Origin of the sequence: Streptomyces sp. NBC_00341, from assembly GCF_041435055.1 — a bacterium.
In the GTDB taxonomy this organism is placed as follows: Bacteria; Actinomycetota; Actinomycetes; order Streptomycetales; family Streptomycetaceae; genus Streptomyces.
In genome coordinates, this window is sequence record NZ_CP108002.1 from 2,970,125 (window position 1) to 3,027,795 (window position 57,671).

Genomic DNA, 57,671 nt, shown 5'->3' on the forward strand with positions numbered 1-57,671 from the left:
CGGCACGATGGCGGGCATCTTCTTCTGCGAGGTGGCCCTCAAGGAGGTCTCGGCCGCCTCCGGGCTCGTCATCGGCGACGCCGCGGAGGCCCGCGCACACGCCAACGGTTCGTGGGCGGTGGCCCTCTGGTTCGTCCTGAGCCTCGGCCTCGCCTGGGTGTTCCCGTACGCCTACGTCCTGTGGTTCTTCGCGCCGCTGGCCGCCGGCCGCGGCAGACGGCTCGTCTCCCGCCTGCGCAGCCGCCGTTCGACCGGGCATGACGGGGGCGCGCGGCACGGGGACTGACCGCCGAGGAGCCGAGGGGGCGGTCAGCCCGCGACCGCTTCCTCCACCCGCTCGGCCGGCTCCGGCTCCCCGCCGCGCCCCGCCAGCCGCTCGCGCCAGGCGGCCAGGACCGCCGCGTCCGTCGGCTTCGTGGCCAGCGAGACGATGACGTAGACGGCGAGCGAGGCCAGCAGCCCGTAGTAGACCGGCTCGTTCGCGAGGATTCCGTACCCGGCCATCAGCCCGATCACCGCGAGGCCGCCCACCGCCACGGCGGCCAGCGCCCCGGCCGCCGTGCCCCGGCGCCACAGCAGGCCGCCGAGGATCGGCACCAGCAGTCCGCCGACGAGCAGGTTGTAGGCGACGGTCAGGGCCTCGACCACGTTGTTCAACGCGATGGCGATGAGGATCACCGCGATGCCCATGATCAGGATGAAGGCGCGGTTGCCCTTCACCTCGTCGTGTTCCTCTTCGTGTTCCGCGCCGTCCCCGCCCCGGGTGACCACGCCCTTGAACCGGGACCAGATGTCGTTGTTGGCCACCGTCGCGCAGGCGATCAGCGCGCCGGAGGAGGTGGACATCACCGCGGCGAGCGCGGCGGCCAGGACCAGACCGCGTACGCCCACCGGGAGTTCGTCCTTGACGATGGTCGCGAAGGCGGCGTCCGCGGTGGGCAGCTTCGGGTACATGACCTTGGCCGCCGTGCCGATGACGGCGCCCGCGACCGCGTACACCAGGCAGTACGTACCGGCGACCGTCCCTCCCAGCCGGGCCACGCGGTCGCTGCGGGCGGTGAACACCCGCTGCCAGATGTCCTGGCCGATCAGCATGCCGAAGGTGTAGATCAGCACGTACGTGAAGATCGTCTCGCCGCCGATGCCGAGCGGGTCGAAGTAATCGGTGGGCAGCTTGGCCTTCATCTCACTGAAGCCGCCGGCCTTGACCACCGCGATCGGCAGCAGGAGCAGCAGCACGCCGATGGTCTTGACGACGAACTGGACCATGTCCGTGAGCGTGATCGACCACATGCCGCCGAGCGTCGAGTACGCGACGACGATGGTGCCGCCGAGGATGATCGCGACGGTCCGGTTCATGTCGAAGAGGACGTCGAAGATGGTGGCGTACGCGATGGTCGAGGTGACCGCGAGCATCAGCGTGTACGCCCACATGACGATGCCGGAGATGAGCCCGGCCCGGCCGCCGTAGCGCAGGTCGAGCATCTCGGAGACGGTGTAGACCTTCAGCCGCGCGATGCGGGCGGAGAAGAACACGGAGAGGGCGAGCAGCCCGAGGCCGATGGTGAAGACCATCCAGGCGCCGGAGAGTCCGTACTGGTAGCCGAGGCCGACCCCGCCGATCGTGGAGGCGCCGCCGAGGACGATGGCGGCCATGGTGCCGGAGTACATCCAGGGGCCGAGCCGGCGGCCCGCCACCAGGAACTCGCTCTTGGACTTGGCGCGGCGCATGCCCCACCAGCCCATGGCGAGCATGCCGGCCAGATAGACGACGATCACGGCGTAGTCGACTGCCATGGGCTTCCCTCCGTCTCGTTGCACAAGGTTCGGGTCTGGGTTCGGGGCCCGGGATCCGGGCGTGGTGAAGACGGTAGGTGGCCGGGAAGCCGCGCTGAAGTGTACGTTTCATCCATTCTCGACGCACCGAACGGATGAACCCTCCATGCCGGAACTCCCCACCGGACCAACGGCACCACAAGCACCACCGGCGGCACCGGCCCCGACCGCCCCGCCGACCCCGCCCATCCCGCTGACCGGGCTGCTGGCCAGGGAGGAGCTCGGGCTGCGCCGCATCGCGGGGCCCGCGGAGGCGGAGCTGCTGTGGGTGCACACCTCGGAGATGGCCGACCCGTATCCGTACCTGCTCGGCGGTGAGCTGCTGCTGAGCGCCGGGGTGCTGCTCACGGACCCGGACACCTATGTGTCCCGGCTGGTGGAGGCGGGGGCGGCGGCGCTCGGTTTCGGGGTGCGGCCGGTGCACGAGACGGTGCCCGAGGAGCTGATCGCGGCGTGCGAACGGCACGGGCTGCCGCTGATCGAGGTACCGCCCGAGACCCCGTTCACGGCGATCGCCCGCGCGGTGTGGCAGCTGATGGCCCAGGCCCGGGTACGCGAGCTGCGCCGGGTGACGCGCGCCCAGCAGGCCCTGGCGACGGCGGCGGCCAGGACCGATCCGGTGCCGGCCGTGCTGCACCAGCTGGCGGCCCAGCTGGAGGGGCGGGCGGTCCTGCTCACGGCCGACGGCGAGGAACTGCACGCGGCCGGCCGGACACCGGCCCCCGACGTACGGGCCGCGCTCGCCCGGCTCTCCCGGGTGGTCGCGCCGGTCGTACGCCCCGCGCCCGCCTCGGCCACCGACACCCTGGGCGCCACCCATCTCGCCGCGTACGCGCTGGGCGGCGGGCAGGGGCTCGTCCTGACCCTGGCGACGGAGCGGCGCGAGGCGGGCGACCACACCATCGCGGGGGTCGCGGTCGTCCTGCTCTCCCTGCTGGCCGCCCCGCACCAGGGCGCCGACGCCGCCGGCCGCTCGGCCGCCCTGGTCCGGCTGCTGCTGGGCGCGGACCCGGCAGGCGTCGCCCCGCTGCTGGGCGGCGCGGAGCGGTGGACGGTGGTGCACGCGCGCCGGGGCGGCGGCGACCCGGTGGACCCGCTCACGGCCGGGGCACTCGGCGCGGCCCTGGGCTCGGCGCTGGTCGACGCGGGCCGGAGCGGTGCGGCGGTACGGGTGCTGGTGCCCGGCGAGGACCGGATCACCCCGCAGCCAGGCTGGACGCTCGGCGCCTCCGCCCCCGCCGCGATCACCGCACTGGACACGGCCGACGCCCAGGCCGCGCGCGCCCTCGGCCGCGCGGAGGCGACCCGCACCCCGCTGGCCCACCACCGCACGGACACCGGCCGCGGCCTCGCCGCCCTGGTCCCCCAGGAAGCCGCCCGGGCCCACGCCCGCGCCCTGCTGGCCCCGCTCACCGAACCCCTCGCCGAGACGCTGCGCTGCTGGCTGAGCCTGCACGGCAGCTGGGACCGCACGGCGACCGCCCTCCGGGTCCACCGCAACACGGTGCGCCAGCGCATCGGGCGGTGCGCGGTGCTGCTGGGGGCGGACCTGGACGACATGGACGTACGGGCGGAGCTGTGGTTCGCGCTCCGGCAGGGGTGATCAGGGGCGCGGATCGGGGGCGTCGGCGGACGGCCGGTTCCGGCGGGATGCGGTGTCCTGACCGACGGCCCATGGCATATGTTGCAGTGGCAAAGGGGGGCTCATGGCACGGGATTACGACAGTCAGCTGCTGGAATCGGTGGGAGTGCGCCGACGCAGGATGCGCGACGCGCTCCTGTTCGGCGCCCAGCGCGCGCGGCGCACGGCGGACGAACGGCTCGGGAAGGTGTTCGCGGGAATCGCGATCACCGCTGTGCTGTGCGCGGGGTGCGTGGGCTGGTCCTTTCTCCAGCACACCCTGGACAAACAGAAGGCCGAACAACAGAAGCAGCAGCGCCAGGCCCAGCAGTACGAGGACCCCGCGCACTCGCCCCCGCCGACGGCCCCACCCTCGTCCGGCTCCGCCCGATAGACCGCGCGGCGGACGCGGCCCCGACGGGGGCGGCACGCCGGCCTGTGACGCGGTGGGGAATTCGCGAAGTACCGGGGCGGGACATCACCGGCGAGAGACCACCAAAGGAATTTCGCCAAGTTCGGGACCGCGGAAGAACGCACAGCGCACTTTGCCCAATTAGCCCGAAATTCCGGAAATTCGCGATGGTAGGTTTGCGCAAGTGGCGAGCACAGCAATGACTTCCCGGGCGGAAATGAGCCGGGTGACCCTGGTCGGCGAGCGGCGCCGGGCCGATATCGTGCTGCCCTCGGACACTCCTGTCGGGCAACTCCTGCCGGACATCCTGCAACTGCTGGACGACCGGGCCGCATCGCGGCCGCTGACCCGGCAGTTGATCACCTCCGACGGCTCGGCCCTGCCGCACGACAGCACCCTGGCGTCGGCCGGCATCGGGGACGGCGCCGTACTCCGGCTCGTCCGGGCCCATGCCGCGCCACCGGCCCCGGTGGTCCACGACGTCACCGACCTGGTGGCCGACAGCCTCGACCTGCAGGCCTGGCGCTGGAGCCCCCGCGCACGGCGGGCAGGCGCGGGGGCGACGACCGTGGTCTTCGCGGTGATCGCGGCACTGCTCGCCCGACGCGAGTTCCCGCTCGCCGCTCTGGCCGGAGCTCTCTCGGTCGTCACCCTCGCCCTCGTCGTGGCGGGTGCGCTCGTCGCGCGGCTCGGCCGGGGCAATCGCGGTCTGGCGACCGCGCTGCTGTTCGTCTCCGCCGGGCTCGCCGTCCTCACCGCCTGGACCGCCGCCGACGCCTACGACTGGTCCGGGGCGCTCCGGCTGGCCGCGGTGGCGGGCGCGGTCACCGTATCGCTGGCACTGCTCGGCTTCTTCTCGCCGTTGGGCCGGGGCGGCCTCATCGGGGCCACGGCGACGGCGGCCCTCACCGTCGTCTGGGAGAGCGTGGCCGCCGTCGAACCGGACCCGGCCCGGCTCGGTGCCGTCATGGCGGTGGTCTCCGTGGTCCTGCTCGGCGTGCTGCCTCGGCTCGCCCTGATGGCATCCGGCCTCACCGCACTCGACGACCGGCGCTCGGGCGGTGTGTCCGTCAGCCGTCACGACGTGGGCAACGCACTCGCCGCCACACATCGCGGGCTCGCCCTCGCCACCTTGGCCACCTCGGTGTCGGCGGCCTCCGCGGGCTGGCTCCTCACCCTGGCCGACCGGCCGACCGTGTGGACGGTACTGCTGCCCTCGCTCGTCGCCGTGGTGCTCCTGTCCCGGGCCCGAGCCTTCCCGCTGGTGGCCGAGGTGGTGACGCTCTTCGCCGCCGCCGCCGTCCTCCTCGTCCGCCTGGTGATGCTGTGGGCGGAGCAGTCCGGCGGCGCCGGGCCCGTCGCGGTGCTGTGCGCGGCGGCGCTGCTGCCCCTGCTCGCCCTGGCCGTCGAGCCGCCCGAGCACGTGCGGGTCCGGCTGCGGCGCACGGCCGACCTGGTCGAGTCCATCGCCGTAGTGGGGCTCTTCCCGCTCGCCATCGGCGTGTTCGGCATGTACGGACAGCTCCTCAACAAGTTCTGACGTCTCAGACTCCACATGTGCGGGCGCTCCGGGCGGGGCATCGAACCGGGGAAGCCGGAGAAGAAGGGCTGACATGCCGAACGCGGACAACTGGCAGGGCGATGTGCTGCGCGACCTGGGGAACCCCGCCGCGCAGAGGGCCGCGGGCCCCGACGTCCGGCCCGCGGCGGCGCCCGCCCCGTCCCAGCCACAACCACAGCCACCCGTCCCGGTCCAGCAGCCGGCGCGGGCCGGCACCAGGCGCTCGCCGACACCGGACTCGCGGGCTGTGGTGGACGAGGCGCTGGCCGCTGCGGCCCGCCGGCCGCTGCGTGGCGAGCCGGTCACCGTACGGGCCTCGCGTGCGCTGCGCCGCATCGTCTCCTCCTCCGTGGCACGCGAGGTCGCCGAGCTCACCCGTACCGCCGAACTGCTCCAGCAGCCGGTGACGACGGGGCGGCAGATCGCCGTCACCTCCATCCGGGGCGGCGCGGGCAAGACGACCGTCGCCGCACTGCTCGGCACGGCGTACGCGCACTACCGCCAGGACCCGGTCCTGCTGGTCGAGGCCGATCCGGCCCTCGGCTCGCTGCCGTTGCGGCTCGGCGCCGAGACGCTGCGCTGGACCACGGCCGATCTGGCGGACATCGTGCAGCCGCAGATGTCACTGCTCGACGTCACCGGCTACCTCGTCCAGCTCCCGGACAACGCCTGGCTGCTGCCCGGCAGCCAGGGCCGGATCGGGACGATGCTGGACACCCCGACGTACGAGCGGGTCATGGTGGCGCTGCGACGCTACTTCGGCGTGACGGTCGTCGACTGCGAGACGCTGCCCGCCGAGGTCGCCCGGGTCGCTCTCTCGGCCGCCCAGGCCCGGGTACTGGCCGCGCCCGCCACGCTGGACGGTGTCGCGAGTACGTACGCCGTGCTGCAGTGGATGCAGGGACTGCCCCGCCAGGTGATCGAGGGGACGCTGGTCGTGCTCTCCAGCATGACGGCGCGTCCGGGCGTCGACCTGGACAAGGCCGCCGAGAGACTCGGCTCCACCGGTGCGGGCGTTCATGTCCTGCCCTACGACCGTCACCTGGCGGCGGGCGGTGCGCTCAACACCGAGCTGCTCGCGCGGCCGACCCGGCTGGCGGCCACCCGGCTGGCGGCCGAGGTGTTCCAGCTCTCCCAGAAGCGCCGGTGACCCCGATGCCGCCCAGGAACCGCCGGCCGGCCGTGAACACCGGACGGAACCGATGAGTACCCGACTGATCCACCGCCCCGCCCGGACCACCCGCCCGCCGGCTGCGTCGGCGCCCCGCACCATCGAGGCGCCGCCCAATCTTCCCGAGGGGAAGGCGGGGAACATCGCGATGTCGCTGCTGCCGGTCGCCGGGGTCATGTCGTCCGTCGTGATGATGACGGTCGTCCGCAACAGCCAGTTCGCCGGACTCGGCGCGATCATCCTCGTGGTCACCGTCATCGGCTCGGTGGCCCTGCTCCTCTCCCAGCGCGGCAAGGCCCAGCGCACCCGCCGTACGCAGCGCGAGGCCTACCTCGCCTATGTGGAGGACCTGCGGGAGGAGTTGTCGGCGGAGGAGCGCTCGCGGCGCGAGCGGGCCGATGTGCTGAACCCGTCCCCGTACGCCCTCTACGACATCGTGCGCGACCCGGCCCGCCTCTGGGAGCGGCGCAGGGCCGACGACGACTTCCTGCGGGTACGGGTCGGCACCGGCGAGATGCCCGTGCGGGACCTGCGGATCGCCGAGCCGGGTTCGTCCGTCCTCACCCCTCCCGACCTCTTCATGCTCAACGAGGCCTCGGCCCTGGTGAACCGGTTCCGCAACGGCACCGAGCTCCCGCTGACCGTCCCGCTCGACCGGGCCGGCAATATCAGCGTGATCGGCCCGCGCGAGGACTGCCTGCGGGTCGCCCGCGCCCTGGTCGTCCAGACGGCGGCCCTGCACGCACCCGACGACGTGGCCATCGCCGTCGCGGCGCCGGGCGAGCGCATAGCGGACTGGGAGTGGGCCAAGTGGCTTCCGCACCTGCTCGACTCCGAGCAGTTCGACGGGCCGGTCGCCGCCCGCCGCATGGCGCCCTCCGCACCCCAGCTGGCCCGCCGGCTCGGTGCCGAGCTGCGCCGCCGGGCCTCGTACGCCGCCGAGGTCCGGCGCGGACTGGCCGGTCAGGACGCGCTGTCCATGAACTCCCGGCTGCTCGTCATCACCGACGGGCACGGCGAGGACGCCGTGGACCTGCCCCGCCCCGACGACGCGGTCGGTCTGCGCGAGATGGGCGTCAGCGTGCTGCACCTGCTCGAACAGCGGGTGCACGAACCGGGACACGTCAACGTACGCATCACCGTCGACGGCTCCGGTGTGACCATCGAGGACCTGCGGGAGCCGGAGCCCGTCCTGGCCCACGGCACGGTGGACCAGGTCGGCATTCCCTTCGCCGAGGGGCTCACCCGGATGCTCGCACCGCTGCGGCTGTCCGCCGAGTCCCTGGTGGACGCCCCGCTCTCCGGCCCGGTCGAGTTCGCCGCGATGCTCGGCATCGACGACGTGGCCCGGCTCGACCTGGCGCGGCTCTGGGCGCCGCGCGGGGAGCGGGCCTTCCTGCGCGTCCCCATCGGGATCAGCGACTCCCACGAGCCGGTGCTCCTGGACCTCAAGGAGTCCTCCGAGCTCGGCATGGGGCCGCACGGGCTGTGCGTGGGCGCCACCGGTTCGGGGAAGTCGGAGCTGCTGCGGACCCTGGTCCTCGGCCTGGCAGCCACCCATCCGCCCGAGGAACTCGCTCTCGTCCTGGTCGACTACAAGGGCGGTGCCACCTTCGCGCCCTTCGCCGGTCTGCCGCACGTCGCGGGGGTCATCACCAACCTGGAGAACCAGGCCGGGCTGGTCGAACGCGTCCACTCCTCGCTCGCCGGGGAGGTCAAGCGCCGCCAGCAGGCGCTGAAGGACGCGGGCAACGTGGCCGACATCGGGGACTACGCGGCGCTGCGCGCACAGAAGCAGCCCAACCTGGACCCGCTGCCCCACCTCTTCGTCGTGATCGACGAGTTCGGCGAACTGCTCACCGCGAAGCCCGACTTCATCGATCTGTTCCTCTCCATCGGCCGGATCGGGCGCTCCATCGGTGTCCATCTCCTGCTCTCCAGCCAGCGGATCGAGGGCGGCCGGCTGAAGGGCCTGGAGACCTACCTCTCCTACCGGCTCGGCCTGCGGACCTTCTCCGCGGACGAGTCGCGCACGGTCCTGGACACCACGGACGCGTTCCACCTGCCGCCGCTGCCCGGTTTCGGCTATCTCAAGGTCGACACCAGCCACTACACCCGGTTCAAGGCCGGTTATGTCTCGGGCGGTTACCACGGTCCCGCCCAGCACGCCGACGAGGAGGAGACCGGGCCCCTGGCGCTGGCCTACGAGGCGTTCAACACCCTGTCCGGACCGGCCGGCGCCCCGGAGTCCCAGGAACCGGCATCCCGTCGCCGCGAGACCGGTCCGACCGAACTCGGCATCATGGTCGACCAGTTGACCGGCGCCGCACCCGGGGTGCGCAGCATCTGGCTGCCCCCGCTGCCCGCCGCGGTCGCTCTGGACACGGTCGCCGGGCCGCTGGACGTCGGCCTGCGCGGGATGCGCCTGGCCGGGGCGCGGCCGGGCGGCGGCAGGCCCGGCGCGCGGCAGACGGGTCCGCTCCTGGTGCCGCTCGGCCTGCTGGACGACCCGGCCAGGCAGTGGCAGGGCCAGTGGCTCCTGGACCTCACCGTGGCCGGCGGGCACGCTGCCGTGATCGGCGGCCCGCAGTCCGGCAGGACGACGCTCCTGCGCACCCTCGTGCTCTCCCTCGCACTGACCCACACCCCGCAGGAGGTCGGTGTCTACGGACTCGACCTGGTCGGCGGCGGCCTCCAGGCACTGTCGGAGCTGCCGCATGTGGGAGGCGTCGCGGGCCGTGCGGACCGGGAGCGGGCGGCACGCACCGTCGAGGAGGTCCGCGCCATGCTAACCGTGCGCGAGAACCTCTTCCGGGAGCACGGCATCGACTCGGTCGAGCAGCTGCGCACCCTGCACGCGGCGGGCCGGCTGCCGCGGCTGGCATCGGCCGAGATCCTCCTCGTGATCGACGGTTTCGGCGCGCTGCGCGACGAGTTCGACGACCTCGACGACGCGGTCGCGGACATCCTCAAGCGCGGCGGCGGCTACGGAATCCACGTCGTCGCGAGCATGTTGCGCTGGAACGACGTACGTATCGCCGTCCAGTCCAACTTCGGCACCCGGATCGAGCTGCGTCTGAACGATCCCGGTGAGTCGAGCATCGACCGCAAGCTCGCCGCGACCCTCTCCCCCGACGAGCCGGGCCGCGTCCTCACCGACGGCAAGCTCTTCGCCCAGGTCGCCCTCCCGCGTACCGACGGCCTGGCCGACACGGCGGACCTGGGGGCGGTACTGGAGCGCACGGCCCGAACGGTGCGGGCCACCTGGCACGGTGAAGTCGCCCAGCCCGTCCGGGTGCTGCCCCACGTCCTGGAGCCGCGGCTGCTGCCGGGCCCGGTCGCCGAGCCTCGCCGGGTTCCCGTCGGGCTCGACCAGTCGGCCCTGGCGCCGGTCCTGCTCGACCTGTTCGGGCACGACCAGCACCTTTTGGTCCTGGGGGACACCGAGTGCGGCAAGACGAACCTGCTGCGGGCGGTGGCGCACGGTCTCGTCGACCGGTACGGCGAGGACGATCTGGTGTTCGCCGTGATGGACCCCCGTCGATCCCTGCGCGGCGTGGTGCCGGAGGAGTTCAACGGGGGCTACGCGTACAACTCCAAGCTGTGCGCCGGTCTTTCCGCCGGGATCGCCACCGAGCTGGAGAAGCGGCTGCCCGACGAGAACGCCCGGCTGGAGGACCTGGAGCCGGGCAACTGGGGCAAGGGACCGCGCATCGTGGTCCTGGTCGACGACTACGACGTGCTGACGACCGCGGGCCAGTCGCCGCTCGCCGCGTTCCTCCCGTACATCCCGTCGGCGGTCGACATCGGCCTCCACTTCGTGCTGACACGACGCGTGGCCGGTGCCTCGCGCGGCGTGTACGAGCCGCTGGTGCAGGGCCTGCGGGAGTCGGGCGCCTCGGCGCTGGTGATGTCCGGCGACCGGAGCGAGGGCCAGCTCTTCCCCGGGGTCTACGCGTCACACCAGGCCCCGGGGCGCGGCCTGTTCATCCAGCGGGGCCGGCCCAACCGCCTGATCCAGACGGTGCACGTGCCGGAGGGCACCACGCGATGACCGACGACCGCCGAACGACGAGGAACCGGACGACTCCATGACGAAGGACGTCATCGCACTCACCACCCGTATGCCCGATCCGTGGAGCGTGCTCGCGGGCCTGCTCTCGGGCGGCCCGGACAAGTTGGTGGGCACCAGCGGCGACGGCGCCGTGGTGCAGCTCTGCGACGCACAGGGGCGCCCGCTCGTCTCGGTCGAGGCACCGCTGCTGGTGGCGGTCGAGGGTGAGGCGGAGCGGCTGCTCGGGGCGAGCGCGCCGCCGGTCCCGTACTGGTGGACCGAGGCCCGCGCCACGACGGGCGTCGCGGAGGCGGAACAGCTCGCGGGGACGTTCGCGACCCGGCTCGTCTCGCTGCTGGGCGGCTCCGCCTGGCCGCCGGACGCCGTCGGCTCGCTCGCGGTGGTGCCGAGCGACGGGGTGAGCGTCGCCGCGGCGCCGGCCGCCGCGCAGCCCGCCGTGGACGTGCTCACAGACAAGGTCGCCGTCGTCATCCAGGACCGTCCGGTGGTCGCGATGACGGCCTGGCTCTCCGACGCCTTCCGGGCGGCGGCCGAGGCGGGGCTCGGCCTGCAGATCGTCAGCCCGGCGGGCACGACGCTCTCCCCCGCCGTACGTGACGTCCTCGGTGGATGGCCGTCGCGCTGGATCGTCCAGGACGAGCGTGACGGTTACTACGACGGCCTGACAGGGGCCGTACTGCGCTGGCAGGACGGCATGTTCGCGCCCGTCGTCGCCCCGGACGCGGCCGAGGACGCTCCCGTGGCGGCTGTCTTCCGGGACGTCGCGGACACCGGCGAGCGCCAGCTCGGTCTCACCTTCCGCATGGTCCACCCCGCGGACGACCGGCTCGTGCTCGGCGGCGGCCTGGAGACGGTGTGGCGGGCACTGACGGGGAATCCGCCGGCCGGTTGGGGCACCGCGGAACCGGCGAACCTTCCCTGGTCGCCGCGCCAGTTGACCGACCTGGCGCACCGCAGGGCGCCGGAACCGACGTGGCTCGTCGTGGTCGGCGGCCCGTCCCGGCCGGGCCTCGCCTCCGTACGCATCACCCGTACGGAGGCGGGCGTCGAGGAGCACGTCACGGTGGCGTTCGGGTACGGCAGCGGTGAGGAGTGCCCGGTGGACGCCCTGCCGGCCCTCGCGGAGGCGCTCGCGACCCGGCACCACCTCCAGTCGATGCTCGTACAGCTTCGCAAAGCGCGACGCGATATCGCGGTGCCGCCGCGCTTCGAGGGCCTGGGGGTCCCGCTGGCTTTCGTGCTCGGCGCGGAGGAGGTGCGCACGCTGCCCGGCGACCGGGCCCGCCGCACACCGCTGCCCGCGACGCCGGTGGCTCTCGGCCCGAAATCCCGCCCTGCGCTGTACTACCCGCTGCCGGGAGACCCCTCGGACCTGTCCGGATGGCTGGACTTCGAGCGCCTGATGCGCCACCTCAAGGGGGCGTAGCGGGTGCGCCCGGCGCAGTGGGCCGAATGTCACCCACGTCTGTCCGATTGCAGATTGCAGTAGCTATCAACGAGTTGATAGACATGGACACAAGCATGAAATCACGCGTTCGAGTGGGTGGGGGAAGCTGATGAAGTTCGACATGGGGGCGTCGGTCCTTTCGACGCTGATGTCGCAGTCGCAGGGTTCCAGTACGGATCTGGGCACGCTGATCCGTCAGTTGATCGCGGCGGCGGAGCCGCTGGAGGGCAAGTTCAACGGGGCCGGCAAGGTCGCGTTCGACGACTTCAAGAACCGTTCCGACGAGATCACTGCTGCGTTGAACGCCTCGCTGTCCGGGATCCTCGGCGGCCAGTCGGGAATGGACGCCGCGTTCGCCTCGGGTGACCAGGAGCAGGGCGACAACGCGAAGACGCAGATGTCGTCGGCCAACTTCGACGCGGCACGCTTCGGCGGCCGCTGACACCAGGTTCTGGATCTTTCGGCCGGAGCTCCGTTCCAGCCGGGATGTGCGTTATCTGACGGGGAGTGATGAATGATGGCGGGACACGCGGGAAACACCGACCGGCGTTCGTACGACACGGGCGCCTCCACCGAGGCCCAGGGCAACATCCAAGCGGTGATCGCTCAGCTTGAATTGGTGATCACAGCCCGGGACACCCAGGTGAAGACGGCGATGAGCGACTTCGCTGCCGACGGCGTGGCGGATGAGTACCACGGCAAGGAACTGCGGTGGAACGCGACCTCGCAGGAGGTCAGGAGCATCATCCAGCTGCTGCGTTCGACGCTGGAGAAGAACGACGGCACCGCCCAGCAGACGCTGGCGCGCGCGAAGGCAGCGGTCGACAACATCGGCTGAGCGGTTCGTCACGTCATTCGGTTCGGTACGGGGGCGGGGGATTTTCGGTGACGGCGTGGGACATCAAGCCGCAGGGTGTGCAGGGGCAGCTGAAGCAGGTCGGCGCACACGCGGGTGACCTGGAGAAGGCGCTGAACGCCATGGTCACCGCGATGTCGGAGGCGGCTCAGGCGGCGGGCACGGCGGTACCGGGTTCCCAGGCGTCGATCCCGCTGCAGGGACCGGTGCCGGTGGGCGCGGCCCCGTTGTCGCGGCCGATGTCGGGGCCCGTGGCCGCGGCACTGGGCCAGTACCTGGAAGGGCGCCAGGACCTGCTGAAGTCGATGTCGGACCGTATCGAGGCGGCCGTGCTGGGGGCTGCGGAAGCCACCGGCGCGTACGTGGCAGGTGACCTCGACGCGGCGAAGCACGCGCAGGACGCGGCGAAGGCCGTTCGGCTGGACCTGCTGAAGGACGGGGCCGGGGGGCACAAGTGAGCGACGACCAGCCGATTCCGCTGGAAGGCATCCCCGTCTTCACCGGAAACCTGGCGACCCTTGATGTGAACGTCACCGAGCTGGCCTCTGCCGCGGAATCCGTCGCGACGACCACCGGGGACGTCCACAGCAGCTTCGGCGGCCTCCACGCCTTCTACCGGGCTCCCGAGGCCGAACAGCTCTTCGCCACGACGAAGCCGGTCGTGACCAGCGGCCATACGCTGGAGTCCGACCTCACGACCATCGCCGGTGCGCTGCGCACGTACTCGGACGAGGTCTATCCGCTGGTCGAGAAGCTGAAGGAGATCAGACGGGACGCCGGCGCCTTCCTGGTGAAGGCCAACGCCGACGACAAGTGGCGTGAGGACGGCGACCTGGTCGACGAGAACAACCACCGCCGCGACGAGATCGCCGAGACCCTGTCCGCGTTCCAGGATGCGGAGATCGCCTGTCACAACAAGATCGTCGCCCTGGTCTGCGCACTGCCCCTGCACAAGAGCGACGGTTCCGACAGCACCCACCAGTACGGCTTCGACGCCGAGTCCCTCAAGCAAGCCGAGGGACTCCCCTGGGGCGACCCGCTCGTGGAATCCACCCCCTGGTGGCAGGTGTGGGAGCACGGGGCGGACTTCGTCACGGGCTTCTTCGTCGACGGAGTGGGGGGCACGCTCAAGGGCCTGGGCACCCTCGTCGGCACCGACGGCTGGGACGCCGCCAAGCAGGCGTGGACGGGGCTGGGGAAGCTCGCCACGGGACTCGCCCTGAGCAACCCGTACATGGGTGGCCTGCTGTTCTGGTCGATACCCGACGCAGACCTGCCCGCCTACCTGCGTGATTCGCGCAATGCGGTGAAGGAGACCGGCAAGGCGCTGCTGGCCTGGGACCAGTGGGGCGAGAACCCCTCCCGCGCCGCGGGCGCGGTGACCTTCAACGTCGTCACGACCGTCTTCACCGGCGGCACGGGCAGCACGGCCTCCGGCGCCGGGAAGGCCGCGCTGGCCGCGAAGGCCCTGTCCACCGCGGGCAAGGTGGGCCGGCTCGTCGACCCGATGACGTACGTCTTCAAGGGCGCCGGCATGGGCCTGACGAAGATCAGCGACGTGATGGCCAGCTTCAAGGGCCTGGGCACCACCGCGATCCCTCCCCTGCCGGAAGGCGCGCTCACCCTGCCGGAGGGCGGGTTCAAGCTCGCTGACGGGACCCTGCACCTCCCGGAGGGCTCGGCGATCCCGGACAGCGCGTTCGAGGTCCCGAGCAACTCGTTCAAGCTCCCCGACGGCACGGAGATCCCCGCCGGGGCGATCGACCTGGGCGACGGCGTGGTTCGCCTCCCCGAGGGCATGGCACCCCCGTCCGGCTCCCTCCGCATCCCGGAAGGCGCCCTCAAACTGCCCGAAGGCACGACAGCCCTGCCCGAAAGCGCCACCCGGCTCACCGACCTGGACGGCAGCACCGTCTACGTGGACGGCCCGGGCAACCTCCTGAAGGAGGACGGCACCCTCCAGCAACACCACACCGCCGCGAAGCGGGATGGCGTGGCCCCGGGCGCGGAAACCCCGGCCATCACCCTGCCCCCGGTATTGGTCGGCGCCCACACCGTCGGCGGCAACGCGGACGGGGCGATCCGGATGGGCGACGACTTGGGGGGCGCGGGGCGGGCAGGCGACGACGCCACTGGTCCAACTGAACCACCGGGTGGGGTGGCGAACAGCCTGCCGAGCGGCTCAGCCGACTATCTGCCGAGCAACAAGGTGAACGACGGAAGTGGTGCCGGCAGATCGGACGACGGCGCTGGGACTGCCGGGGGCAGCCACGGCGACCGGCCGGTCGGCAACGGTGACCACGCGCCAACCAGCCATCCCAACGCCACGGATCCCAGCCCAATGTTGAGACACGAGCCGTCCGACGGACCCCCCGGACACATTCCGGGAGAGGACGTTCCTGCTGGTGGGCTGGACGAGCCGGCCAAGGTCAGTGACGAGGGAACCTCTCCGACGCACATGGATCCCGACGATATCCCCCTTGCCGAGAGGGATATACGCGAGCCAGGGGGCAATCTCGCCGATGATGCCGCTCGGCGCTTGTCAGATCCGATCCAACTCGGAGACACCCCGCTTCCCCCTGCAGGTCCCGGCAACAAGGTACTCGGAACACTCGAAGAGAGTCGAGTCACTAGGAACAGTGATGGTCTCATCACTCTGATCGACGGCCGGAAGGCAGAGCACTTCCTCAAGGACCTTTCGTTCCAACGTGCCGAGGTATATAAATCCGCCAAGGAAGCGGGAACTTTCTCAAGAAAAAAGACTGGCGCTTGCGTTGGCGTCGTAATGGATTCGCGAACCGGGGTTGTCGTTGAAGCTATAAACGGAAAGGCCGACGACGTCATCCCAGCTGACCAGGTTCATCCGACGGTTGCCGCTCGGGACGAGGGGCTCACCGACCCCCCCGCGCCCGACGAACCGCTGGGGCATGCCGAGGTCAAGGCCGTAAACGAGCTTCTATGGGAACGCCGGAAACAAGGCCTTCCTGATGATGTGACCGCCCTCCAAGACCTGCGCGCCTCGGTAGAGTTTCCCTTCATGCAACACAGGAGGACAGAGCTCCCCGTGCGACCGGCAGCCTTCTGTGCCAACTGTGAACGTATGCTGGATGGCGTTGACAGCTCGCACGGTAAATTCACCGGAAACCCGCCGACCGACGAAAATTGGATTCCTTGATGACTTCACCCAAGAGAATCGACATCGACGACCCCGAGGTCGACATGGATGGCGGGGGAAATCTCTCCTACAAAGGAGAACCCTTCACGGGAGAGGTGGCAGAGTATGCAGGCGACTCACTCATAAGCCTGGATGAATATGCCGATGGAGTCCTGCACGGAAAGAGCCAGGAGTGGCACTTGAATGGCACTCTTAGCTCCGCAGGCCTGGCGAAACATGGTCACCCCGTGGGAACGTGGAAACAATGGCACCCCAACGGATCGATCGCCTCGGAACGCGTATTCGCAGCAGCCGGAAGAACCATGCTCTCCGATAGGGCTTGGGACGAGAACGGAAATCTCACGAGGGAGTGGCAGAGAAATACTGATTGAGGTCTTCCACGACGGCACTCCGGGACTGACGCGCCCTTAGGGCTCGTAACACGATCTTGCTGCAACAACCTGGTTGGCCGTGACTGGTGTGAGGATTCGGCCGTTCGTGATGGTGTGAGTACTCGGCCGTGGATCGTGGATGACGACTTGTGGGCGCTGATCGAGCCGTTGCTGCCGCCTTGGCCGGAGCGGTCGCCGGGGCCGAGGCCGGTGTCGGACCGTCCTTGTCTCCAGGGCATCCTGTTCGTCCTTCACAACGACATGGCCTGGCAATTCCTGCCGTTGGAGCTGGGGTTCGGCTCTGGCCAGACCTGCTGGCGGCGTCTGGACCGGTGGCAGAAGGCCGGGGTTTTCGATCAGCTCCACCGGGTCCTGCTCGCGAAGCTGAATGCAGCCGGTGAACTCGACTGGTCACGAGCATGCGTGGATGGTTCCCACATCCGGGCGAAAAAGGGGGTGCCGACACCGGTCCGTCACCGGTCGACCGGCGGAAGACCGGCAGCAAACACCACTTGATCTGCGATGGACGCGGAACCCCGCTCAAGGTCATCACAACGACAGCCAACGTCAACGACGTCACCCAGACCCTCGCCCTGGTCGACGGCATCCCACCTGTTGCAGGCCGTCCCGGCCGGCCTCGTCGCAGGCCCGTCGCCCTGCTCGACGACAAGGGCTATGACTCCAATGCCTACCGTGACGAGCTGCGACAACGACAGATCCTGCCTGTCATCTCCCGCAAGGGATCACCGAACATCAAGGGCATGGGCAAGCTCCGCTACGTCGTGGAGCAGACCTTCGCCCTGCTCCATCAGTTCAAACGTCTCGCCGTCCGCTGGGAACGCCGCACCGAACTTCACGACGCCTTCGTCTCCCTGGCCTGTGGTCTCATCTGCTGGAGACGCCTCAAAAAGACCCACTCCTGATTGCGCCCGAGCGATCAGGGGCAACGCAGCGCCTCGAGAGATCTTGAGGGCTACTGGTGCGGTGCATGCCTGGTTCCAGTCGGCTCTGCAGTGTCTGCCTCGGCTGCGGTGAGGATGAGCCGCCCCTCGACTCTTGCCTCGACGACCTTGACCAGCAGCGTGCTCGCGTCGTCAAAGCGCAGGGTGAAGTGCGGATCGAACTGCATCAGGAAGTCGAAGCTCTCCCCGTCCTCCGCGGCCAGGGGAGATTCGAGGGTCGCTTCGGACGTCCAGATGTCTCCGGCGGTACGGACCGCGACCTGCACACGGAACCTGCCCAGACACGTCGATCGGTTAGCCCACCACTCAAGCGTCGCGGTGCCCTCGTAGCTGTCCATGCTTCAAGTATCGCGAGCAAGCAGGCAGCCATGTGTCAGCGATACAGAATCCGAGGTCACAAGATCGTGTTACGAGCTCTAAGAGAACAGATCCACAAAGATATAACCCTGAGGCGCATGGATCCCAGATACGATCCTCAATGGTCGTTCACACATGCAGGGCCCTCCCAAGAGCTTCGCGCTTACCTCACAAAGGCGAGAATAATCTTCCTGGAGTACAGAAGAACCCCCAAAAATTAACATAGAGTACCATTAAAAGTCCCCCGAGATTGAAAATGGAAATAGAAATGCAGAATGAAACTCCAGCCGGCCCCGCATCGGACATTGCAGAATGGGCCGTCGGAGCCCACGATCGAGCCGCCAGCGTTGCGGAAATGATTGGCATAGCAAAAGATCAGTATACTGAGGACCCTTTGACGCTCCTACCTGGGCTACAAACCTATGTAGACCGACTGCCACTTGGGGATTTTGAACAATCCGACTGGATTACCCTTCACACAGATCTGACTGCATACCTGGGCGACCTCATGGTCCGCAGACACGATGCAACATGGGTAAAGTTTAGCGACTCCAGTTCACCAGCTGGCTATCGGTATCTGCTTGAGGCAACAGGGATCGATGGGGCGACACATCGTGTGGAGCCTTACGATGTCACCATGGAGGAATTCGAACACCTCCCCATCGAGGTCACACGAATGGTCGCAAACGCGGAAGGGGTTCTGCACGTGACACCAGGGATCAGCGCGGATACATAAAGAGGAAAATCGGCCGCATTGGCACCTACCACGCGAAAGCCCGAGGTCTTCTCGATGAAACCGCGGGTTCCCCCACCATGGCGGCACCCGGCAGAAACGTGACGACCTGGGTGAGCGTGAAGTTGCGGTCGGCGAACAGTCGGGGCAGTACGACCGGTTCAGCGGACCGCCGCCCGACTTGGGCGAACCAGGCCAGGGCGAGGCCCCCGAGGCCGATGATCTGCGGTGAAGACCAGGCGTACCGCCTACCGCCCCAGCTGAGGGATTCCCGCAGGGCAATGAAGGAGACCGGCCAGGCTCTGGTGGCCTGGGACCAATGGAGCGAAAACCCGCGCCGCAGGCGCGGTCACGTTCAACGTCATCACGACCGTCTTCACCGGCGGCACGGGCAGCACGGCCTCCGGCGCCGGGAAGGCCGCCCTCGCCGCGAAGGCGCAGTCCGCGGCGGGCCGGTTCCTCGACCCGATGACATGCGTCTTCAATCCTCCCAGGCGCGATCGCCCTTGGCGACGGCGTGGTCCGGCTCCCCGAGGGCATGGCACCCCCCGCAGGCTCCCTCCGCGTCCCGAGGGCGCCCTCAAGCTGCCCGAAGGCACCACCGTCGTACCCGAGAGGGCCCTCAAGGGTGTCGACCAGCACGGCAACACCGTCTACCTGGACGGTCCGGGCAACATCCTCAAGGAGGACGGCTCCCTCCCGCAGCGAAGAAGGAGCTCCCAGCCACCAGCGCTGACACCCCTGCCGCCCAGAACTCGACCCAGCAGCCGGCCCTGATCGGCGCCCACACGGTCGACGTCACGGACGACCTGATCCGGACAGGCGACGATCTGGGAGACGTGGGCCGGGCCGGCGACGACGCCACAGGTGCCGGCAGAGCGCCGGGCGGAGCGGCGAACAACCTGCCGGACGGCTCCGGCCGGCCACCACATGCCGAGCAACAGCCTGGACGGCAACGAGCCGGGCAGCCGCGTGCCCGGCAATGGCCTCGACAGCGGTACGCCATGCCGAGCCCACGGGCGGCCACGACCTACCCGGCGGGTCGACGGTCGATAACGGAGTTTCGGGCACCTCCGGAGACAACGGGCTTCCCGGCCCCCGGAGTCCCGGCCCTGATAACACCGCCCCACGCAGTGGCGAGGCCGCGGCCCCGGCAACGAGTGCAACGCGCCAGCCTGTGTTGCGTCCCAGCTTCATGCTCGACGGCCCCACCCCCCTACGGCAGGCCGGGTTCGCTCACCCTGGAGCAGATCGAAGAAGTCCAAGTTCATCGCGCAAACGAGGAGCCCGGTTACTTCGAGCACCACTATCGCAAGGATGGCACTCGTAAGGACACTGATCTGCACGATGCAAGGGGATTCACGCCCCCTCAACTTACGCAGTTGATGGATGACGGCCCGTGGGTCCGAGCGAAGGGCGCACCTGCACCACCCAAGCCACATTTCCTCGACACAGATTACATCGCAGCGCGGGCAGATAATGTCACAAGTCGTGCCCGGCTCAGAGTCCTCGAAGCGGCAGCCCAGAAGCGGTACTTCGCTATTCAGTGGGACAACCTCGCAGAGAAATGGAAAGCAGAGGCGGGTAATCTGAATAGGATTCACGACACAGGAACATACACTGGCTATCAATATCGATGCTTCGACATCAACAAAAGGACCTTGCCGTGACTCTAACGATCTCCCGCCATGACCTGCCCGCCGGGCATGAAGCCGAGCGTTTCGCCCAGCGCCTTGATGAGCATTTGACAAAGAGCATTGATCGCCTCGATGAAACCACCAAAGCGGTCAGCTCCACATTCGACTCCGCCGTAATGTCTTTGCACGCACGATGCGTTATTGATCCGCGAGCGGCCGCTGCCGAGACGTGGGAATCCACCGTCAACGCAATGCAAGTAGGATCAGCACTTTTCTCCACGACTGGAGCAAGTGAGGGGCTTATTGAATGTCGCATCAACCATAAGGTGCGGACCATTCAGGCAATCGGTCCGATGTCGACAGCCGATGCGGGTAATTGGCTAACAGCATTCTGGCTGGCCGTCATTTGCCGTGACCAGGAACGTATGACACAGCTCAGCGAGATCCCGCTCGAACACCTGCGTTCACCACAGGGGCAGTACGACGAATACATCTATCACTGGGTCGATACCCTGCAGACCTGGTGGCTCCGCCGACCTGACCTTGCCGACAAACTCATCGCCACGATCGAGGCCTCCGACCCCAAGGTGGCGAACATCGCACCTCTAGACCTTTTGCAGGGCCTTCTCTACCCCCCGATCAACCTCTTCTACCACTACGTCCGCAAGAATCAGGACAAATTCTCCCCAGCCTTGGCCGACGCGCTTAGACTTCACAGGACGTACTGGACCCTCACCGAAGACCGAACCGCAGATATCGACGGCAGCATCGCCCTCGGCCCCCTCGCCATCGCCTGCCTCGCTCACGACGCCGAATTCCCCCTCGATATCGAATCGGAATACCTCCCCCATCACCTTCTCCAGCGCACCTGGCTCAGCGAATTCCCCACCTAACCTGACCGCCACCGACGGATTCCCTCCCCAGATGGCGAACGTCAGCAAAGATATCTCTTGGATGTGTATCCTATTTGTTCGATGGCGCCATCATCTAGCCATTCCCTAACGGACAGGACGTAACACGATCATTGTTATCCAATCGTCGAAAATCCCACAGGTACACCGCAGCGGCCAGACCAGTATTCAGTTTATTATCCGAGTCAAGGATGAGGTTCTGACCAAACCGCCCAGCGGTACATTCACGTCGGAGGGAAGACTGTGATTGCCAGCACTCCTGTAGCGCGCTGGACATGGGGTCAAGAAAATCAATTCCAAGAAAAGATCTTCGCTTGCCTTCACAAACTACTGCTAGCCCGGACCGTCTTGGCGAGGCACCGCCTTACAATTGGCACCCCGAGCGTGTCTATTTCTGTACATGAGGCCGGAAAGCCAAACAGCTTTCTATTCCAGGGACTTCTTGAGCTGGGCTCCACATCACCCTCGCCGGACATGGCGCAACGGCTGGCCAATCAGGTCAATACCGCATTGCGCCCAGGGAAGATTGGAGCTGTGTATGCGGACACAAAGAGTTCCGGCCTGGTCATAAACGGCAGCTCCGGAACCCACGAAGAAAAGCTGTTCCTGATCGGATCCTCAGCGGTTCTCGACTACGTGGGCACCGATCTCGTGACGTTCTCCGATGCCTGGATGCCGTACGACCTCAAGGGCCGACCGCAGCCCGCGCTGCATGCAGCGAATGCGCCAAGGCTGTCCGCTGCCCTTCTGGATCTGTCTGAGGTGTTCCATTCAGAGGCAGACCCGGATGAACCAACGTACTTCGGCAAGCCGACCGAGACCGGCGTCGAGAATTACTACAATGACGAAGGCACGGCTGCCGATGTGTGGGGCAGCTTCGAAATCCAGTATCGGTACGACAAGTTCACACACGCACCCGGCTTCGGCCGCATCGGCTTCAAGCGTTCGGCGGACGGCGAGGTCGCATACGTGCCCGTGCTCGGCGAGCATGGGGTGCTGGGATATCTCTGGGCCTCTGACACAGAGAACGCAGCAAGCTTCGAGCCCAGAGACGTCGGGGACGAAGAGACCTACAGATCAGGCCTGCTGTGGCTTGATCGCCTGCGCTTGGCGCAGGACCGCGGCCTGTCCCCCTCCCAAGCCCTGACCGAGCTGGCCGGCACTCTGGAGAAACCCGGGATAAGCGTGCTGGACCTGGCATATCTGCGGGAACTGCGCGCCCTGCGCTCTGGACGGCACCGCACACCGCTGCGGAAGCGATGAATCGGGAAATGTTCGGCGGTGGCACGGAGCGGCACTTCCCTGTTCCAACCCATGAGCACCCCTACTATCCTGTTGAAGCACCGGGTGGCCGGAAAGTGGATGTCCCGGTGGATCTCCCGGACGGCAGGACCTTGGCCGTGGAAATCAAGCACTACCTGGAATTTCGAACAATCAAGCTCGCAGATGGAACAAGCCAGGTAGTGAAGGGAGAGGTTCCACTCAGCGAGGGAATAACGGAGCAGATCAATAAGGATCTGACCTTGAGGCGACTGGATCCCAAATACGATCCTCGCTGGATTTTCACACACGCCCCTCCCTCAGCAGCCCTGAGGAGTTACCTGACACAAGCTCGCATTATATTCGTAGAATATGGACCAAGTCCAAAATAGTAAATCCTAACCCCAAAAAGGCATAGGTGTGACGGAAAAGAATACCCAGAGCCCGAATATTGAACAATGGGAGAGAGAGGGACACCGAACAATCATCGACATCGCCGACATGCTCGGAGTCCCTTCGGGCCTTTACTCAGAAAATCCCCTGAACCTGATTCCAGCGCTACAGAACTACGCATCCCGACTCCCGCTCGGTGAATTCGAAGAATCGGATTGGGTGACCCTGCAGACCGACCTCATGTCGTACGTTGCAGACTTCTTGATCCAACGACACGGGGCCCACTGGACCGTCGCGGACGACCCGACAAATGTTCGCGGTTACCGATACGTGATCGAATCGATCGGCCTTGACGGGAAGACCCGCAGGATCGATCCGAACGACATCGTGCGGGAGGAATTCAGGAAACTTCCCATCGAAATCACCCGGATGCTTGCCAGCGCGGAGCTCACTCTGCGATTGACTCGCGAGGCGAGCGAATTGGAATAGGTCCTCCGGGACGACCGCCACGGGCCGGGTCGACGTGGCCATGACGACGAACCGTGCATCGAGGCCCGGGCAGACACGCTCCACACTCGCGAAGGCCGTAGTGGACGAATCTTCGCTGGGATGCGCGACCTCTTTGGGCCGAGTCGATCTCGGAAGTTCCGAAATGCGGGCATCCATCACTCCTTCCGCAGCGGAACCTCCCGCATCAGCCACGCCGCCAGGAAGATCACGGCCCCCAGCAGGGCGCTTCCGAGCAGCACCCCGTGCAGGCCTTCGGTGACCGCTGTCCGTACCGCGTTCCGGATCTCGTCCGGCATCCCGCGTACCGCCGCGGGTGTCCAGGCTGTGCCGCCTTCGGGGATGCCGCCCGTGTGGAGACGGCTCGTGTAGACGGCGCCGAGCACCGCGATGCCCAGTGAGCTGCCGATTGTGCGGACGAGTGTGGCCGTTCCCGTGGCGGCGCCCATGTCGCGTGGCGTGGCGCTGTTGATGGTGACGAGCAGCGTGCTCTGCATCAGCAGGCCCAAGCCGATGCCAAGCACGAGGGTCAGCGCGGAGGTCAGCGCCGTGGCGGTACCGGTGTCCGTCGTCAGCAGGACGAGCGCGCCCACGGCCGTCAGCGCGCCGCCGGCGATGGGGTACGGGCGGTAGCGGCCGCCGCCGGCGAGGAGCCGCCCGACCAGGAGCTGCGCGCCGAACATCCCCGCCATCAGGGGGAGCAGCAGCATGCCGCTGGCCGTCGCGGACGCGCCGCGTACGAACTGCATGTACTGCGGCAGGTAGGTGGACGCCCCCACCATGGCGGCGCCCGTCAGGAACGTGAGGATCTGGGCGAGCGCGAAGTTGCGGTCGGCGAACAGCCGGGGCGGGATGACCGGTTCGGCGGCTCGCCGCTCGACCCGGGCGAACCAGGCCAGGGCGAGGGCGCCGGTCGCTCCGAGGCCGATGATCTGCAGTGACGACCAGGCGTACTGCGTACCGCCCCAGCTGCCCACCAGGGTGAGGGCCAGGATGGCGGCGCAGAGCAGTCCGGCCCCCGCGTAGTCGATCCGCGCCCTGATCCGCTCGGTGCGCAGGCTCAGGCGGAGGCCGATGACGAGCAGGGCGACCGCGCCGAGGGGGAGGTTGACGTAGAAGACCCAGCGCCAGTTCAGCTGGTCGGTGAGGAAGCCGCCGAGCAGCGGGCCACCGACCAGGGCGACGGGCATCATGGCCCCGATCATCGCCTGTGAGCGGCCGGCCTGGGAGGGCGGCATCATGACGCCGATGATGGAGATGGCGCCGACCATGAGGCCGCCCGCGCCGAGTCCCTGGACGGCGCGGAATGCGATGAGCTGGTTCATGTCCTGGGCGAGCCCGGAGAGCACCGAGCCTGCGAGGAACACCGTGATCGAGCAGATGAAGCTGCCTTTGCGCCCGTACAGGTCACCGAGTTTGCCCCAGATGGGGGTGGAGACGGAGGCGGTGAGCAGATAAGCCGTCACCACCCAGGACAGGTGGTCGAGACCGCCCAGGTCACCGACGATCGTGGGCAGGGCGGTGCCCACGATCGTGCCGTCGAGCAGACCGAGCATCAGCCCGAGGAGGAGTCCGAACAGGACCGGCTTCGACAGGCCGCTCCCGTCGCCTCCGGGTGGCCGGCCGGTGTCCGGCGTCCGTGCGGTGTTCGTGTCGTTCGTGTCGTTCGTGCGCTCGCTCATGAGTGACCCCCGGGCGATGTGAGGTGAGGTCAGGCCGCGTACGGGCTGACGGACCTGGCATCCCGCAGGGCGTGCCCCCACCAGGCGAGCTGGTCGAGCAGGGCCTTGGCCGCCGCGTCGACCGCAGAGTCGTCGACGGCACCGTCCTCACCGAACCGGCCGTAGGCGTTGTGGAAGCTGACGGTGTTGCGGATGGTCGTGGCGTTCAGCTCGGCCATGACGACGCGGAGCTGCTCGACGGCGCGCAGGCCGCCGGAGAGGCCGCCGTAGGAGACGAAGGCGACCGGCTTGGCGTGCCACTGCTCGTTGTGCCAGTCGATGGCGTTCTTCAGCGACGCGGGGAAGCTGTGGTTGTACTCCGGGGTGACGAAGACGAACGCGTCGGCCGCCGCGAGCCGCGGTGACACCAGGGCCAGGGCCTCTTCCGTACCCGGCGCCGGGGGCTGTCCGAACGCGGGCATGACCGTGGGCAGCGGGGTCTCGGCGAGGTCGACGACATCTGCCGTCATGTCGTCGCGCCGGGACAGGTGGCCCTTCAGCCACTGGGTGACGACGGGTGCGAATCGCCCCTCGCGGGTGCTGCCGACGACGACGGCGACGCGGAGCTGCGGGCGGGTGCTGGGCATGGGTTCCCCCTGGAAGCGGTAAATGTGTACAACGTATTTCTCTGCGTACAACGTATCCATCGATGTGTACGTTGTCTACTGACGGATACGTTGTACGCTGGCGGCCCCGTCGAGAGGAGCCCGTCCGTGGCCGGCCAGAAGAAGGACAGCAGCAAGGGCACCGCCGGCGGGCCGGACCCCTCCCTCTGGCAGCGACTGGAGCAGCCGGCGACCACACCCCGGGCCTCACTGACCCTGGAGCGGATCGGGGCCGTCGCCGTGGAGATCGCGGACGCGGAGGGCGTCGCCGCCGTCACCATGCGCAGGCTCGCCACGGAACTGGGCGTCGCCCCCATGGCCGCCTACCGCCACGTCTCCGGCAAGGACGACCTGTGGGCCCTGATGGCCGAGCGGGTGTCCGCAGAGATGCAGATCCCGGCCGTGGTGACCGAATGGCGCGAGGTGCTGCGCACCTTCGGCCTGCTGACCCGGGACATGATGCTGCGGCACCCGTGGATCGGACAGCTGCCGACCCATCTCTTCGTACTCACTCCCGGCCGGCTGGCCATCGCGGAACGGCAGCTCGCGGCGCTCGACGGGCTCGGCCTCGACGAGGACTCGATGATGGTCGCGTTCCGTACCGTGAGCGCCTTCGCCCATGGCGCCAGTCAGTCGGAGATGGCCCTGCGGGAGTGGACGGAGTCCGCGGGCTGGTCGTCAGGCGACGAGACGCGCCTCGGACTGGCGCCGCAGATGACGTACCTGATGGGCACCGGGCGCTATCCCACCTACCGGCGCTACGGGCTGCGGGCGACCCGCAAGGACGACGCGACCTGGGCGTTCGAGACGGGCCTGGACTGCGTGCTGGACGGGATCGCCGCCCGGCTCGGCATCTGAGGGATACCCGCGAACGGCAGTGAAGCGGCGGGGCGGGCCCGGCGCACAGACGGAGCGGGCGTGCTCAGCATCACCCTGGACAGCTCACGTGACCGCCGGGTAACTTCTAACCAGGGCTGAGCAAGCGCTTAGCCGAGCCGAGCGAAGCCGACCAGGGAGGCACCCCGTGCGCCGTACGGTATTCAACGAGGACCACGAGGCGTTCCGGGAGACCATCCGCGCCTTCATCGCGGCCGAGGTCGTGCCGGTGTACGACGAGTGGTTCGCGGCCGGCCAGGCCCCGCGCGACTTCTACCTCAAGCTCGGCGAGCTGGGCGTCTTCGGGATCAACGTGGACGAGGAGTACGACGGCGCGGGCATCGACTCGCACAAGTACGAGGCCGTCATCTACGAGGAGACCGCCCGCGCGGGCGTGTCCTTCGGCGGCTCCGGGGTGCACACGCTGCTCGGCCTGCCCTACATCAAGATGCTCGCCACCGACGAGCAGAAGAAGCGCTGGCTGCCGAAGTTCACCACCGGCGAGGAGATGTGGGCCCTCGCGATGACCGAGCCGGGCACCGGTTCCGACGTCGCGGGCATGAAGACCACCGCCAAGCTCTCCGAGGACGGCACGCACTACGTCCTCAACGGCGCCAAGACCTTCATCACCGGCGGTGTGCACGCCGACCGGGTCATCGTCTGCGCCCGTACCTCCGCCCCGCGCGAGGACGACCGCCGCTTCGGCATCTCGCTGTTCGCCGTCGACACCAAGTCCGAGGGCTACTCGGTCGGCCGCAAGCTCGACAAGCTGGGCCTGAAGGTCTCCGACACCGCGGAGCTGGCGTTCGTCGACGTCAAGGTCCCGGCGGAGGACCTCCTCGGTGAGGAGAACAAGGGCTTCGGCTACCTCGGCACCAACCTGGCCTCCGAGCGCTGGGGCATCGCCTTCGGCGCGTACGCGCAGGCCGCGGCGGCTGTCCGGTTCGCCAAGGAGTACGTGCTCGACCGCACCGTCTTCGGCAAGACCGTCGCCTCGTTCCAGAACACCAAGTTCGAGCTGGCCGCCTGCCAGGCCGAGGTGGACGCGGCCCAGGCCGTCGCCGACCGTGCGCTGGAGGCGCTGGACGCCGGTGAGCTGACCGCCGCGGAGGCCGCCTCCGCGAAGCTGTTCTGCACCGAGGTCGCGCACCGCGTGATCGACCGCTGCCTCCAGCTGCACGGCGGCTACGGCTTCATGAACGAGTACCCGATCGCCCGCCTGTACGCGGACAACCGGGTCAACCGGATCTACGGCGGCACCAGCGAGGTCATGAAGTCGATCATCGCCAAGTCCATGGGCCTGTAGAGCGGCTACGTTCTCTCCATGAGCACCGCACACGACCCCCTGCACGATCTGCTCCAGTTGCTCGACCTGGAGCAGATCGAGCGGGACATCTTCCGGGGCACGAGCCGTTCGGCGCTCGTGCCCCGCGTCTTCGGCGGACAGGTCGCGGCCCAGGCGCTGGTCGCCGCGGGCCGCACTGTCCCCGCCGACAGGAGCGCCCACTCGCTGCATTCGTACTTCCTGCGGGCGGGCGACCCCGGCGCGCCGATCGTCTACAGCGTCGACCGCATCCGGGACGGGCGCTCCTTCACCACCCGGCGGGTCGTCGCCGTCCAGCACGGGCAGCCGATCTTCCACCTCTCCGCGTCCTTCCAGACGTACGAGGCGGGCCTGGAGCACCAGGCGGCCATGCCGGCCGCGCCGGACCCGGAGACGCTGCCCACGGCCGCCGAGATGCTGCCGCGCTACGCGGACCGGTTCAGCGACCCCGGTGTCGTGGACCGGCTCATCGAGGCGCGGGCGGCGGTCGACCTGCGGTACGTGGACGCGCCGCCGTTCGGCACCGTCGGGGAGTCGCGCGAGCCCCGCTCGCAGGTGTGGTTCCGTACCAACGGCAAGCTCGCCGACGATCCGCTGCTGCACGTCTGCATGGCGACGTACGTCTCCGACATGACGCTCCTCGACTCGGTGCTCCTGGCCCACGGGCGCGGCGGCTGGGCGGTCGGTGACGTGGTGGGCGCGAGCCTGGACCACGCGATGTGGTTCCACCGGCCGTTCCGGGCCGACGAATGGCTGCTGTACGACCAGGAGTCGCCGTCCGCGTCCGGCGGGCGCGGGCTGGGCCAGGCCCGTATCTACACACAGGACGGCCGCCTCGCGATCACCGTCATCCAGGAGGGCGTCATCCGGGTCCCCCGGAAGGGCTGAACGGTCCCCCGGGAGGCCTGAACGGTCCCCCGGGAGGTCCTGAACCGGCCGCACGGCCGTGCGTCGGACATGCCCGGCCCGGCTGCGGACATACTCCCCACCATGAGTGACGAGAAATCAGCGGGTGGGGAGTCCACGTTCACGGTCGTCGTCGCCGCGTTGGCCAACCTCGGCATCGCCGTGGCGAAGGCCGTCGCGGGGCTGATCAGCGGATCGAGCGCGATGCTCTCCGAGGCGGCGCACTCGGTCGCCGACACCGTCACCGAGGTGCTGCTGCTCACCGCGCTCAAGCGCAGCGAGAAGCCCGCCGACGAGGAACACCCACTGGGGTACGGCCCCGAGCGGTACATCTGGGCGATGCTCGCCTCCGTCGCCACCTTCGTCGGCGGCGCGGTCTTCTCGATCTACGACGGTGTGCACACCCTGGTCGCGGGCGAGGACCTCGGTGATCCGCTCGTCTCGTACATCGTGCTCGCCATCGCCTTCCTGCTGGAGGGCTTCTCGTTGCGCACCGGGCTGCGCCAGGTGCGCGGCGAGGCGGCCCGGCTGGGCGCCGCCCCGGCCCGCTACTTCCGCCGCACGCCCGACACCGCGGTCAAGGCCGTGGTGATGGAGGACTCGGCGGCCCTGGCCGGACTGCTGCTGGCCGCGGGCGGACTGCTCGGCGGCCAGCTGTCCGGCTCGGGTGTGTGGGACGGGGTCGCTTCGGTCCTGATCGGCGTCCTGCTCGTGTACGTGGCCTGGGTGCTCGGCCGTTCGAACGCCCAGCTGCTGATCGGCCGTCCGGTCCCGCAGTCGATGCGGACCGGGATGCGGGAGGAACTGCTCTCGGTGCCGCACATCATCGAGGTGCTGGAGCTGACCACCCTCATCCAGGGGCCGACCGAGATCCTGGTCGCCGCGAAGGTCGACTTCCGGGACGTGGCCAGTGCCGAGCAGGTGGAGTGGGCCTGCGAGGAGGCGGAGCAGCAGTTGCGGGAGCGGTACCCGTCGATCCAGCGCGTCTATCTGGACCCGACGCCCGGGGTGGCGCAGCGCCGCCGAGCGCGTGCCGCCGGAGGCAATCCGGTGGTCGGGCCCGGAGACGGGAAAGGCAACGGGGACGGCGGAGGGCTGTTCACCGACCGCCTGGAGGACTGAATTGGGCCGACCGGGGGCCGGTACCGGTTGCGTTGCGCCGTCCGGCCCGTCAGGCCGTCGCTCCCGCCTCCGTCACCACGTCGTGGCGAGCCGGGCCGCCACCGCGGCGAGCACGATGAGGGCGACGTTGAGGCCGATCGCCGCCGCCATCGCGAGGCCGGGCGCGATCCCGGTGAGGGGCGGCAGTACGAGGCCTGCGGCCCCGTAGCGAACAGGAGCCGCCGATGTCGAAGTACCGCGACAGCTGCCTCATCAGTACGAGCTCACCGCCACCGGGCGCCCCCTGATCGGGCCCACCGTGAAGCCGGCCGCGTGGGCCGTCGACCACAACCCCGGCATCGAGCGGAACCAGGCCGCCTACGACTCCCGGCAGCCCTGACCCGACGCCGGACCGTCAGAGCAGTCCGGCCGCGTCCAGCAGGTACTCCGTCATCGGGTCGTAGAACCGCGGGTCCAGCACGTGGTCGTCCAGCGGGACGGCCACCTGGAGGGTGCCCTCGGCCTCCCCCAGGAACAGCGCCGGGTCGTTGCAGTCCGCGTAGCCGATGGCGTCCAGCCCGCGCTGCGCCGCGCATCCGGCCCAGCCGTGGTCGGCGACGACCAGGTCGGGCATGGGGCGGCCCTCCCGCTCCATGCCGTCCAGGATCGCCGCCATCGGGGCCGGGGAGTGGGTGTGCCAGAGCGTCGCGCCGCGCTCCTGGACGGCGACGTCCGCGAACTGGAAGACCATGCCCTCGTCCGCCATCAGCCCGGACGGGATCCGGACGATCTCGCAGCCCGCGGCCCGCAGGGCGGCCGCCGTCTGCCGGTGGACGTCCAGCAGCCCGCCCGGGTGACCGGTGGCGAACAGCACCCGCTCCGAGCCGTCGGCCGCCTTGCGCAGCCTGGCCGCCGCCCGGTCCAGGGCGTCGACGGTGAGCTCGGGGTCGATGGTGTCCTGGCCGAACCGGTGCTCCGGGTCGTCGCTGACCCCGCACCGCTCGGCCATCACGGCCAGCACGTCCTGCTCGTCGCGCCACCGGTCGCCCAGCTCCAGGCCCAGCCAGAAGTGGCGGTCGCCGTTGGCTAGCTTGCGGTAGTGGGAGAGGTTGTTGTCGCGCGGAGTGGCGACGTCTCCGGCTATACGCGTACGGACGAGCTGTTCGACGAGGGCGGCGCGGCTGGGTATCGGCATGAACCCATTGTGCCGTCAGGTGTGCGCAGTGTGCCGTTCGCATGAAGCATCGCGCCGCCGGCCGGAGGCGCCGCGCCGCCTGCGGGAGGCGAACGGTCCGCCGGGAGCGCCGTTCCGCAGCCCCCGAATGGCCCTCCCGGGATGTTGGGTGACTGTTAACCCATGTGTGACCTGGAACTTTCCGCTCCATCCGGACGGGATCATGAAATAGGTCCAGACCACTCCCGGAAGTTTCACGGACCCCTCCCTCCGCGCCGGACCGACGTCTCACACTTCGATCATGAACAATTGGTCTATACCTTTGGCGCTAGGGTGGGTCCCCCGATACCGGGACATGCACATCTGTGGGGGCTTTATGACCGTGCATCACTTACCTCAACCTCCGTCCGACGAAGAGCTCTACTGGTACTTCGGGCCGCAGCGCCGCTGGGTACTCATCAGCTCCTCGCTCGCCTTCGTGCTCACGGCGGCGACCATGCTCACCTTCGCCCTGCGCACCCCCGCCCTGTGGGCCTTTCTCGCGGTGCTCTCCCTGAACGTCGTCGCCCTGGCGCTCTCCTCCGTCAACAGCCTGCGCCAGCGCCGGCTCACCAGGCGCTCGCACGAAGTGCTCGTACACGCCTGGCACCCGGCCGAGCTGCCGGGCGTGGACCTCTACCTGCCGACCTGCGGGGAACCGCTCCCGGTCCTGGAGAACGCCTACCGGGCCGTCGCGGACCTGGACTGGCCCGGCGCGCTGACCGTCTGGGTGCTCGACGACGCGGACAGCCCCGACGTGGCCGCGCTCGCGGCCCGCTTCGGCTACCGCTACGTCGTACGGCCCGACCGGGGGAAGCTGAAGAAGGCGGGCAACCTCAATCACGCGCTCACCCTGAGCCACGCGGAGTACATCGCCATCCTGGACGCCGACTTCGCGCCCCGGCCGGACTTCCTCCGCCATCTCGTGCCGTACCTGGCCGACCCGGGCGTCGGCATCGTGCAGAGCCCGCAGTGCTTCGACACCGACGGGACGATGGAGTGGATCCAGCGCGCCGCCGGATCGGCCCAGGAGTGGTTCTTCCGCTGGATCCAGCCGTCCCGGGACGCGAGCGACGCGGCGATCTGCTGCGGCAGCAACGCGGTCTACCGGCGCAGCGCCATCGATCTGGCCGGCGGCTTCGCCCGGCTCGACCACAGCGAGGACCTGTACACCGGACTCGCCCTGTACGAGCAGGGGTTCCGGATCCTGTACGTGCCGGTGCTGGTGGCCAAGGGCACCTCGCCGGACAACCTGGCCTCCTACCTCAACCAGCAGTACCGCTGGGCGATGGGCAACCTGCATCTGATCGGGACCCCGGTCCTGAAACGGATCGGCGCCCCCTGGCGGATGCGGCTCTGCTTCCACGAGGGCGTCGTCGGCTACCTGACGACGGTGGTGAACACCTTCGCGGCCCCGCTGCCGCCGCTGGTGATGATGTTCTGGTACCCGGACGACATCCGGCCCTGGCACGTGCTGCCGCTGCTCGCGCCGCTGTGGCTGTGGCACGTGCTGCTGCCCCGGATCAGCCGGACCCGCTGGCGGATCGAGGTGATCCGGGCCAACGTCCTGATGAGCGTGGCCGCCGGGGCCGCGTTCCTGCACACCCTGCGCGGCCACAGCGCGGCGTGGGTGCCCACCGGGGCCGGCGGCGGGAAACCGGGCACCATGGCGCGGCGGGTGGTCCTCGTCTCGCTCGGCTGGCTCTGCTGCTCCACCGGGGCGGCGGCGGGCGGCCTCGCCCTCGCCGTCGCCCGCAACGGCTGGGAGCCCAACTGGGGGCTCGGCCTCTATCTGCTGGTGCAGTTCCAGATCAACGTTCCCCTGATCAGGGACCTGGTGCGGGAGCTACGCCCCGCTGCCGCCGCCCGAAGGACCGCACCGGCCCGGCGGGGCGGCCGCTCCGTGCTGCCCAGACGCTGGCCCGAAACGCTGGCCGTGACGGTCACGCTCCTGCTCACCGCCCTGCTCGCGTCCGGCTGGGTCGATCCGATGCTGCCCTGGCTGAGCTGAAAGGCCTCGAACGATGCCCACCCTCGCCCCTTCCGCCCCCCGGTCCGGGAGCAGCGCCGCCCCCGCACCGCCGCCCGGCGGCACGGGCCCCCGCAGGCCCGCGTTCCGCCCCGATATCGAGGGGGTGCGCGCCTTCGCCGTCCTGTCGGTCCTCGCCTTCCACGCGTCCGTGCCCGCCCTGGCCGGCGGCTTCGTCGGCGTGGACGTCTTCTTCGTCATATCCGGCTACCTGATCACCGGGCTGCTGGTGCGGGAGGCCGTCACGACCGGCCGGATCCGGCTGGGTGAGTTCTTCGCGCGCCGGGCCCGCCGGCTGCTGCCCTCGGCCGCCGTGGTGCTGGTCGCGGTCGCGGTGGCCGGGGCGTGGCTGACCGTCCCGCTGCGGCGCACGGGCCTGGAGAACGACGTGGTGGCGGCGGCCCTGTCCGTGGCCAACTGGCGGTTCGTCCAGCAGCGGACCGACTATCTCGCAGCCGGGCAGGACGAGAGCCCGCTGCTGCACTTCTGGTCGCTCGCGGTGGAGGAGCAGTTCTATCTGTGCTGGGCCCCGTTGCTCGCCCTGCTCGCGGTCCTCGCCGCGCGTGCGGCCCGCCGGGGACGTGCGCTGCGGCCGGCGGCGCTCGCTCTCACCGCCCTGCTGACGCTCGGCAGCTTCGCACTCTCGCTGAGCTGGACGGGCGACTCCGTCTCCCTGGCGTACCTCGGAACGCCTTCGCGCGTCTGGCAGTTCGGTACGGGCGCGCTGCTGGCGCTGCTGCCGTGGCATCTGCTGCGCGGGCCGCGTGCGCTGCGGCTGCTGTGCGGGTGGGCGGGGGCGGCGGCGCTCGTATGGTGCGTACTGCGCTACGACGCCTCGACGCCGTACCCCGGATACGCGGCGCTCGTCCCGACCCTGGCCACGGCCGCGGTCATCCTGTCCGGCACCCCGGGGCGGCGACCGGACAAGGCGGCCGGGTACCGGGCGGGGGCCGGGGTCGGGCGGCTGCTGGCGATGCGGGCTCCCGGGGCCGTCGGCCGGCTCTCGTACACCCTGTACCTCTGGCACTGGCCGGTGCTCGTCCTGGCCGAGGCCCGCTTCGGTCACCTCGACTGGCCCGCGAGGACGGCTCTGATGCTGGCCTCCGTGCTGCCGGCCGCAGCGACCGCGCGCTGGGTGGAGCGGCCGCTGAGGCACAGCCGTACGCTCTTCGAACTGCCCCGGCGGGGGCTGTCGCTGGGCCTCGCCGCCGTGCTCGTACCGGTGGTCCTGGCGCTGGTCGTGGGCACCACCACGCTGCATCTGCTGGGCCCGGCCGCGCCGGTCGACGTGAAGGGGCTGCCGCCGGGAGCGGCCGCCGGCCCCACGCTGCTGGCCAGGACCGGTACGCCGCTCACCGGCGGCCCCGTGGTGCCGAGCCCCGTGCAGGCCCGCCAGAGCTTCCCGCCGGACGGGGCCTGCGAGGTGGCGCCGCCCGTGACGAGCAGCCCGCCCTGCCTGTTCGGGGCGGCGGACAGCGCGCACCGGGTCGTCCTGCTCGGCGACTCGCACGCCGGGCAGTGGTTCTCGCCGCTGCTCAGTCTCGCGGCCAAGCGCGGCTGGGCCCTCCAGGAGCTGGTGAAGCAGGGCTGCCCGTTGCCCGAAATACCGGTGGTGAACCCGCAGTTGGGGCGTACGTACCACGAGTGCGACAGCTGGCGGGCCGACAGCCTGGCCCGGCTCCGCGAGGGGCCGAAGCCCGAGCTGATAGTGATCGGTTCGCTGAACCGGTACACCGATGACCAGCGGCTGCTGCTCAGGGGCTGGGAGAAGACCCTGAAGCCGCTGCGCGCGCTCGGGGTTCCGGTGGTCTACATCGAGGACACCCCGGTGCCGGGTACCGATGTCCCGGCGTGCGTCTCCGGGCACCTCACGGACCCGGCGGCCTGCGCCTTCGACGCCAAGAAGGCCCGGTGGCCCGATCCGCTGGCGCGCGGGGCGGCGGCCGGCACGCTGCCCGGAGTGCGGACCGTGGAGGTGAACTCGGTGCTGTGCCCGGCCGCGCGGCCCGTCTGCCCGGCGGTCCTGGACCGGATCCTGCTCTACCGGGACGACGCCCATCTGACCGATGCCGCGGCCGTGGTGCTGGCGCCCCGCCTCGAACGGCTGCTCATGGGGGCCGGCGCACCGGCGGCGGGCGGCTGGACCCGGCTGCTGCACGAGGAGTTCGACGGCCCCGCGGGCAGCCGCCCGGCCGCGTCCCGCTGGAGTTACGACCGGGGCACCTGCTATCCGGGCTGCCCGGCCCCGCAGTGGGGCACCGGGGAGACCGAGACGATGACGGACTCCACGGACAACGTCCGCCTCGACGGGAAGGGGGCACTGGAGATCGTGCCCACCCGGCGCGAGGGCCGCTGGTACTCGGGCCGTATCGAGTCCAGGCGCTCCGATTTCGCCCCGCCCCCCGGGGGCGTCCTGCGGATCGAGGCGTCGATCGCCCTGCCGGACGTCACGGGCCCGGCGGCGGGCGGCTACTGGCCGGCCTTCTGGACCCTGGGCGCCGGGCTGCGCGACGGGTACACGGGCTGGCCCGGCATCGGTGAGCTCGACGTGATGGAGTCCGTCAACGGCCGGGACGCCGTCTTCGGCACCATGCACTGCGGCACCCTGGACGGCGGTCCGTGCAAGGAGCCGATGGGGCTCAGCTCGCCGCGTCAGAAGTGCTCCGGCTGTCGCGGCGCGTTCCACTCGTACGCCGTGGAGGTCGACACCGCACCCGGTGCGCGGGAGGTTCGCTGGTATCTGGACGGCCGGGTCTACCACCGGGTGAAGGCGTCCGGCATGGACGCGGCCACCTGGGAGCGGGCGGTGACGCGGGGCCAGTTCCTGATCCTGAACGTGGCGATGGGCGGGGCGCTGCCGGCCGCCGACGGCGCCGCGCCGGGTCCCGCGACGGAGCCCGGTCACCCGATGCGGGTGGCGGAGGTCAGCGTGTCGGCCCGGGGACCGGCCGGGTCGAGTAGGTGATCCGCGTCAGGTGGTAGTACCGCGCCGTGCAGACGGCCGGCCAGGCGCTGCGGCCGTGGTCCCCGAACGGGTCGCGCATCTGCCCCACGGAGGCCGGTGCGTACGGCAGGACGTGTGCGCCCTCGGCCGCCTCCTGGCGCAGCCACCGGTCCTGGCGGTCCCAGTGGCGGGCCCGTACGTCCATGTCGTGGGCCAGGCCCGTCAGCGGAACGAACAGTCCCACGCAGACCGCCGCGCAGAGCAGCGCCGCCGCCCCCGTGACGAGGGGGACGGCGGCGGTGCCCCGCGCGCGGGTGCGCAGGGCGTTGCCGAGCAGGGCGCCGAGTCCGGCGAGGAGCAGCACGAACAGGAAGAGGTAGTCGTTCCAGGTGCGGGTGCCATACGTCATCATGTTGTGCTCGAAGGCCGGGAGGGTGATGAGCGTGCAGAGGTACCCGGACACCAGGAACGCCGCCACCGCCGCCAGGGCCGGAACCAGCGGACGGCCGCGCAGGGGCCCGTCGGCGGCCGGGCCGCTCTCGCGCAGCAGCAGCCCCAGCAGGACGCCGACGGCGAGCGCGCCCAGGTAGGTCCAGGTGGTGAGGACGGTCCCCAGGATGTCGCCGAAGGTCCGCAGCGCGTCGGCCAGCGATCCGGTGTCGACGACGGACGTGGCGCCGGTGCCGAACCGGTCACGGCGGTGCCGGGAGCCCGGCGAGGTGTAGATGATGACCAGCCCCGCCACCAGGGCGCCCAGCGCGACGCCGCACCAGAGCCGGGTGCGGTGGCGGCCGGGTCCGGGCCGCGACCGGAGGCTGAGCAGCAGCACGGTGCAGAGCAGGACGCCCGCGACGATCGACGTCCCCTCCGAGAGGGTGCCGATGAACAGCCCGGCCACGACGGCGACGCACAGCGCGAGGATCCGCCCCCGGCGCGACCGGGCCCGCAGCAGTGGGATCACCGCCGCGGCGGCCAGGGCGGGGGCCACGGTGTGCGAGACGGAGGAGGCGGGCCAGTAGAACGTCTTGTACGTGTTGGGGGTGGCGAAGAAGAACACCGCGGCCGTCATCGACGCGACGAGCAGCGGCACTCCGCGCGGCGCGGTCCGCCCGGCGCTGTGCAGCGCGGCCGGGATCAGCGCCCACAGCACGGCGAGGATCAGCAGCCCGCTGACGGTGGCGTACCACTGGTGGCCCGCCACACCGCCGGCCCCGTAGAGCGCGACCATCAGGGCGTTGGCGACGCGCCCGTTGTCGTCCAGGTAGAACTTCCCGATCATGCCGGAGACGCCGTCGTCGCGCAGGACGGGCAGGAAGCACCAGTCGTCGCCGCCCGGCCGCACCAGCCGGCCGATCCAGAAGGACGCGGCGAGCAGGGCGAGCGGGAACACCGTGAGCACGGCCGCCCAGAGCGGCTGCCGGGGCCCCGGTGTCCTCGGGGGCCGTACGCCGCCCGCCGTTCCGGATGGTTCCGCGGTCATGGATGTGCCGGTTCCCTTCGTGCGGTGCCGCTGCGTACGGGGGCCGTGCCGCGGGCGCTGTGTGCGGGGTCAGTCGCCGGGGCGGCCGGTGCGGCCGCCGGGCAGTGGTTCCGGCTGGGAGACGGCCGCGCCGGAGGTGATGGCCCACCGGGCGATCACGAAGGAGAACGGGGTGGCGAGAATTCCGGCGGTCAGCGCGGCGATGTTCTTTCCCATGCCCAGATGGCTCACTCCGACATAGAGCAGCGCCCCGGAAAGGACGAGATTGACGAGACTCGACAGCGGAAAGCGGACGAAGGCCCGCCACGTCGGACTCGTCCGGCAGGTGATGTAGGAGTTGAGCAGGAAGGAGCCGACAATGCTGACGCAATAGCCGATGACATGGGCGGTCAGATAGGGAATCCAGTGGTTGAGTGTCGCGTAGACGCTCAGATAGACCGCGGTATTGACGACGCCGATCATGGCGAAGGTGATGAATTGGCGCACGGTCCGCGAACGGCCGCTGCCGAAGGCGCTCGCGCCGCCGCCTCTCACCCGTAACGGCCGCTCCGGTGCGGCGGGAGGGGCGGGGGCGGGCTGTTCGCTGGTCTCCCGGATCAGGTAGTGCGGGCGGTTCTTCGTCTCGCAGTAGATCCGGCCGACGTACTCACCGACGATGCCGAGCGTGGCCAGCTGGATCCCGCCGAGTGCCACGACCGCGGTGAGCAGGGAGGCGTATCCGGGGACCCCCACCCCGTGGCGTGCCACCTCCACGATGATCCACAGGGCGTACCCCATCGCGGCCAGGGCCATCAGGAGGCCGGCGTAGACGGCGAGGCGCAGGGGGCGGTTGTTGAAGGAGATCAGTCCGTCGATGCCGTAGTTGAGCAGCCGCCTGCTGCCCCACTTCGAGCGTCCGGCCACCCGCTGGGCGTTGTGATAGGTGAAGCTGGTGGTGTCGAAGCCGATCCAGGAGAAGATCCCCTTGGAGAACCGGTTGGACTCGGGGAGCGCGAGGACGCTGTCGACCGCACGGCGGGACAGCAGCCGGAAGTCCCCCTCGCCGTCGACCACCGAGACGTCCATGAAGTGCCCCATGACGCGGTAGTAGCAGCGGCTCGCGTACGAACGCAGGGCTCCCTCGCCGTCGCGGTCGCGCCGGGCGATCACCTGGTCGTATCCGTGCCCGCTCAACTCCATCATGCGGGGCAGGAGTTCGGGCGGGTGCTGGAGGTCGGCGTCCATGAGCACCACCGAGTCCCCGCAGGACATCCGGAGTCCGGCGAGCATGGCGGCCTCCTTGCCGAAATTACGGCTGAAGGCGGTGTACCGGACCCGTTCGTCGACGGCTGCCAGGCGGATCAGTTCGGCGCGGGTGAGATCCTCGCTGCCGTCGTCGACGTAGCAGACCTCGAAACTCTGCCCGGTCGGTTCGAGGGCGGTGACCAGCGCGTGGTGAAACGCCTTGACGGCCTCTTCCTCGTTATAACAGGGGACGACGATCGATACCTGGCAGTTTTTCATTCAATTCCCCATCAGGCGCGGACGCGACCGCTCCGAAGCCTATGTCCGCACCCTGCAGAAACAACTCAGGCGAATGGGAGTCGTGGGGAAAAGTCGGTAAGGATTCGCGACCGGTGGCCCGGGGCGGGCTATCCGTCGGCCTGTTCCGTAAGGCCGTCCGGTGCCGTCCACGCACCGCCCGCCGCGTCGAAGGCGCCCCGGGCCAGCCGGTGCAGCAGCGCGGCGGTGTCCGTACGGTCGGGCAGCGCGCCGGGGCGCCCCAGGTCCTGTGCGGAGTCCCCCCGCGGCGTCGCGGCGTCTGGCACCGCCGTCTCCGGCGTTGTCGTCGGTCGCCGACGCTCCGCGTCGACTCCCTTCTCCGCCTTGGATCCGACGGCACCAGACGCCGCTCCTTCTCCCGCGCTGGAACTCCGCACAGGACCCAGATGCGGGGTCGAGTTCAGCAGGCCGAAGACGGCGTGCACGGCGGCGCGCGCCTCGTGCTCGGGGAGGTTCGGGTAGAGGCCGCGGACGACGCCGACCCACACCTCCACGTACTGCCGCTGGAGCCGGCGCACCCGTTTGCGGTCGGTGTCCCGCAGCCGGTCCAGCTCCCGGTCGTGGAGGGTGATCAGGGGGCGGTCGTCGAGCGCGAAGTCGATGTGGCCCGCGATGAGCGCGTCCAGCAGCGCCTCGTGCGAACCGTCCCGGGAGGCCGCGTCCTCGGAGACGCGCAGCTCGCCGCCGGCCAGCAGCCGTTCGCTGATACCGACCAGCAGCTCCGCGAGCATCGCGTCCTTGCCGGGGAAGTGGCGGTAGAGGCCGGGGCCGCTGATACCGACGGCGGCGCCTATCTCGTCGACGCCGACGCCGTGGAAGCCGCGCTCGGCAAAGAGGCGCGCGGCCTCCTTGAGGATCTGCTCACGGCGGGTGGGAGCCGCGACGCGGGCGGCGGCATGGGTGCTCATGACCAATCATTCTAGACAGGCGCGTTAGCGGTCGTTAACCTGTGGCTGACGTTAACGCTCACTAACACAGCGGTACGGGCAAGGGGGCTCGACAGGATGCAGCAGGCACCGGTGCTGGCGAGCGCGGCCGATCCCGCCTCCGAGGCCTGGCAGGCCAACGAGGCGGCACATCACGCGCTCACCGACGAGCTGCGCAAGCGGCTCGCGACGGCCAGGCTCGGCGGGGGTGAGAAGGCCCGCGCCCGGCATGTGGCGCGCGGCAAGCTGCTGCCCCGGGAGCGGGTGGACACCCTGCTCGATCCGGGCTCGCCCTTCCTTGAGCTGGCCCCGCTGGCGGCCGAGGGGCTGTACGGGGGTTCGGCACCGGCCGCCGGGGTGATCGCGGGGATCGGCCGGGTCAGCGGCCGGGAGTGCGTGATCGTCGCCAATGACGCGACCGTCAAGGGCGGCACGTACTACCCGATGACCGTGAAGAAGCATCTGCGGGCCCAGGAGGTGGCGCTGGAGAACCGGCTCCCCTGCCTGTACCTGGTGGATTCGGGCGGCGCGTTCCTGCCGATGCAGGACGAGGTGTTCCCGGACCGGGAGCACTTCGGGCGGATCTTCTACAACCAGGCCCGGATGTCAGGGGCCGGGATTCCGCAGATCGCGGCGGTGCTCGGCTCCTGCACGGCCGGCGGGGCGTACGTCCCCGCGATGAGCGACGAGGCCGTGATCGTCCGGAACCAGGGCACGATCTTCCTGGGCGGGCCCCCGCTGGTGAAGGCCGCGACCGGCGAGGTCGTGACGGCGGAGGAGCTGGGCGGCGGCGAGGTCCACTCCCGCACCTCCGGGGTCACCGACCACCTCGCGGAGGACGACGCGCACGCGCTGCGGATCGTGCGGAACATCGTGGCCACCCTGCCGGACCGGGGCGCCCTGCCGTGGTCCGTGCAGCCGGCCGACGAGCCGAAGGTGGACCCCGCCGGTCTGTACGGGGCCGTCCCGGTCGACTCGCGCACCCCGTACGACGTACGGGAGGTGATCGCCCGGGTCGTCGACGGATCGCGGTTCGCGGAGTTCAAGGCCGAGTACGGCACGACGCTGATCACCGGCTTCGCGCACATCCACGGCCACCCGGTCGGGATCGTCGCCAACAACGGCATCCTGTTCTCCGAGTCCGCGCAGAAGGGCGCGCACTTCATCGAGCTGTGCGACCAGCGCGGCATCCCGCTGGTCTTCCTGCAGAACATCTCCGGCTTCATGGTCGGCCGCGACTACGAGGCCGGCGGCATCGCCAAGCACGGCGCGAAGATGGTCACCGCCGTCGCCTGCACCCGGGTGCCGAAACTGACCGTGGTGGTCGGCGGCTCCTACGGCGCGGGCAACTACTCGATGTGCGGCCGGGCCTACAGCCCCCGGTTCCTGTGGATGTGGCCCAACGCCAAGATCTCGGTCATGGGCGGCGAGCAGGCCGCGTCCGTCCTCGCCACGGTCAAGCGCGACCAGCTGGGCGACGGCTGGAGCGCCGAGGAGGAGGAGTCCTTCAAGGCCCCGATCCGCGAGCAGTACGAGACCCAGGGCAACGCGTACTACGCCACCGCCCGGCTCTGGGACGACGGTGTGATCGACCCGATGGAGACCCGGCAGGTGCTGGGGCTCGCCCTGACCGCCTGCGCCAACGCCCCGCTGGGCCAGAAGGATCAGACGCAGCCCGGTTTCGGCGTCTTCCGGATGTGAGGAAGAAATGACGATGTTCGACACTGTCCTCGTCGCCAACCGCGGCGAGATCGCGGTCCGGGTCATCCGGACGCTGCGCGAGCTGGGGGTGCGCTCGGTCGCCGTCTTCAGCGACGCGGACGCGGACGCCCGGCACGTACGGGAGGCCGATACGGCGGTACGGATCGGCCCCGCCCCGGCATCCGAGAGCTACCTCTCGGTGGACCGGCTGCTTGAGGCGGCCCGCCGCACCGGCGCGCAGGCCGTCCACCCCGGCTACGGCTTCCTCGCGGAGAACGCGGGCTTCGCCCAGGCGTGCGCGGACGCGGGCCTGGTCTTCATCGGGCCGCCCGCCGCCGCCATCGCGCTGATGGGCGACAAGATCCGGGCCAAGGAGACGGTCGCGGCGGCCGGCGTCCCGGTCGTCCCCGGCTCCACCGGAAGCGCCCTGACCGACGGCCAACTGGCCGACGCGGCACGCGAGATCGGCATGCCGGTGCTGCTGAAGCCCTCGGCGGGCGGCGGCGGCAAGGGCATGCGGCTGGTCCACGACGCGGCGCTGCTCACCGAGGAGATCGCGGCGGCCCGGCGCGAGGCGCGCGCCTCCTTCGGGGACGACACCCTGCTCGTGGAGCGGTGGATCGACCGGCCGCGCCACATCGAGATCCAGGTCCTGGCGGACGGGCACGGCAACGTCGTGCACCTCGGGGAGCGCGAGTGCTCGCTCCAGCGCCGCCACCAGAAGATCATCGAGGAGGCGCCCTCCGTCCTGCTCGACGAGTCGACCCGGGCGGCGATGGGCGAGGCCGCCGTGCGGGCCGCCCGCTCCTGCGGCTATGTCGGCGCGGGCACGGTGGAGTTCATCGTGCCGGGCGGCGACCCGGCCGCGTACTGCTTCATGGAGATGAACACCCGCCTCCAGGTGGAGCACCCGGTGACCGAGCTGATCACCGGCCTCGACCTGGTCGAGTGGCAGCTACGGGTCGCGTCGGGCGAACAACTCCCCTACGCCCAGCAGGACATCACCCTCACCGGGCACGCGGTCGAGGCCCGGGTCTGCGCCGAGGACCCGGCCCGCGGCTTCCTCCCCTCGGGCGGCACGGTGCTGGCGCTGCACGAGCCGCAGGGCGGCGGGGTGCGGACGGACTCGGGGCTCGGCGAGGGCGGCGAGGTCGGCAGCCTGTACGACCCGATGCTGTCGAAGGTGATCGCGTACGGCCCCGACCGGGCCACGGCCCTGCGCCGGCTGCGGGCGGCGCTCGCGGACACGGTGGTGCTGGGCGTCCCGACCAACGCGGGCTTCCTGCGCCGCCTCCTCGGCCACCCGGCGGTGGTGGCGGGCGACCTCGACACCGGCCTGGTGGAGCGCGAGGTGGACACGCTGGTGCCGGACGGGGTGCCGGAGGAGGTGTACGCGGCCGCCGCGCTGCTGCGGCAGCACTCCCCCGCACCCGCCCCGGGCCCGCGCACCTGGACCGACCCGTTCTCGGCCGGAGACGGCTGGCGCCTCGGCGGCACCCCGGCCCGCACGCCGCACCACTTCCACATCCCCGGCCACGAACCGGTGCAGGTGGGCCTGCGTCCGTGCGGCGCGGCCACCGAGCTGACCTTCGGCCACATCGGCGAGGGCGCGCGCCCACCGGCCCCCGACTCGGGCAGCTGCGGTCCGCTGGGCCCGCTGCCCGGCAGCGCGGAGACGGCCAGGATCATCACGGCGGACGAACGCCGGGTCACCCTCGAACTGGCCGGTGTCACCCACGCGTTCGCACACGCCGCGTCCCCGGAGGGCCGCTGGTTCGGCCGGGACGGCGACACCTGGCACGTCCGGGACCACGACCCGGTGGAGGCGTCGCTGACCGGCGCCGCCCGCTCCGGGGCCGACACCCTGGCCGCACCGATGCCCGGCACCGTCACGGTGGTGAAGGTGGCCGTCGGGGACGAGGTCGCGGCCGGGCAGAGCCTGCTGGTGGTGGAGGCGATGAAGATGGAGCACGTCATCTCGGCCCCGCACGCCGGCACCGTCACCGAACTCGACGTCACGGCCGGGACCACGGTCGCCATGGACCAGGTACTGGCCGTGGTCACCCCCGTGGCCGCCGCCGGGGAGGAAGCATGACGACGACCGCCCGCACCCTGCCGATGACCGTCCCCGATCCGGGCCTGCCCGCCCGGATCCGGATCCACGAGGTCGGCGCCCGCGACGGACTCCAGAACGAGAAGGCCGTCGTGCCGACCGAGGTCAAGGCGGAGTTCATCCGCCGCCTCGCGGTCGCCGGGCTCTCCACGATCGAGGCGACGAGCTTCGTCCACCCCAAGTGGGTTCCCCAACTGGCCGACGCAGAGGATCTCTTCCCCCTCCTCGGCGACATCGGGGACGTGGGCGACGTGGCACTTCCCGTCCTGGTGCCGAACGAACGGGGGCTGGACCGGGCACTCGCGCTCGGCGCCCGCCGGATCGCCGTCTTCGGCTCGGCCACGGAGACGTTCGCGGCCCGCAACCTCAACCGCACCGTCGACGAGTCGCTCGCCATGTTCGAGCCCGTCGTAACCCGCGCCAAGGCGGACCGGGTGCATGTGCGCGGCTACCTGTCGATGTGCTTCGGCGACCCGTGGGAGGGGGCCGTACCGGTCCCCCAGGTCGTCCGGGTGGCCAGGGCGCTGCTGGACCTCGGCTGCGACGAGCTGTCGCTCGGGGACACCATCGGCGTCGCCACGCCGGGCCACGTACGGGCGCTGCTGTCCGCTCTGAACGTGGCGGGGGTGCCCACGGACACGATCGGGGTGCACTTCCACGACACGTACGGGCAGGCCCTGTCCAACACCCTGGCCGCGCTCCGGCACGGCGTCACCACCGTGGACGCCTCGGCGGGCGGTCTCGGCGGCTGCCCGTACGCGAAGAGCGCGACCGGCAATCTCGCCACCGAGGATCTCGTGTGGATGCTCGACGGCCTCGGCATCGAAACCGGGGTCGACCTCGACGCGCTCACCGCCACCAGCGTGTGGCTCGCCGAACAACTGGGCCGACCCAGCCCGTCCCGCACCGTCCGTGCCCTCTCCCACAAGGAGCAGTGAATTCCCGATGTCCCTGGACCACCGGCTGACCGCCGAACACGAGGAACTGCGCCGCACCGTCGAGGCGTTCGCGCACGACGTGGTCGCACCGAAGATCGGTGACTTCTACGAGCGCCACGAGTTCCCGTACGAGATCGTGCGCGAGATGGGGCGGATGGGCCTGTTCGGGCTGCCGTTCCCGGAGGAGTACGGCGGGATGGGCGGCGACTACCTCGCGCTCGGGATCGCGCTGGAGGAGCTGGCCCGGGTCGACTCCTCGGTGGCGATCACCCTGGAGGCCGGGGTCTCGCTGGGTGCGATGCCGGTGTTCCGCTTCGGGACGGAGGAGCAGAAGCGGCAGTGGCTGCCCAGGCTCTGCGCGGGCGAGGCGCTCGGCGCGTTCGGCCTGACCGAGCCGAACGGCGGCTCCGACGCGGGCGGCACCCGGACGACGGCGGTGCTGGACGAGGCCACGGACGAGTGGGTGATCAACGGCTCCAAGTGCTTCATCACCAACTCCGGCACGGACATCACCGAACTGGTCACGGTGACGGCGGTGACGGGCCGCAAGGAGGACGGCCGTCCCCGGATCTCCGCGATCATCGTCCCCTCCGGCACCCCCGGCTTCACGGTCGCCGCCCCGTACTCCAAGGTCGGCTGGAACGCCTCGGACACCCGCGAGCTGTCCTTCACCGACGTCCGCGTCCCGGCGGCGAACCTCCTGGGCGAGGAGGGCCGCGGCTACGCGCAGTTCCTGCGGATCCTGGACGAGGGCCGGATCGCCATCGCGGCCCTGTCGACGGGCCTCGCGCAGGGCTGTGTGGACGAGTCGGTGAAGTACGCCGCCGAGCGGCACGCCTTCGGAAAGCCGATCGGCGCCAACCAGGCGATCCAGTTCAAGATCGCGGACATGGAGATGCGGGCCCACATGGCCCGCATCGGCTGGCGCGACGCGGCCTCCCGGCTGCTGGCGGACGAGCCGTTCAAGAAGGAGGCGGCGATCGCCAAGCTGTACTCCTCGACCGTCGCGGTGGACAACGCCCGCGAGGCGACCCAGATCCACGGCGGCTACGGCTTCATGAACGAGTACCCGGTGGCCCGGATGTGGCGCGACTCCAAGATCCTGGAGATCGGCGAGGGCACCAGCGAGGTCCAGCGGATGCTGATCGCCCGCGAGCTGGGGCTGCCGGGCTGAGACGGGGGACGACACGGGAGAGGCCGGGCCCCTGATCATGACCCGACACGCCGCGGCGCCTACTCGGGCGACGAGAGCCCCCGCGCCGAGCTCCGGCCGGGTCCGCAATTCGTTCGACACCGGCGACCCCACCCCCGGCAGTGTTCGTCCATGAAGCCGCAGCACTGGCCCCTGTACGGGCTCCGCATCCGCACTCCCCGACTGGAGCTCCGCCTCCCGGACCTGGAGCTGCTGGACGAGCTGGCCTCGGTCGCCGCCGACGGGGTGCACGCCCCGGACGCCATGCCGTTCACCGTCCCCTGGACCGACGCCTCGCCCGCCGGGCGCGGCCGGGCGGTGTTCCAGCACGTGCTGGCCTCCGTCGCCAACTGGTCTGAGCGGGACTGGTCGTTGAGCCTCGCGGTGCTGCACGAGGGCCGGGTGGTCGGGCGGCAGGACGTGATGGCGAAGGACTTCGCGGTGACCGGTGAGGTGAGCACCGGGTCCTGGCTGGGGCTCGCGTACCAGGGGCGGGGCATCGGCACCGAGATGCGGGGCGCCGCGCTCCATCTCGCCTTCGCAGGACTCGGGGCCCGTACGGCGGTCTCGTCCGCGATGACGGACAACCCGCGCTCGCTCGGCGTCTCGCGGCGGCTCGGCTACCTGCCGGACGGGCTGGAGACCGCCGCCCTGCGCGGCGCCCCCGTCACGCTGCAACGGCTGCGGCTGGAGCGCGAGCGGTGGGAGGAGCACCGCGCCGTCGACGTCACGGTGGAGGGGCTCGACGGGTGCCGTGCGCAGTTCGGCGGGTGAGACCGGCGGGGGCGGTGGCGGAGCGCTGACCGGGCGGGCTCGGGCGGTCCGGCCGGTCAGCCGCACAGAAGGTTAGGCTAACCTTCCTCGGGACCGGCTCAAGGCCGGTCCCCGGCCCGTACGAAAGTGGAACCTGTCATGCGCACTGCCCGTCCGTCCCGCCCCACCCGCCGTGGCCTGCTGGCCATGGGCGGCGCCGTAGGTCTCGGCGCCGTGCTCGCCGCCTGCGGCGACAGCGACGGGAAGGACACGGGTTCCGGCGGCTCCAGGAGCGCGGACGCGGGGCCGTGGAGCTTCAAGGACGACCGGGGGAAGACCGCGGAGGCCAAGTCGGTCCCGAAGAACATCGTCGCCTTCACCGGGGTCGCCGCCGCCCTCCACGACTACGGCGTCGAGGTCAAGGCCGTCTTCGGCCCCACGAAGACCAAGGACGGCAAGGCCGATGTGCAGGCCGGCGACCTGGACATCAGCAAGGTCGAGATCCTCGGCAACGTCTGGGGCGAGTTCAACGTCGAGAAGTACGCGGCGCTCGGCCCGGAGCTGCTGGTCACCGCGATGTGGGAGAAGGACGCCCTCTGGTACGTGCCGGACCAGTCCAAGGACAAGATCCTGAAGCTGGCCCCGAGCGTCGCCCTGTGGGCCGCGCAGACCACGATCCCCAAGGCCATCCAGCGCCACGAGGACCTCGCCGCGTCGCTCGGCGCCGACCTCAAGGCCAAGGCGGTCACGGACGCCAAGGCCCGCTTCGAGAAGGCGGCGGCCCGGCTGCGCGCCGCCGCGAAGTCCAAGCCGAACATCAAGGTCCTGATCGGCTCGGCCAGCCAGGACCTCTTCTACGTCACGCTCGCGAAGACCGCCGCCGACACCCTGTACTTCCAGGAGCTGGGGGTGAAGTTCGTCGAGCCGAAGGTGAACTCGGCGGGCTTCTTCGAGGAGCTGAGCTGGGAGAACGTCGACAAGTACCGGGCCGACATCATCATGATGGACAACCGGTCCTCCGCGCTCCAGCCCGGCGCCCTGACCTCCAAGCCGACCTGGACGCAGCTGCCCGCCGTCAAGGCCGGCCAGGTCATCCCCCGTACCACCGAGCCGATCTTCAGCTACGACAAGTGCGCGCCGATCCTCGAAGACCTCGCGAAGGCCATCGAGGACGCAAAGAAGGTCACCAAGAAGGCCGCCTGACCCCGGAATCGGGCACTCCGGTCGACAACGGGGTGCGGGTTTCGCCCGTCCGGCGGTGGAGGACAGCGCCTCCACCGCCGGACGGTCGGTCACCTCGTGTCAGCCCGCCGAAGCCGACTCCGCCGGCCACGGCACCTGCGGCGACCGGTAGTAGTCGATCCCCATCGCCGTGAACCGCGGCCCGAGCGCCGCCAGCCGCAGCTTGTACGTGTCCCAGTCGTGCGTCGCCGCCGGGGACCAGCCCAGCTCCGCCGCCCCGGGCAGCCGCGGGAACGCCATCGCGTCGATGTCGTCGCTGTCCGTCAGGGTCTCCGCCCAGATCGGCGCCTCGACGCCCAGCACCGCGTCCGCCGGAGCACCGGCGAGATAGGTCCCCGGGTCCCAGTCGTAGGAGCGCTGGACCTCGACCAGACCGGCCCACTTCAGGCCCAGTACGGTCTGGTCGTTGTACTTCATGTCCAGGTACACCCGGTCGGCCGGCGACATCACCAGCCTGGTGCCGTTCTTCGCGGCGTCCACCACCTGCTGCCGGTCCGCGGCGGACGTCTTGTCGTAGCCCCAGTACTGGGCGACCGCGCCCTTGACCGGGGTGGCCCCGGTGATCTGGTGCCAGCCCATCACGGTCTTGCCGTACTTGCCGACGGTGGCCTGCGCGCGGTTCATGATCTTGGCGTAGTCCTCGTGGCTGGTGGAGTGCGCCTCGTCACCGCCGATGTGGAGGTACCTGCCGGGGGTCAGCGCGGCCACTTCGCCGAGGACGTCGTCGATGAAGTCGTACGTGACGTCCTTGCCCGCGCACAGCGAGCTGAAGCCGACCTCGATGCCCGTGTAGAGCGGCGGCGCGACGCCGTCGCAGTTCAGCTCGGCGTACGAGGCGAGAGCGGCGTTGGTGTGGCTGGGCATGTCGATCTCCGGCACCACCTCCAGGTATCGGGAGGCCGCGTAGTTCACGATCTCCTTGTACTGGCTCTTGGTGTAGTAGCCGCCGGTCCCGCCGCCGACCTCCGTCGAGCCGCCGTACGTGGCCAGCTTCGGCCAGGAGTCGATGGCGATCCGCCAGCCCTGGTCGTCGGAGAGGTGCAGATGGAACGTGTTGATCTTGTACAGCGCGAGCTGGTCGATGTACCGCTTGACCTCGGTGACCGAGAAGAAGTGCCGCGAGACGTCGAGCATCGCGCCCCGGTAGCCGTAGCGCGGCGCGTCGGTCACACTGCCGCCCGCGACGCTCCAGGGGCCCTTCTGGCGGCTGTCCGACTCGATCCGGGCCGGCAGCAGCTGACGCAGCGTCTGGACGCCGTGGAAGAGCCCTGCCGGCTTCCGGGCGGTGATGGTGACGGAGCCCCGCCCGGAGGTCAGGGTGTACCCCTCCGCGCCCAGCTTGCTGTCGCGGGAGCCGAGCCGGAGCCGGATGCCGTCGGTGCCGTCCTTGGTGGTGACCGGCAGGGCGTAGCCCGTGGACGGGCGCAGCACGCCCGCCAGGTACTCGCCGATCCTGCGGGCCTCGCCGGACGAGCCGTCGACCCGGATCCGGGTGCCGTCGTTGAGGGAGTACGGGGAGCCGCCCGGTCGCACAGAGGCGGGGACGGGCACGAGCTGGCCGAGGGGTCTCGGCGCCAGGACCGCCGCCTCGCTGCCCGCCGCGGACGCCGTGGGCGCCGCGCACGCGGTGGAGACACCGGCCGCGCCGATGAGCAGCAGCGAGCCGAGAAGACGGGGTAGAGCACGGGGAAGAGCACTGCGCCGCGCGGTGTGCAGTCTCACAAGCCGGGTCCCTTTCTACGGGGTCACATCTGCGGATCTCCTGACCAACCGAACCGTCGCCATGCGTACCGCTTACCCAATGGATGGTCAAGGTGTAGACCACTTCCCCGCGTTGCCCGTGCCGGAACGTGGCCGACGCCCCGCGGCTTATGGCCGAATTCATCCCGGCGGCCCCGTCCGTCACGCGAACGACCGGGTGTCACAGCGCGCCGGTCGGAGGCGCCCGAAACCTCCACTGATCACAGATACAGGGCCACTCGCCCCGAGTCCTGCCCGATATCGGGCAGAATTGTTGCGCTGGAGCCCCTTCCATCGCAGTATCGACGAGTGCTCGAACGCCGCTCGTCGTACGACGACCTCATTGACCACCTGGTGCGCAGCACCGCGCTCCAGCGCGGCGAGGCCTCCCGGGTGATCCTCGACGTGCTGGCGTACTTCGACGAGACGACCGAGGACTTCGTCCGCCGCCGCCACCGCGAACTGCAGTCCGGTGGCCTGGTCAACACGGAGATCTTCGAACGGATCGCGGCCGAGCTGCCGCACCGGGCGGTCGCACCGCCGGAGCTGTCGCTCCGTCAGCTGCGCCGCATCGTCTACGGCTGAGACCGGCCCGGCACCGGGCAACCACTTACTCGCACGTCTTACGTGCACGACTTGTACGTCTACTTGTACGTCGATGGAATGACGGAGGGGCAGGGACGCCATGTGCGGAATCGTCGGTTATATCGGAAAGCGTGACGTGGCTCCGCTGCTGCTGGAGGGACTGCAGCGGCTGGAGTACCGGGGTTACGACTCCGCGGGCATCGTGATCACCGGCAAGCCGGCGGCCGGGAAGCCCGCCACGCTGAAGATGGTCAAGGCCAAGGGCCGGGTCCGCGAGCTGGAGGCCCGGGTCCCCAAGCGGTTCACCGGCACCACCGGCATCGCCCACACCCGCTGGGCCACCCACGGCGCCCCGAGCGACGAGAACGCCCACCCGCACCTGGACGCCGGCGGCAAGGTCGCCGTCGTCCACAACGGGATCATCGACAACGCCTCCGAACTGCGCCCCCGGCTCGAAGCGGAGGGCGTCGTCTTCCTCTCCGAGACCGACACCGAGGTGCTGGTCCACCTGATCGCCCGCTCGGAGGCGGACACCCTGGAGGAGAAGGTCCGCGAGGCGCTGCGCTCGGTCGAGGGCACGTACGGCATCGCCGTGATGCACGCGGACTTCAACGACCGCATCGTCGTCGCCCGCAACGGCTCCCCGGTCGTCCTCGGCATCGGCGAGAAGGAGATGTTCGTCGCCTCGGACGTCGCCGCCCTGGTCACCCACACCCGCCAGGTCGTCACCCTCGACGACGGCGAGATGGCCACCCTCAAGGCCGACGACTTCCGTACGTACACGACGGAGGGCTCGACCACGACGGCCACGCCGACCACCGTGGAGTGGGAGGCCGAGTCGTACGACATGGGCGGCCACGACACGTACATGCACAAGGAGATCTCGGAGCAGGCCGAGGCCGTCGACCGGGTGCTGCGCGGCCGGATCGACGACCGGTTCGCCACCGTGCACCTGGGCGGCCTCAACCTGGACGCCCGTGAGGCGCGCGGGGTCCGCCGGATCAAGATCCTGGGCTGCGGCACCTCGTACCACGCGGGCCAGATCGGCGCCCAGCTGATCGAGGAGCTCGCCCGCATCCCCGCGGACGCCGAGCCGGCCTCCGAGTTCCGCTACCGCAACCCGGTGGTGGACCCCGACACGCTCTACGTCGCGGTCTCCCAGTCCGGCGAGACGTACGACGTGCTGGCCGCCGTCCAGGAGCTCAAGCGCAAGGGCGCGCGGGTGCTCGGTGTGGTCAACGTGGTCGGTTCCGCGATCGCCCGGGAGGCGGACGGCGGTACGTACGTGCACGCCGGTCCCGAGGTGTGTGTCGTCTCGACGAAGTGCTTCACCAACACCGTCGTCGCGTTCGCGCTGCTCGCCCTGCACCTGGGCCGCATCCGGGACCTGTCGGTCGCCGACGGCAAGCGGATCATCGAGGGCCTGCGCAAGCTGCCCGCCCAGATCAGCGAGATCCTGGAGACCGAGGACGAGATCAAGAAGCTGGCCGCGGAGTACGCGGACGCGAAGTCGATGATGTTCATCGGCCGGGTGCGCGGCTACCCCGTCGCCCGCGAGGCCTCGCTGAAGCTCAAGGAGGTCTCGTACATCCACGCGGAGGCCTACCCGGCCTCCGAGCTGAAGCACGGGCCGCTCGCGCTGATCGAGCCCGCGATGCCGACCGTGGCGATCGTGCCGGACGACGACCTGCTGGAGAAGAACCGCGCCGCGATGGAGGAGATCAAGGCCCGCAGCGGCCGCATCCTCGCCATCGCACACCAGGTGCAGGACAAGGCCGACCACACCATCGTCGTACCGAAGAACGAGAACGAGCTGGACCCGATCCTGATGGGCATCCCGCTCCAGCTGTTCGCCTACCACACGGCGCTGGCCATGGGCCGGGACATCGACAAGCCGCGCAACCTGGCGAAGTCCGTCACCGTCGAGTAACCGCGCCACCACCCCCGGCCGCGAACGGCCCCGCAGCCCCATGTCGAGTGGGAGTGCGGGGCCGCTCCCGTCCATCACCCGAGGCGGGGGCCACCCCCGTCCCCGTTCGCATGCAATCGCACCATTTCCCAGCGGCTCTTACGCACCCCTCACAACCGCACAATCCACTTTTTCGGCTCGGCAGTTTGTTTCACCCCCTTGTTTTGGTAGTCGAGTTGACGCCAAGCGCCGTTCCGGGCGCCCGGAACGAGACCGGCCGCCCCGGAACGCCCCGAGGACGGTCGGGGCGGGGTGCACTCGAACGAGCGAGGGAGAGCGAGGGAGAGCGAGGGCCCGCTACGGGATGACGACGACCGGGCGCTGTGCGCGCCGTGCCAGCCGGCCCGCCACCGAGCCGAAGATCCGGCCGACGATGCCCTGGGTGGAGCCCACCACGATCGCGTCGGCCGAGTACTCGCGGCCGACCTCCTCCAGCTCGTGGCAGATGTCCCCGCCGCGCTCGACGAGCACCCACGGGACCTCGGTGAGGTAGTCCGCGCAGGCGAGCTCCAGGCCGAGGACCTCGGTCCGGTGATCGGGCACATCGACGAAGACGGGCGGCTCGCAGCCTGCCCAGACAGTGGTCGGCAGCCGGTTGGCGACATGGACGATGATCAGGCCGGAGCCCGATCTTCGGGCCATGCCGATGGCGTAGGCGAGGGCTCGTTCGCTGGAGGTCGAGCCGTCGAAGCCGACGACGACCCCGTGCCGGAACGCGGGATCGCAGGAATGACGTGCTTCTTCGACCGCTTGCGGGCCCGACTCGGGGTCGGCTACCTGCTTGCGGTCCGCGGGTTCAGGGATTTCGTGACCGGCCATCGGTGTCTCGGCGAAGAGAGTCCTCTTGAGGAGAGCGACTAGCGACTTGGGGAGCTGCGTCAGAGCTGCGTCAGTGGGCGGTGTGGCGGTGTCCGGGAAATATCTTCCCAACCCCTTACCCCCAAGGGTACGGCGCCACTCCTCCACGGCCCAGACCCGCGCAAAGCGCGCGCGACGTTCCACGGAGCATGCCCGAGACCGCCCCGTATGGCAATGCCGGTTGTGCCGTACACCGACGTCACGGGAGCCGGGCGGCCGCGATCGGTGACCGGTGGAACGCCGGTACGGGCGACCGTGCGGCCGCCCGCCGCAGACCGACGGGTCCACTGCCGGGGCCTGCCTCGTGCCGCCGGTTCGCCGCGGGGCGGTCGACGATCCGTCGTCGGGGTGTCGTCGGTCCGTCATCGGGTTGTCGTCGGTCCGTCATCGGTCCGTCGTCGGGTTGCCAACGGGGTCTCGTCGGGGTGTCCGACCGCTCGGTACCGACCTCGGCGCCGCCCGGCGGACCGGGAGGCGATACCGCCCGGACACGTCCGGCCGCGCCCCGTCCGGAACCCGCCGCACAGCCGGCGTCCCCGCACGCCCTCCGGTCGGCATCCGGACACCCGCAACGGCACCGCTCACCTCCTCCGGACCGGCCGAGGGGGGCGCATGGAGGCGGCCGCCCCTCTGGGGCGTGCGCCGGTTGAACGAATGATTTCCGCACACGCGACCGTATGTTTTCAGCCAACTTCATTCCCCAGCCAATCCCTTGCCGAAATGGCCGATCAACCCCCTTGCCAGCAGGCAGAAGGAGACCGCGCGGTACGCTTCCACCCAACGGGGACGGGCCATGAACGTCAGGCGCACTTCCCTGCACGACTCACGAGTGAAACGCTTCGTGATCGAATGCTTCCCGCCAGGTTGCCTTGTCGACATAAAGCCGGTTGGTGAACTTGTCACGACGGCACCACGGGACGCAGTAGATTCGATCTTGGGTGTCGAAGGCTGGGGACTCGTGCACGACCGAGGGGACAAGTGCAGGTGCGACAGGCCCGTAAGGACCAGGAAGACGCGAACACCGAGGGGGGCTTAGCGTCATGAGCCAGGACTCCGCCACCGCAACGGAGGCTGTACGGAAGCTGAGCGGGCGCCGGCGCCGGGAGGTCGTGGCCGTACTGCTGTTCAGCGGCGGCCCCATCTTCGAGAGCTCCATCCCGCTCTCCGTGTTCGGTATCGACCGCCAGGACGCGGGAGTTCCGCGCTACCGGCTTCTCGTGTGCAGCGGCGAAGAGGGACCGCTGCGCACCACAGGGGGACTCGAACTCACCGCGCCCTACGGGCTGGAGGCGATCAGCAGGGCCGGCACCGTCGTGGTGCCCGCCTGGCGCTCGATCACCTCACCACCGCCCGTGGAGGCACTGGACGCGCTGCGCCGCGCCCACGAGGAAGGGGCCAGAATCGTCGGGCTGTGCACGGGGGCGTTCGTCCTCGCCGCGGCCGGACTGCTCGACGGCCGCCCGGCGACCACGCACTGGATGTACGCGCCGACGCTGGCCAAGCGCTATCCGTCGGTCCACGTCGATCCGCGCGAGCTGTTCGTCGACGACGGCGACGTGCTCACCTCCGCGGGCACAGCGGCAGGCATCGACCTCTGCCTGCACATAGTGCGTTCGGACCACGGCACGGAGGCCGCCGGGGCACTCGCCCGCCGGCTCGTCGTGCCACCGCGGCGCAGTGGCGGCCAGGAGCGCTACCTGGACAGGTCTTTACCCGAAGAGATCGGCTCCGACCCGCTCGCAGAGGTCGTGGCCTGGGCCCTGGAGCATCTGCACGAGCAGTTCGACGTGGAGACGCTCGCCGCGCGCGCCTACATGAGCCGGCGGACCTTCGACCGGAGGTTCCGCTCGCTCACCGGCAGCGCACCGCTGCAGTGGCTGATCACCCAGCGGGTGCTGCAGGCGCAGCGGCTGCTGGAGACGTCCGACTACTCGGTCGACGAGGTCGCGGGCCGCTGCGGCTTCCGCTCGCCGGTCGCGCTGCGCGGACACTTCCGGCGTCAGCTGGGCTCCTCCCCCGCCGCGTACCGGGCCGCCTACCGGGCCCGTCGTCCGCAGGGCGGAGGTCCGGAGCCGGTCGGCCAGGTCACCGAGCAGGTGGTGCCCGCCCAGGCGGGTCCCGGGAGCCGTCGCACCCTGGCGGCTCCCGCGCCCGCGGGCCAGTCCGCCGCTGCCCCGGCAGCGCTGGACCCGGGCCGCACCGAGCAGGGGCGGCCGGGCTCCGACGCGTACGCGACAGGGCGCCCGGCCCTGCCGGGGCAGCGGAGTGCCCCGTAGGGTGGGGCGCATGAACGACCGCATGGTGTGGATCGACTGCGAGATGACCGGGCTCTCGTTGACGGAAGACGCACTGATCGAGGTGGCCGCACTGGTCACCGACTCGGAGTTGAACGTGCTCGGCGACGGGGTGGACATCGTGATCCGCCCGCCGGACGCGGCCCTGGAGACCATGCCCGAGGTGGTGCGGCAGATGCACACCGCCTCGGGCCTGCTCGACGAGCTGGCCGGGGGTACCACCCTGGCCGACGCCGAGGAGCGGGTCCTGTCCTACGTGCGCGAGCACGTGAAGGAGCCCGGCAAGGCCCCGCTCTGCGGAAACACGGTCGGCACCGACCGAGGCTTCCTGCTGCGCGACATGCCGTCGCTGGAGGGCTACCTCCACTACCGGATCGTCGACGTGTCCTCGGTCAAGGAACTGGCCCGCCGCTGGTTCCCGAGGGCGTACTTCAACAGCCCGGAGAAGAACGGCAATCACCGGGCGCTGGCGGACATCCGCGACTCCATCACGGAGCTGCGCTACTACCGCGAGGCGGTCTTCGTCCCGCAGCCGGGACCTGACTCCGAGCGCGCGAAGTCGATCGCGGCGCGACTGTCGTCGCCCTCGGCCTAGGTTCAACGGAAAACTGCTGGTCACGGCCCTTCCGGGGGCCGCGACCGGCGGCGCAACAATGAGGGCGCGAGCACCCTCAAAGACCCTGTACACTTTTTCTCGGCCGGTCGGAAAGACGACCGGACGTGGTGGGTATAGCTCAGACGGTAGAGCACCTGGTTGTGGTCCAGGATGTCGCGGGTTCGAGTCCCGTTACTCACCCTGAACGAAGAAGGCCCGACCTGTGAAAACAGGTCGGGCCTTCTTCATGCCCGAGCTCCGGGAACGGCCCCGCGCCGGGTTGATCAGTCTCCGGTTGATCAGTCCCGCACCACGCTCGCCGCGGTCACGTTCTCGATCACGCCGCCGAGTTTGGCCTTGGCCCGGGTCAGGTCCTGGATGCGTGCGGCGATGCGGTCGCGTTCGACGATGAGCTGGTCGAGCATGGCGGGGGTCGCGACGCCGGTACTCACACACGGCAGGAGTTCGACGACGGTACGGCTGGAGAGGCCGGCCGCGAAGAGGTCCTGGATGAGCTGGACCCGCTCCAGGGCCTCGTCGGGATAGTCACGCTGCCCACCGGGCGTCCGCGCCGATTCCAGGAGCCGCTGCTCCTCGTAGTAGCGCAGGGCCCGCACGCTGACCCCTGACCGCCTGGCGAGCTGTCCGATGCGCATGACGCAGGTCGCTCCCTTCCCGTTCGTACCTCACGTTGACGTCAGGTTCAGGCTAGCAATACCTGCTCGGGAGGCGCATGGGTGTCGACCTCGACGGGCGGCAGTCGCGGCTTGCACCTCACGTCAACGTCAGGTTCTAGAGTGACGGGCGTCGGACGAACACGTCGTTCCGGCCCGTCGAAGTAAGGCAGACCATCATGCGCGCAGCCCGGTTCCACGAATACGGCGAGGCGGAGAGCCTGGTGATCGAGCAGGTCCCCGATCCCCACCCCGGACCCGGTGAGATCCGTGTCCGGGTAGCGGCGGCCGGCGTCAATCCCATCGACTGGAAGCTGCGCGCCGGCGCCCTGCACCAGCTGATCCCCCTGGAGCTGCCCGCCGTTCCCGGACGCGACGGCGCGGGTGTGGTCGACGAGATCGGCGACGGGGTGCGGGGGGTGAGCGTCGGCGACCGTGTCTTCGGGCTGGGCGGTGTCACCGGGGCGACCGCAGAGCTGTTCGTCCTCTCGGCCTGGGCGCACACCCCCGACGCGTGGAGCGACGAGCAGGCCGCCGGCGCCGGTCTCGCGTCAGTGACCGCGATGGGGGGACTGAACGCGCTCGGCTCCCTCGCAGGGCGCACCCTTCTCGTCGAGGGCGCCGCCGGAGGCGTGGGCAGTGCGGCAGTCGAGATCGCGGTGGCGCAAGGTGCCACGGTGATCGGGACGGCCAGTGAACGCAACCACGAGTTCCTCACCGCCCTCGGCGCCGTTCCCACCACCTACGGCCCCGGCCTCGCGCAGCGCCTCACCGCCCTCGCCCCGCACGGCGTCGACATCGCGCTCGACACCGCGGCCTCCGGATCGCTGGACGACCTCGTCGCGATCACAGGTGACCCGACGCGCGTCGCGACGGTCGCCGACCACGCGCGCGGGCAGCGCCTGGGCACGCATGTGGTCAACGCGGAGAACGATTCCGCTCTCCTGTCCGCGGCGGCGGAACTGGGCGGGCAGGGCCGCTACACACCCCGTATCGAACAGGCCTACCCGCTGGAGCGGATCGCCGAAGCCCACGCGCACGCCGAGCGCGGACGCACCCGGGGAA

Annotated in this window: 44 protein-coding genes, 1 tRNA gene and 1 pseudogene (2 of these 46 running past the window's edge); 34 read left to right on the forward strand and 12 right to left on the reverse strand. The window is 70.0% G+C overall.

Going from position 1 to position 57,671, the window contains the following annotated elements; translation table 11 throughout:
- Positions 1–286, forward strand: partial view of a TMEM175 family protein gene (locus OG892_RS13280; protein ID WP_371629249.1) — the final stretch only. 377 nt of this gene lie to the left of the window's left edge; 286 of the gene's 663 nt are visible here — the last part of the coding sequence; its start codon lies off the left edge, out of view; the stop codon is at positions 284–286.
- Between the two features lie 23 nt (positions 287–309).
- On the opposite strand, the gene OG892_RS13285 is transcribed toward OG892_RS13280, so the two are convergent.
- Positions 310–1,797 (reverse strand): sodium:solute symporter, encoded by a 1,488-nt coding sequence (locus OG892_RS13285; protein ID WP_371629250.1) that lies wholly within the window; start codon positions 1,795–1,797, stop codon positions 310–312.
- A 145-nt stretch (positions 1,798–1,942) separates the two neighbouring features.
- Here OG892_RS13285 and OG892_RS13290 point away from each other — a divergent pair, with 145 nt between their 5' ends.
- The 12 genes from OG892_RS13290 to OG892_RS13345 all read left to right on the forward strand — a co-directional run bounded on the left by OG892_RS13290 (position 1,943) and on the right by OG892_RS13345 (position 17,448).
- Positions 1,943–3,439 (forward strand): PucR family transcriptional regulator, encoded by a 1,497-nt coding sequence (locus OG892_RS13290; RefSeq protein WP_371629251.1) that lies wholly within the window; start codon positions 1,943–1,945, stop codon positions 3,437–3,439.
- A 103-nt stretch (positions 3,440–3,542) separates the two neighbouring features.
- On the forward strand, positions 3,543–3,851 hold the full coding sequence (locus tag OG892_RS13295; RefSeq protein ID WP_073739539.1) for a hypothetical protein: 309 nt from the start codon (positions 3,543–3,545) through the stop codon (positions 3,849–3,851).
- A 217-nt stretch (positions 3,852–4,068) separates the two neighbouring features.
- The gene (gene eccD / locus OG892_RS13300; protein ID WP_371631630.1) at positions 4,069–5,409 is read left to right on the forward strand and encodes a type VII secretion integral membrane protein EccD; all 1,341 of its coding nucleotides are present in this window, start codon (positions 4,069–4,071) and stop codon (positions 5,407–5,409) included.
- Positions 5,410–5,482: 73 nt separating this feature from the next.
- Entirely contained in the window at positions 5,483–6,580 is a 1,098-nt protein-coding gene (locus OG892_RS13305) for a MinD/ParA family protein (RefSeq protein WP_371629252.1), read from the forward strand.
- 52 nt (positions 6,581–6,632) lie between these two features.
- Positions 6,633–10,655, forward strand: a complete 4,023-nt coding sequence (eccCa, locus tag OG892_RS13310) for a type VII secretion protein EccCa (RefSeq protein ID WP_371629253.1) — start codon at positions 6,633–6,635, stop codon at positions 10,653–10,655.
- Positions 10,656–10,692: 37 nt separating this feature from the next.
- A complete protein-coding gene (locus OG892_RS13315) occupies positions 10,693–12,102 on the forward strand; it encodes a DUF6177 family protein (protein ID WP_371629254.1) in 1,410 nt (469 codons plus the stop codon).
- 130 nt (positions 12,103–12,232) lie between these two features.
- Positions 12,233–12,565 carry a hypothetical protein gene (locus tag OG892_RS13320; RefSeq protein ID WP_073739529.1) on the forward strand — a complete coding sequence of 111 codons (333 nt, stop codon included), beginning with the start codon at positions 12,233–12,235 and terminating at the stop codon, positions 12,563–12,565.
- A 75-nt stretch (positions 12,566–12,640) separates the two neighbouring features.
- A complete protein-coding gene (locus OG892_RS13325) occupies positions 12,641–12,961 on the forward strand; it encodes a pore-forming ESAT-6 family protein (protein ID WP_073739635.1) in 321 nt (106 codons plus the stop codon).
- A gap of 47 nt (positions 12,962–13,008) precedes the next feature.
- Positions 13,009–13,437, forward strand: a complete 429-nt coding sequence (locus OG892_RS13330) for a DUF6507 family protein (RefSeq protein WP_073739527.1) — start codon at positions 13,009–13,011, stop codon at positions 13,435–13,437.
- Positions 13,434–16,154: a hypothetical protein gene (locus tag OG892_RS13335; protein ID WP_371629255.1), complete on the forward strand. Its 2,721-nt coding sequence runs from the start codon at positions 13,434–13,436 to the stop codon at positions 16,152–16,154. Before OG892_RS13330 ends, OG892_RS13335 begins: the two co-directional genes overlap by 4 nt.
- Positions 16,154–16,525, forward strand: coding sequence for a toxin-antitoxin system YwqK family antitoxin (locus OG892_RS13340; protein ID WP_371629256.1), 372 nt, complete (start codon positions 16,154–16,156; stop codon positions 16,523–16,525). The genes OG892_RS13335 and OG892_RS13340 overlap by 1 nt, the downstream gene beginning before the upstream one ends.
- A 114-nt stretch (positions 16,526–16,639) precedes the next feature.
- Positions 16,640–17,448 (forward strand): IS5 family transposase gene (locus tag OG892_RS13345; protein WP_371629257.1). Its coding sequence is split into 2 segments (ribosomal slippage): positions 16,640–16,957 and positions 16,960–17,448, totalling 807 coding nucleotides; the frame shifts between segments, so codons are not numbered across the junction.
- A gap of 50 nt (positions 17,449–17,498) precedes the next feature.
- Here the strand turns inward: OG892_RS13345 and OG892_RS13350 are convergent.
- Positions 17,499–17,825 carry a hypothetical protein gene (locus OG892_RS13350; protein WP_073738355.1) on the reverse strand — a complete coding sequence of 109 codons (327 nt, stop codon included), beginning with the start codon at positions 17,823–17,825 and terminating at the stop codon, positions 17,499–17,501.
- A 2,418-nt stretch (positions 17,826–20,243) separates the two neighbouring features.
- Here OG892_RS13350 and OG892_RS13355 point away from each other — a divergent pair.
- The 3 genes from OG892_RS13355 (at position 20,244) to OG892_RS13365 (ending at position 23,267) form a co-directional block, all read left to right on the forward strand.
- Positions 20,244–21,107 carry an immunity 49 family protein gene (locus OG892_RS13355; protein ID WP_073738353.1) on the forward strand — a complete coding sequence of 288 codons (864 nt, stop codon included), beginning with the start codon at positions 20,244–20,246 and terminating at the stop codon, positions 21,105–21,107.
- A 402-nt stretch (positions 21,108–21,509) separates the two neighbouring features.
- Positions 21,510–22,388: a hypothetical protein gene (locus tag OG892_RS13360; protein WP_143195115.1), complete on the forward strand. Its 879-nt coding sequence runs from the start codon at positions 21,510–21,512 to the stop codon at positions 22,386–22,388.
- A 417-nt stretch (positions 22,389–22,805) separates the two neighbouring features.
- Positions 22,806–23,267 (forward strand): hypothetical protein, encoded by a 462-nt coding sequence (locus tag OG892_RS13365; protein WP_073738351.1) that lies wholly within the window; start codon positions 22,806–22,808, stop codon positions 23,265–23,267.
- 176 nt (positions 23,268–23,443) lie between these two features.
- Here the strand turns inward: OG892_RS13365 and OG892_RS13370 are convergent, their stop codons facing one another.
- Positions 23,444–24,967 carry an MDR family MFS transporter gene (locus OG892_RS13370; RefSeq protein WP_371629258.1) on the reverse strand — a complete coding sequence of 508 codons (1,524 nt, stop codon included), beginning with the start codon at positions 24,965–24,967 and terminating at the stop codon, positions 23,444–23,446.
- A gap of 29 nt (positions 24,968–24,996) precedes the next feature.
- The gene (locus OG892_RS13375) at positions 24,997–25,593 is read right to left on the reverse strand and encodes an NADPH-dependent FMN reductase (RefSeq protein WP_371629259.1); all 597 of its coding nucleotides are present in this window, start codon (positions 25,591–25,593) and stop codon (positions 24,997–24,999) included.
- Between the two features lie 126 nt (positions 25,594–25,719).
- Here OG892_RS13375 and OG892_RS13380 point away from each other — a divergent pair, with 126 nt between their 5' ends.
- From OG892_RS13380 to OG892_RS13395, 4 genes are all read left to right on the forward strand, one after another.
- Positions 25,720–26,469: a TetR/AcrR family transcriptional regulator gene (locus OG892_RS13380; protein WP_073738349.1), complete on the forward strand. Its 750-nt coding sequence runs from the start codon at positions 25,720–25,722 to the stop codon at positions 26,467–26,469.
- 166 nt (positions 26,470–26,635) lie between these two features.
- A complete protein-coding gene (locus tag OG892_RS13385) occupies positions 26,636–27,793 on the forward strand; it encodes an acyl-CoA dehydrogenase family protein (protein WP_327336958.1) in 1,158 nt (385 codons plus the stop codon).
- Between the two features lie 18 nt (positions 27,794–27,811).
- Positions 27,812–28,699, forward strand: a complete 888-nt coding sequence (locus OG892_RS13390) for an acyl-CoA thioesterase (RefSeq protein ID WP_371629260.1) — start codon at positions 27,812–27,814, stop codon at positions 28,697–28,699.
- Between the two features lie 102 nt (positions 28,700–28,801).
- Positions 28,802–29,839, forward strand: coding sequence for a cation diffusion facilitator family transporter (locus OG892_RS13395; RefSeq protein ID WP_371629261.1), 1,038 nt, complete (start codon positions 28,802–28,804; stop codon positions 29,837–29,839).
- Between the two features lie 72 nt (positions 29,840–29,911).
- On the opposite strand, the pseudogene OG892_RS13400 reads toward OG892_RS13395, so the two are convergent.
- Positions 29,912–30,043, reverse strand: a pseudogene (locus OG892_RS13400) (DoxX family protein); the annotation flags it as partial.
- 190 nt (positions 30,044–30,233) lie between these two features.
- Positions 30,234–31,013 carry a phosphatase gene (locus OG892_RS13405; protein WP_371629262.1) on the reverse strand — a complete coding sequence of 260 codons (780 nt, stop codon included), beginning with the start codon at positions 31,011–31,013 and terminating at the stop codon, positions 30,234–30,236.
- A 355-nt stretch (positions 31,014–31,368) separates the two neighbouring features.
- Here OG892_RS13405 and OG892_RS13410 point away from each other — a divergent pair, with 355 nt between their 5' ends.
- Together OG892_RS13410 and OG892_RS13415 are read left to right on the forward strand one after the other, a co-directional pair.
- Positions 31,369–33,042, forward strand: a complete 1,674-nt coding sequence (locus OG892_RS13410; RefSeq protein ID WP_371629263.1) for a glycosyltransferase family 2 protein — start codon at positions 31,369–31,371, stop codon at positions 33,040–33,042.
- A 13-nt stretch (positions 33,043–33,055) separates the two neighbouring features.
- Positions 33,056–36,025, forward strand: a complete 2,970-nt coding sequence (locus OG892_RS13415) for an acyltransferase family protein (protein ID WP_371629264.1) — start codon at positions 33,056–33,058, stop codon at positions 36,023–36,025.
- Here the strand turns inward: OG892_RS13415 and OG892_RS13420 are convergent.
- From OG892_RS13420 to OG892_RS13430, 3 genes are all read right to left on the reverse strand, one after another.
- The gene (locus tag OG892_RS13420; RefSeq protein WP_371629265.1) at positions 35,985–37,484 is read right to left on the reverse strand and encodes a DUF6056 family protein; all 1,500 of its coding nucleotides are present in this window, start codon (positions 37,482–37,484) and stop codon (positions 35,985–35,987) included. The genes OG892_RS13415 and OG892_RS13420 overlap by 41 nt on opposite strands.
- Before the next feature lie 69 nt (positions 37,485–37,553).
- Complete coding sequence (locus tag OG892_RS13425) at positions 37,554–38,987, reverse strand: glycosyltransferase (RefSeq protein WP_371629266.1); 1,434 nt, start codon at positions 38,985–38,987, stop codon at positions 37,554–37,556.
- A 128-nt stretch (positions 38,988–39,115) separates the two neighbouring features.
- Positions 39,116–39,934 (reverse strand): TetR/AcrR family transcriptional regulator, encoded by an 819-nt coding sequence (locus OG892_RS13430; protein ID WP_371629267.1) that lies wholly within the window; start codon positions 39,932–39,934, stop codon positions 39,116–39,118.
- 96 nt (positions 39,935–40,030) lie between these two features.
- Here OG892_RS13430 and OG892_RS13435 point away from each other — a divergent pair, with 96 nt between their 5' ends.
- The 6 genes from OG892_RS13435 (at position 40,031) to OG892_RS13460 (ending at position 47,852) form a co-directional block, all read left to right on the forward strand.
- A complete protein-coding gene (locus tag OG892_RS13435) occupies positions 40,031–41,653 on the forward strand; it encodes a carboxyl transferase domain-containing protein (protein WP_328866994.1) in 1,623 nt (540 codons plus the stop codon).
- Positions 41,654–41,666: 13 nt separating this feature from the next.
- Positions 41,667–43,748, forward strand: a complete 2,082-nt coding sequence (locus OG892_RS13440) for a biotin carboxylase N-terminal domain-containing protein (RefSeq protein WP_371629268.1) — start codon at positions 41,667–41,669, stop codon at positions 43,746–43,748.
- Complete coding sequence (locus OG892_RS13445) at positions 43,745–44,704, forward strand: hydroxymethylglutaryl-CoA lyase (protein WP_371629269.1); 960 nt, start codon at positions 43,745–43,747, stop codon at positions 44,702–44,704. Before OG892_RS13440 ends, OG892_RS13445 begins: the two co-directional genes overlap by 4 nt.
- Before the next feature lie 7 nt (positions 44,705–44,711).
- Positions 44,712–45,878 (forward strand): acyl-CoA dehydrogenase family protein, encoded by a 1,167-nt coding sequence (locus OG892_RS13450; protein WP_371629270.1) that lies wholly within the window; start codon positions 44,712–44,714, stop codon positions 45,876–45,878.
- 150 nt (positions 45,879–46,028) lie between these two features.
- On the forward strand, positions 46,029–46,670 hold the full coding sequence (locus tag OG892_RS13455) for a GNAT family N-acetyltransferase (RefSeq protein ID WP_371629271.1): 642 nt from the start codon (positions 46,029–46,031) through the stop codon (positions 46,668–46,670).
- 186 nt (positions 46,671–46,856) lie between these two features.
- Positions 46,857–47,852 (forward strand): ABC transporter substrate-binding protein, encoded by a 996-nt coding sequence (locus tag OG892_RS13460; RefSeq protein WP_371631631.1) that lies wholly within the window; start codon positions 46,857–46,859, stop codon positions 47,850–47,852.
- A 99-nt stretch (positions 47,853–47,951) separates the two neighbouring features.
- Here the strand turns inward: OG892_RS13460 and OG892_RS13465 are convergent, their stop codons facing one another.
- Positions 47,952–49,613 (reverse strand): beta-N-acetylhexosaminidase, encoded by a 1,662-nt coding sequence (locus tag OG892_RS13465; RefSeq protein ID WP_328866990.1) that lies wholly within the window; start codon positions 49,611–49,613, stop codon positions 47,952–47,954.
- A 327-nt stretch (positions 49,614–49,940) separates the two neighbouring features.
- On the opposite strand from OG892_RS13465, the gene OG892_RS13470 reads away from it, so the two are divergent.
- Both OG892_RS13470 and glmS read left to right on the forward strand, forming a co-directional pair.
- The gene (locus tag OG892_RS13470) at positions 49,941–50,216 is read left to right on the forward strand and encodes a hypothetical protein (protein WP_073738332.1); all 276 of its coding nucleotides are present in this window, start codon (positions 49,941–49,943) and stop codon (positions 50,214–50,216) included.
- Between the two features lie 100 nt (positions 50,217–50,316).
- On the forward strand, positions 50,317–52,146 hold the full coding sequence (gene glmS, locus OG892_RS13475; RefSeq protein ID WP_073738331.1) for a glutamine--fructose-6-phosphate transaminase (isomerizing): 1,830 nt from the start codon (positions 50,317–50,319) through the stop codon (positions 52,144–52,146).
- Between the two features lie 336 nt (positions 52,147–52,482).
- Here the strand turns inward: glmS and OG892_RS13480 are convergent, their stop codons facing one another.
- Positions 52,483–53,004 carry a universal stress protein gene (locus tag OG892_RS13480; protein WP_073738330.1) on the reverse strand — a complete coding sequence of 174 codons (522 nt, stop codon included), beginning with the start codon at positions 53,002–53,004 and terminating at the stop codon, positions 52,483–52,485.
- Positions 53,005–54,083: 1,079 nt separating this feature from the next.
- Here OG892_RS13480 and OG892_RS13485 point away from each other — a divergent pair.
- The 3 genes from OG892_RS13485 (at position 54,084) to OG892_RS13495 (ending at position 56,133) form a co-directional block, all read left to right on the forward strand.
- On the forward strand, positions 54,084–55,319 hold the full coding sequence (locus OG892_RS13485) for a helix-turn-helix domain-containing protein (protein ID WP_328866989.1): 1,236 nt from the start codon (positions 54,084–54,086) through the stop codon (positions 55,317–55,319).
- A gap of 10 nt (positions 55,320–55,329) precedes the next feature.
- Entirely contained in the window at positions 55,330–55,932 is a 603-nt protein-coding gene (gene orn / locus OG892_RS13490) for an oligoribonuclease (protein ID WP_073738392.1), read from the forward strand.
- A gap of 128 nt (positions 55,933–56,060) precedes the next feature.
- Positions 56,061–56,133, forward strand: a tRNA-His gene (locus OG892_RS13495).
- A 98-nt stretch (positions 56,134–56,231) separates the two neighbouring features.
- Here the strand turns inward: OG892_RS13495 and OG892_RS13500 are convergent.
- A complete protein-coding gene (locus tag OG892_RS13500) occupies positions 56,232–56,588 on the reverse strand; it encodes a MerR family transcriptional regulator (RefSeq protein WP_073738328.1) in 357 nt (118 codons plus the stop codon).
- A 197-nt stretch (positions 56,589–56,785) separates the two neighbouring features.
- Between OG892_RS13500 and OG892_RS13505 the strand changes: the two genes are divergently transcribed.
- Positions 56,786–57,671, forward strand: partial view of an NADP-dependent oxidoreductase gene (locus OG892_RS13505; RefSeq protein ID WP_371629272.1) — the 5' portion only. 20 nt of this gene lie beyond the right edge of the window; the window shows 886 of its 906 coding nt (coding positions 1–886); it begins with the start codon at positions 56,786–56,788; its stop codon lies beyond the right edge, outside the window.

Coding starts and splice junctions, on each gene's coding strand:
- OG892_RS13285 (WP_371629250.1), bottom strand. CDS start 1,797: ATGGCAGTCGACTACGCCGTGATCGTCGTCTATCTGGCCGGCATGCTC.
- OG892_RS13290 (WP_371629251.1), top strand. CDS start 1,943: ATGCCGGAACTCCCCACCGGACCAACGGCACCACAAGCACCACCGGCG.
- OG892_RS13295 (WP_073739539.1), top strand. CDS start 3,543: ATGGCACGGGATTACGACAGTCAGCTGCTGGAATCGGTGGGAGTGCGC.
- eccD (WP_371631630.1), top strand. CDS start 4,069: ATGACTTCCCGGGCGGAAATGAGCCGGGTGACCCTGGTCGGCGAGCGG.
- OG892_RS13305 (WP_371629252.1), top strand. CDS start 5,483: ATGCCGAACGCGGACAACTGGCAGGGCGATGTGCTGCGCGACCTGGGG.
- eccCa (WP_371629253.1), top strand. CDS start 6,633: ATGAGTACCCGACTGATCCACCGCCCCGCCCGGACCACCCGCCCGCCG.
- OG892_RS13315 (WP_371629254.1), top strand. CDS start 10,693: ATGACGAAGGACGTCATCGCACTCACCACCCGTATGCCCGATCCGTGG.
- OG892_RS13320 (WP_073739529.1), top strand. CDS start 12,233: ATGAAGTTCGACATGGGGGCGTCGGTCCTTTCGACGCTGATGTCGCAG.
- OG892_RS13325 (WP_073739635.1), top strand. CDS start 12,641: ATGGCGGGACACGCGGGAAACACCGACCGGCGTTCGTACGACACGGGC.
- OG892_RS13340 (WP_371629256.1), top strand. CDS start 16,154: ATGACTTCACCCAAGAGAATCGACATCGACGACCCCGAGGTCGACATG.
- OG892_RS13350 (WP_073738355.1), bottom strand. CDS start 17,825: ATGGACAGCTACGAGGGCACCGCGACGCTTGAGTGGTGGGCTAACCGA.
- OG892_RS13370 (WP_371629258.1), bottom strand. CDS start 24,967: ATGAGCGAGCGCACGAACGACACGAACGACACGAACACCGCACGGACG.
- OG892_RS13375 (WP_371629259.1), bottom strand. CDS start 25,593: ATGCCCAGCACCCGCCCGCAGCTCCGCGTCGCCGTCGTCGTCGGCAGC.
- OG892_RS13390 (WP_371629260.1), top strand. CDS start 27,812: ATGAGCACCGCACACGACCCCCTGCACGATCTGCTCCAGTTGCTCGAC.
- OG892_RS13395 (WP_371629261.1), top strand. CDS start 28,802: ATGAGTGACGAGAAATCAGCGGGTGGGGAGTCCACGTTCACGGTCGTC.
- OG892_RS13405 (WP_371629262.1), bottom strand. CDS start 31,013: ATGCCGATACCCAGCCGCGCCGCCCTCGTCGAACAGCTCGTCCGTACG.
- OG892_RS13410 (WP_371629263.1), top strand. CDS start 31,369: ATGACCGTGCATCACTTACCTCAACCTCCGTCCGACGAAGAGCTCTAC.
- OG892_RS13415 (WP_371629264.1), top strand. CDS start 33,056: ATGCCCACCCTCGCCCCTTCCGCCCCCCGGTCCGGGAGCAGCGCCGCC.
- OG892_RS13420 (WP_371629265.1), bottom strand. CDS start 37,484: ATGACCGCGGAACCATCCGGAACGGCGGGCGGCGTACGGCCCCCGAGG.
- OG892_RS13425 (WP_371629266.1), bottom strand. CDS start 38,987: ATGAAAAACTGCCAGGTATCGATCGTCGTCCCCTGTTATAACGAGGAA.
- OG892_RS13430 (WP_371629267.1), bottom strand. CDS start 39,934: ATGAGCACCCATGCCGCCGCCCGCGTCGCGGCTCCCACCCGCCGTGAG.
- OG892_RS13435 (WP_328866994.1), top strand. CDS start 40,031: ATGCAGCAGGCACCGGTGCTGGCGAGCGCGGCCGATCCCGCCTCCGAG.
- OG892_RS13440 (WP_371629268.1), top strand. CDS start 41,667: ATGTTCGACACTGTCCTCGTCGCCAACCGCGGCGAGATCGCGGTCCGG.
- OG892_RS13445 (WP_371629269.1), top strand. CDS start 43,745: ATGACGACGACCGCCCGCACCCTGCCGATGACCGTCCCCGATCCGGGC.
- OG892_RS13450 (WP_371629270.1), top strand. CDS start 44,712: ATGTCCCTGGACCACCGGCTGACCGCCGAACACGAGGAACTGCGCCGC.
- OG892_RS13455 (WP_371629271.1), top strand. CDS start 46,029: ATGAAGCCGCAGCACTGGCCCCTGTACGGGCTCCGCATCCGCACTCCC.
- OG892_RS13460 (WP_371631631.1), top strand. CDS start 46,857: ATGGGCGGCGCCGTAGGTCTCGGCGCCGTGCTCGCCGCCTGCGGCGAC.
- glmS (WP_073738331.1), top strand. CDS start 50,317: ATGTGCGGAATCGTCGGTTATATCGGAAAGCGTGACGTGGCTCCGCTG.
- OG892_RS13480 (WP_073738330.1), bottom strand. CDS start 53,004: ATGGCCGGTCACGAAATCCCTGAACCCGCGGACCGCAAGCAGGTAGCC.
- OG892_RS13485 (WP_328866989.1), top strand. CDS start 54,084: ATGAGCCAGGACTCCGCCACCGCAACGGAGGCTGTACGGAAGCTGAGC.
- orn (WP_073738392.1), top strand. CDS start 55,330: ATGAACGACCGCATGGTGTGGATCGACTGCGAGATGACCGGGCTCTCG.
- OG892_RS13500 (WP_073738328.1), bottom strand. CDS start 56,588: ATGCGCATCGGACAGCTCGCCAGGCGGTCAGGGGTCAGCGTGCGGGCC.